Source organism: Mesorhizobium sp. LNJC394B00, assembly GCF_000502555.1.
Taxonomy (GTDB): domain Bacteria; phylum Pseudomonadota; class Alphaproteobacteria; order Rhizobiales; family Rhizobiaceae; genus Mesorhizobium.
Genome location: NZ_AYWH01000010.1, coordinates 1 through 54,508 on the forward strand (window position 1 = coordinate 1; position 54,508 = coordinate 54,508).

60 protein-coding genes, 1 tRNA gene and 1 pseudogene are annotated in these 54,508 nt (G+C 63.8%); 38 read left to right on the forward strand and 24 right to left on the reverse strand.

Annotated elements, in window-relative coordinates; genetic code table 11:
- A partial coding sequence (locus X751_RS139420) for a DUF6596 domain-containing protein (protein ID WP_023745877.1) occupies nt 1–1,124 on the forward strand: 1,124 nt, incomplete at its 5' end.
- A gap of 9 nt (nt 1,125–1,133) precedes the next feature.
- Here the strand turns inward: X751_RS139420 and X751_RS139415 are convergent.
- The 3 genes from X751_RS139415 to X751_RS139405 form a co-directional block, all read right to left on the reverse strand.
- Nucleotides 1,134–1,760, reverse strand: a complete 627-nt coding sequence (locus tag X751_RS139415; RefSeq protein WP_023681237.1) for a glutathione S-transferase family protein — start codon at nt 1,758–1,760, stop codon at nt 1,134–1,136.
- 199 nt (nt 1,761–1,959) lie between these two features.
- Complete coding sequence (cysK, locus tag X751_RS139410) at nt 1,960–2,934, reverse strand: cysteine synthase A (protein WP_023672045.1); 975 nt, start codon at nt 2,932–2,934, stop codon at nt 1,960–1,962.
- Nucleotides 2,935–3,113: 179 nt separating this feature from the next.
- A complete protein-coding gene (locus X751_RS139405; RefSeq protein ID WP_023745878.1) occupies nt 3,114–3,731 on the reverse strand; it encodes a LysE family translocator in 618 nt (205 codons plus the stop codon).
- A gap of 178 nt (nt 3,732–3,909) precedes the next feature.
- Here X751_RS139405 and X751_RS139400 point away from each other — a divergent pair, with 178 nt between their 5' ends.
- The gene (locus X751_RS139400) at nt 3,910–4,815 is read left to right on the forward strand and encodes a hypothetical protein (RefSeq protein ID WP_156936405.1); all 906 of its coding nucleotides are present in this window, start codon (nt 3,910–3,912) and stop codon (nt 4,813–4,815) included.
- A gap of 24 nt (nt 4,816–4,839) precedes the next feature.
- Here X751_RS139400 and X751_RS139395 read toward each other — a convergent pair whose 3' ends face one another.
- The 3 genes from X751_RS139395 to hrcA form a co-directional block, all read right to left on the reverse strand.
- Complete coding sequence (locus tag X751_RS139395) at nt 4,840–6,189, reverse strand: sorbosone dehydrogenase family protein (protein WP_023745879.1); 1,350 nt, start codon at nt 6,187–6,189, stop codon at nt 4,840–4,842.
- Nucleotides 6,190–6,298: 109 nt separating this feature from the next.
- Nucleotides 6,299–6,499, reverse strand: coding sequence for a hypothetical protein (locus X751_RS139390; RefSeq protein ID WP_023672050.1), 201 nt, complete (start codon nt 6,497–6,499; stop codon nt 6,299–6,301).
- 36 nt (nt 6,500–6,535) lie between these two features.
- On the reverse strand, nt 6,536–7,621 hold the full coding sequence (gene hrcA, locus X751_RS139385) for a heat-inducible transcriptional repressor HrcA (protein ID WP_023681233.1): 1,086 nt from the start codon (nt 7,619–7,621) through the stop codon (nt 6,536–6,538).
- Between the two features lie 171 nt (nt 7,622–7,792).
- On the opposite strand from hrcA, the gene rph reads away from it, so the two are divergent.
- The 6 genes and pseudogenes from rph (at nt 7,793) to X751_RS01000000164165 (ending at nt 11,680) form a co-directional block, all read left to right on the forward strand.
- A complete protein-coding gene (gene rph, locus X751_RS139380) occupies nt 7,793–8,509 on the forward strand; it encodes a ribonuclease PH (protein ID WP_023672052.1) in 717 nt (238 codons plus the stop codon).
- 190 nt (nt 8,510–8,699) lie between these two features.
- Nucleotides 8,700–9,110 carry a VOC family protein gene (locus X751_RS139375; protein WP_023745880.1) on the forward strand — a complete coding sequence of 137 codons (411 nt, stop codon included), beginning with the start codon at nt 8,700–8,702 and terminating at the stop codon, nt 9,108–9,110.
- A complete protein-coding gene (gene rdgB, locus X751_RS139370; protein ID WP_023745881.1) occupies nt 9,110–9,757 on the forward strand; it encodes an RdgB/HAM1 family non-canonical purine NTP pyrophosphatase in 648 nt (215 codons plus the stop codon). Before X751_RS139375 ends, rdgB begins: the two co-directional genes overlap by 1 nt.
- Entirely contained in the window at nt 9,757–10,914 is a 1,158-nt protein-coding gene (gene hemW, locus X751_RS139365) for a radical SAM family heme chaperone HemW (protein WP_023681230.1), read from the forward strand. The genes rdgB and hemW overlap by 1 nt, the downstream gene beginning before the upstream one ends.
- Nucleotides 10,915–10,985: 71 nt before the next feature.
- Nucleotides 10,986–11,354: a hypothetical protein gene (locus X751_RS139360; RefSeq protein WP_155923877.1), complete on the forward strand. Its 369-nt coding sequence runs from the start codon at nt 10,986–10,988 to the stop codon at nt 11,352–11,354.
- A 3-nt stretch (nt 11,355–11,357) separates the two neighbouring features.
- Nucleotides 11,358–11,680: pseudogene (locus X751_RS01000000164165) on the forward strand (low molecular weight protein tyrosine phosphatase family protein).
- Between the two features lie 113 nt (nt 11,681–11,793).
- Here X751_RS01000000164165 and X751_RS139355 read toward each other — a convergent pair.
- Nucleotides 11,794–11,982 carry a hypothetical protein gene (locus X751_RS139355; protein ID WP_023672058.1) on the reverse strand — a complete coding sequence of 63 codons (189 nt, stop codon included), beginning with the start codon at nt 11,980–11,982 and terminating at the stop codon, nt 11,794–11,796.
- A gap of 7 nt (nt 11,983–11,989) precedes the next feature.
- On the reverse strand, nt 11,990–12,175 hold the full coding sequence (locus tag X751_RS139350) for a hypothetical protein (RefSeq protein WP_023672059.1): 186 nt from the start codon (nt 12,173–12,175) through the stop codon (nt 11,990–11,992).
- A gap of 172 nt (nt 12,176–12,347) precedes the next feature.
- Here X751_RS139350 and rsmI point away from each other — a divergent pair, with 172 nt between their 5' ends.
- Both rsmI and X751_RS139340 read left to right on the forward strand, forming a co-directional pair.
- Nucleotides 12,348–13,256, forward strand: a complete 909-nt coding sequence (rsmI, locus tag X751_RS139345; protein WP_023745883.1) for a 16S rRNA (cytidine(1402)-2'-O)-methyltransferase — start codon at nt 12,348–12,350, stop codon at nt 13,254–13,256.
- On the forward strand, nt 13,249–13,626 hold the full coding sequence (locus X751_RS139340; RefSeq protein WP_023745884.1) for a YraN family protein: 378 nt from the start codon (nt 13,249–13,251) through the stop codon (nt 13,624–13,626). Before rsmI ends, X751_RS139340 begins: the two co-directional genes overlap by 8 nt.
- Nucleotides 13,627–13,801: 175 nt before the next feature.
- On the opposite strand, the gene X751_RS139335 is transcribed toward X751_RS139340, so the two are convergent.
- Nucleotides 13,802–14,608, reverse strand: a complete 807-nt coding sequence (locus X751_RS139335) for an undecaprenyl-diphosphate phosphatase (protein WP_023745885.1) — start codon at nt 14,606–14,608, stop codon at nt 13,802–13,804.
- A 169-nt stretch (nt 14,609–14,777) separates the two neighbouring features.
- On the opposite strand from X751_RS139335, the gene X751_RS139330 reads away from it, so the two are divergent.
- From X751_RS139330 to X751_RS139295, 9 genes are all read left to right on the forward strand, one after another.
- Nucleotides 14,778–15,470 (forward strand): glutathione S-transferase family protein, encoded by a 693-nt coding sequence (locus tag X751_RS139330; protein ID WP_023672063.1) that lies wholly within the window; start codon nt 14,778–14,780, stop codon nt 15,468–15,470.
- The gene (gene queG / locus X751_RS139325) at nt 15,451–16,605 is read left to right on the forward strand and encodes a tRNA epoxyqueuosine(34) reductase QueG (RefSeq protein WP_023745886.1); all 1,155 of its coding nucleotides are present in this window, start codon (nt 15,451–15,453) and stop codon (nt 16,603–16,605) included. The genes X751_RS139330 and queG overlap by 20 nt, the downstream gene beginning before the upstream one ends.
- On the forward strand, nt 16,602–17,702 hold the full coding sequence (locus X751_RS0134085) for an SDR family oxidoreductase (RefSeq protein ID WP_023745887.1): 1,101 nt from the start codon (nt 16,602–16,604) through the stop codon (nt 17,700–17,702). Before queG ends, X751_RS0134085 begins: the two co-directional genes overlap by 4 nt.
- 34 nt (nt 17,703–17,736) lie before the next feature.
- Entirely contained in the window at nt 17,737–18,831 is a 1,095-nt protein-coding gene (mepA, locus tag X751_RS139320) for a penicillin-insensitive murein endopeptidase (RefSeq protein ID WP_023672066.1), read from the forward strand.
- Between the two features lie 137 nt (nt 18,832–18,968).
- The gene (locus X751_RS139315; RefSeq protein ID WP_023672067.1) at nt 18,969–19,988 is read left to right on the forward strand and encodes a glucokinase; all 1,020 of its coding nucleotides are present in this window, start codon (nt 18,969–18,971) and stop codon (nt 19,986–19,988) included.
- Between the two features lie 280 nt (nt 19,989–20,268).
- Nucleotides 20,269–22,128 carry an ABC transporter ATP-binding protein gene (locus X751_RS139310; RefSeq protein ID WP_023745888.1) on the forward strand — a complete coding sequence of 620 codons (1,860 nt, stop codon included), beginning with the start codon at nt 20,269–20,271 and terminating at the stop codon, nt 22,126–22,128.
- A complete protein-coding gene (dapB, locus tag X751_RS139305) occupies nt 22,125–22,946 on the forward strand; it encodes a 4-hydroxy-tetrahydrodipicolinate reductase (RefSeq protein ID WP_023745889.1) in 822 nt (273 codons plus the stop codon). The genes X751_RS139310 and dapB overlap by 4 nt, the downstream gene beginning before the upstream one ends.
- Before the next feature lie 27 nt (nt 22,947–22,973).
- Nucleotides 22,974–23,594 carry a 2,3-bisphosphoglycerate-dependent phosphoglycerate mutase gene (locus X751_RS139300; RefSeq protein WP_023672068.1) on the forward strand — a complete coding sequence of 207 codons (621 nt, stop codon included), beginning with the start codon at nt 22,974–22,976 and terminating at the stop codon, nt 23,592–23,594.
- A gap of 299 nt (nt 23,595–23,893) precedes the next feature.
- Nucleotides 23,894–23,978, forward strand: a tRNA-Leu gene (locus X751_RS139295).
- A gap of 101 nt (nt 23,979–24,079) precedes the next feature.
- Here the strand turns inward: X751_RS139295 and X751_RS139290 are convergent.
- The 3 genes from X751_RS139290 to X751_RS1000000166090 form a co-directional block, all read right to left on the reverse strand.
- Nucleotides 24,080–24,424, reverse strand: coding sequence for a low affinity iron permease family protein (locus tag X751_RS139290; protein WP_023672069.1), 345 nt, complete (start codon nt 24,422–24,424; stop codon nt 24,080–24,082).
- Nucleotides 24,425–24,624: 200 nt separating this feature from the next.
- Complete coding sequence (locus tag X751_RS139285) at nt 24,625–24,933, reverse strand: DUF1236 domain-containing protein (protein ID WP_023681217.1); 309 nt, start codon at nt 24,931–24,933, stop codon at nt 24,625–24,627.
- A gap of 48 nt (nt 24,934–24,981) precedes the next feature.
- Nucleotides 24,982–25,212 (reverse strand): hypothetical protein, encoded by a 231-nt coding sequence (locus X751_RS1000000166090; RefSeq protein WP_081731077.1) that lies wholly within the window; start codon nt 25,210–25,212, stop codon nt 24,982–24,984.
- A gap of 206 nt (nt 25,213–25,418) precedes the next feature.
- On the opposite strand from X751_RS1000000166090, the gene X751_RS139280 reads away from it, so the two are divergent.
- From X751_RS139280 to X751_RS139260, 5 genes are all read left to right on the forward strand, one after another.
- Complete coding sequence (locus X751_RS139280; RefSeq protein ID WP_023745890.1) at nt 25,419–25,718, forward strand: DUF1236 domain-containing protein; 300 nt, start codon at nt 25,419–25,421, stop codon at nt 25,716–25,718.
- A gap of 74 nt (nt 25,719–25,792) precedes the next feature.
- Nucleotides 25,793–25,999 carry a hypothetical protein gene (locus tag X751_RS139275; protein WP_023681214.1) on the forward strand — a complete coding sequence of 69 codons (207 nt, stop codon included), beginning with the start codon at nt 25,793–25,795 and terminating at the stop codon, nt 25,997–25,999.
- A gap of 890 nt (nt 26,000–26,889) precedes the next feature.
- On the forward strand, nt 26,890–30,081 hold the full coding sequence (locus X751_RS1000000167590) for an amino acid permease (protein ID WP_084558316.1): 3,192 nt from the start codon (nt 26,890–26,892) through the stop codon (nt 30,079–30,081).
- Between the two features lie 234 nt (nt 30,082–30,315).
- Entirely contained in the window at nt 30,316–31,983 is a 1,668-nt protein-coding gene (locus tag X751_RS139265; protein ID WP_023745894.1) for an FAD-dependent oxidoreductase, read from the forward strand.
- A complete protein-coding gene (locus X751_RS139260) occupies nt 31,983–32,288 on the forward strand; it encodes a UBP-type zinc finger domain-containing protein (protein WP_023698083.1) in 306 nt (101 codons plus the stop codon). The genes X751_RS139265 and X751_RS139260 overlap by 1 nt, the downstream gene beginning before the upstream one ends.
- A gap of 39 nt (nt 32,289–32,327) precedes the next feature.
- Here X751_RS139260 and X751_RS1000000166100 read toward each other — a convergent pair whose 3' ends face one another.
- From X751_RS1000000166100 to X751_RS1000000167140, 6 genes are all read right to left on the reverse strand, one after another.
- Nucleotides 32,328–32,519, reverse strand: coding sequence for a hypothetical protein (locus X751_RS1000000166100; protein WP_196814852.1), 192 nt, complete (start codon nt 32,517–32,519; stop codon nt 32,328–32,330).
- A gap of 132 nt (nt 32,520–32,651) precedes the next feature.
- On the reverse strand, nt 32,652–33,833 hold the full coding sequence (locus X751_RS139255; protein WP_023745895.1) for a PLP-dependent aspartate aminotransferase family protein: 1,182 nt from the start codon (nt 33,831–33,833) through the stop codon (nt 32,652–32,654).
- The gene (locus X751_RS139250) at nt 33,830–35,263 is read right to left on the reverse strand and encodes a pyridoxal-phosphate dependent enzyme (RefSeq protein WP_023745896.1); all 1,434 of its coding nucleotides are present in this window, start codon (nt 35,261–35,263) and stop codon (nt 33,830–33,832) included. The genes X751_RS139255 and X751_RS139250 overlap by 4 nt, the downstream gene beginning before the upstream one ends.
- A gap of 227 nt (nt 35,264–35,490) precedes the next feature.
- Nucleotides 35,491–36,858, reverse strand: a complete 1,368-nt coding sequence (locus X751_RS139245) for an FAD/NAD(P)-binding protein (protein WP_023692935.1) — start codon at nt 36,856–36,858, stop codon at nt 35,491–35,493.
- 16 nt (nt 36,859–36,874) lie between these two features.
- Nucleotides 36,875–37,351, reverse strand: coding sequence for an Rrf2 family transcriptional regulator (locus tag X751_RS139240; RefSeq protein ID WP_023672084.1), 477 nt, complete (start codon nt 37,349–37,351; stop codon nt 36,875–36,877).
- Nucleotides 37,352–37,766: 415 nt separating this feature from the next.
- Complete coding sequence (locus X751_RS1000000167140; RefSeq protein ID WP_023681206.1) at nt 37,767–37,928, reverse strand: hypothetical protein; 162 nt, start codon at nt 37,926–37,928, stop codon at nt 37,767–37,769.
- 231 nt (nt 37,929–38,159) lie between these two features.
- Here X751_RS1000000167140 and tauA point away from each other — a divergent pair, with 231 nt between their 5' ends.
- From tauA to X751_RS139200, 8 genes are all read left to right on the forward strand, one after another.
- Nucleotides 38,160–39,173: a taurine ABC transporter substrate-binding protein gene (gene tauA / locus X751_RS139235; protein WP_023710332.1), complete on the forward strand. Its 1,014-nt coding sequence runs from the start codon at nt 38,160–38,162 to the stop codon at nt 39,171–39,173.
- A 152-nt stretch (nt 39,174–39,325) separates the two neighbouring features.
- Nucleotides 39,326–40,117, forward strand: coding sequence for a taurine ABC transporter ATP-binding protein (locus tag X751_RS139230; RefSeq protein WP_023745897.1), 792 nt, complete (start codon nt 39,326–39,328; stop codon nt 40,115–40,117).
- Entirely contained in the window at nt 40,114–40,974 is an 861-nt protein-coding gene (locus tag X751_RS139225; RefSeq protein ID WP_023745898.1) for an ABC transporter permease subunit, read from the forward strand. The genes X751_RS139230 and X751_RS139225 overlap by 4 nt, the downstream gene beginning before the upstream one ends.
- Before the next feature lie 81 nt (nt 40,975–41,055).
- Nucleotides 41,056–41,238, forward strand: coding sequence for a hypothetical protein (locus X751_RS139220; protein WP_023672089.1), 183 nt, complete (start codon nt 41,056–41,058; stop codon nt 41,236–41,238).
- Nucleotides 41,239–41,432: 194 nt separating this feature from the next.
- Nucleotides 41,433–42,386: a sulfonate ABC transporter substrate-binding protein gene (locus X751_RS139215; protein WP_023686046.1), complete on the forward strand. Its 954-nt coding sequence runs from the start codon at nt 41,433–41,435 to the stop codon at nt 42,384–42,386.
- 70 nt (nt 42,387–42,456) lie between these two features.
- The gene (gene ssuD, locus X751_RS139210; protein ID WP_023686047.1) at nt 42,457–43,626 is read left to right on the forward strand and encodes an FMNH2-dependent alkanesulfonate monooxygenase; all 1,170 of its coding nucleotides are present in this window, start codon (nt 42,457–42,459) and stop codon (nt 43,624–43,626) included.
- A complete protein-coding gene (locus X751_RS139205; protein ID WP_023686048.1) occupies nt 43,623–44,399 on the forward strand; it encodes an ABC transporter permease subunit in 777 nt (258 codons plus the stop codon). Before ssuD ends, X751_RS139205 begins: the two co-directional genes overlap by 4 nt.
- Nucleotides 44,400–44,406: 7 nt before the next feature.
- Complete coding sequence (locus X751_RS139200) at nt 44,407–45,210, forward strand: ATP-binding cassette domain-containing protein (protein WP_023686049.1); 804 nt, start codon at nt 44,407–44,409, stop codon at nt 45,208–45,210.
- Nucleotides 45,211–45,528: 318 nt separating this feature from the next.
- Here the strand turns inward: X751_RS139200 and X751_RS1000000167595 are convergent, their stop codons facing one another.
- On the reverse strand, nt 45,529–45,714 hold the full coding sequence (locus X751_RS1000000167595) for a hypothetical protein (protein ID WP_023686050.1): 186 nt from the start codon (nt 45,712–45,714) through the stop codon (nt 45,529–45,531).
- Nucleotides 45,715–46,024: 310 nt separating this feature from the next.
- Between X751_RS1000000167595 and X751_RS139190 the strand changes: the two genes are divergently transcribed.
- The 4 genes from X751_RS139190 to X751_RS139175 all read left to right on the forward strand — a co-directional run bounded on the left by X751_RS139190 (nt 46,025) and on the right by X751_RS139175 (nt 49,264).
- Nucleotides 46,025–46,384 carry a septal ring lytic transglycosylase RlpA family protein gene (locus tag X751_RS139190; RefSeq protein WP_023672096.1) on the forward strand — a complete coding sequence of 120 codons (360 nt, stop codon included), beginning with the start codon at nt 46,025–46,027 and terminating at the stop codon, nt 46,382–46,384.
- A gap of 252 nt (nt 46,385–46,636) precedes the next feature.
- Nucleotides 46,637–47,914 (forward strand): polyhydroxyalkanoate depolymerase, encoded by a 1,278-nt coding sequence (locus X751_RS139185; protein ID WP_023686051.1) that lies wholly within the window; start codon nt 46,637–46,639, stop codon nt 47,912–47,914.
- Nucleotides 47,915–48,106: 192 nt separating this feature from the next.
- Nucleotides 48,107–48,724, forward strand: coding sequence for a transglutaminase-like cysteine peptidase (locus tag X751_RS139180; protein WP_023672098.1), 618 nt, complete (start codon nt 48,107–48,109; stop codon nt 48,722–48,724).
- A 333-nt stretch (nt 48,725–49,057) separates the two neighbouring features.
- Complete coding sequence (locus tag X751_RS139175) at nt 49,058–49,264, forward strand: hypothetical protein (RefSeq protein WP_023672099.1); 207 nt, start codon at nt 49,058–49,060, stop codon at nt 49,262–49,264.
- A 95-nt stretch (nt 49,265–49,359) separates the two neighbouring features.
- On the opposite strand, the gene X751_RS139170 is transcribed toward X751_RS139175, so the two are convergent.
- The 4 genes from X751_RS139170 to X751_RS139155 all read right to left on the reverse strand — a co-directional run bounded on the left by X751_RS139170 (nt 49,360) and on the right by X751_RS139155 (nt 52,127).
- On the reverse strand, nt 49,360–49,728 hold the full coding sequence (locus tag X751_RS139170; protein ID WP_023672100.1) for a helix-turn-helix transcriptional regulator: 369 nt from the start codon (nt 49,726–49,728) through the stop codon (nt 49,360–49,362).
- Nucleotides 49,728–50,246 carry a Smr/MutS family protein gene (locus tag X751_RS139165; RefSeq protein WP_023745899.1) on the reverse strand — a complete coding sequence of 173 codons (519 nt, stop codon included), beginning with the start codon at nt 50,244–50,246 and terminating at the stop codon, nt 49,728–49,730. The genes X751_RS139170 and X751_RS139165 overlap by 1 nt, the downstream gene beginning before the upstream one ends.
- Nucleotides 50,243–51,343: a murein transglycosylase A gene (locus X751_RS139160; protein ID WP_023745900.1), complete on the reverse strand. Its 1,101-nt coding sequence runs from the start codon at nt 51,341–51,343 to the stop codon at nt 50,243–50,245. Before X751_RS139160 ends, X751_RS139165 begins: the two co-directional genes overlap by 4 nt.
- 79 nt (nt 51,344–51,422) lie before the next feature.
- A complete protein-coding gene (locus tag X751_RS139155) occupies nt 51,423–52,127 on the reverse strand; it encodes a Tim44/TimA family putative adaptor protein (protein ID WP_023672103.1) in 705 nt (234 codons plus the stop codon).
- A gap of 196 nt (nt 52,128–52,323) precedes the next feature.
- On the opposite strand from X751_RS139155, the gene X751_RS139150 reads away from it, so the two are divergent.
- Nucleotides 52,324–52,824 (forward strand): FxsA family protein, encoded by a 501-nt coding sequence (locus tag X751_RS139150; protein ID WP_023745901.1) that lies wholly within the window; start codon nt 52,324–52,326, stop codon nt 52,822–52,824.
- Nucleotides 52,825–52,963: 139 nt separating this feature from the next.
- Nucleotides 52,964–53,464 (forward strand): protein-export chaperone SecB, encoded by a 501-nt coding sequence (gene secB / locus X751_RS139145; protein WP_023672105.1) that lies wholly within the window; start codon nt 52,964–52,966, stop codon nt 53,462–53,464.
- 262 nt (nt 53,465–53,726) lie between these two features.
- On the opposite strand, the gene dnaQ is transcribed toward secB, so the two are convergent.
- Nucleotides 53,727–54,431, reverse strand: a complete 705-nt coding sequence (gene dnaQ, locus X751_RS139140) for a DNA polymerase III subunit epsilon (RefSeq protein WP_023672106.1) — start codon at nt 54,429–54,431, stop codon at nt 53,727–53,729.
- Nucleotides 54,432–54,508: the final 77 nt, after the last annotated feature.

The window sequence follows — 54,508 nt, forward strand, 5'->3', positions numbered from 1 at the left end:
TGGCCGAGGCCTTCGCCGCGGCGCTGGAGCGCTGGCCACAGACCGGCGTGCCCGACAAGCCGGAAGCATGGCTGCTGGCCGTGGCGCGCCGGCGGCGCGTCGACGCGGTGCGCCGTCGGCTGACCAGCGAGGCGAGCCGCGACCATCTCAAGCTGATGGCCGAGGAGATGGAGGCGAGCATGGAAGACGAAGACCTTCCCGACGAACGTCTCAGGCTGATGTTTGCATGTGCGCATCCGGCGATCGAAGCCAGCGTGCGGGCGCCGCTGATCCTGCAGACCATTCTGGGTTTCGACGCGGCGACGATCGCCTCGGCCTTCCTGGTTTCGCCGGCGACGATGGGCCAGCGTCTGGTGCGCGCCAAGAGCCGCATCCGCGAGATCGGCATTCCGTTCCGCGTGCCGGATCGCGCCGAACTCGGCGAGCGGCTGGGAACGGTGCTGGAAGCGATCTACGCGGCTTTCGCCGAAGGCTGGACCGACCCGGCAGGGACCGAGACGAGAGCGCGCAATCTGGCGACCGAAGGCATCTGGCTCGGGCGGCTGGTGGCATCGCTGATGCCGGACGAACCGGAAGCGCTCGGCCTGCTGGCGCTGATGCTGTTTGCCGAGGCGCGCCGCCCGGCGCGGCGCGATGCGGCTGGAGATTATGTGCCGCTCGCCGGCCAGGATTGCCGTCTTTGGGATCACGCGCTGATCGACGAAGCCGAGGCGCTGCTGGGCCACGCCGCCACCATGGGCGTCATCGGCCGCTACCAGCTCGAAGCGGCGGTACAATCGGTGCATGCGACGCGGCGACGGACCGGCCAAACCGATTGGGCGGCGATCCGTAACTTCTACGATGCGCTGTCAGCGATATCAGGCTCGCCGGTGATTTCGATCAACCGCGCCGTGGCGATTGCCGAGGCCGAAGGGGCGGCGGCAGGACTGGCGGCGCTCTACGTGCTGGGCGACGACAAGCGGCTCAACGACTATCAGCCCTATTGGGCCGCTCGCGCCGGCCTGCTGGCCAGGCTCGGCAATGCGGCGCAAGCGGTCGAAGCCTATGACCGGGCGATCGGCCTTGAACGCGACCCCGCCGTGCGCCGCTTCCTGCAGGCGAAACGGGCGATCCTGCGAAATTGAAGCGTCCGTTCAGGCCGGCCACATTTCATGCGTGGTGTTGAGCCGTTTCATCAGCGGATGCGCGCGCAGCGCCGACCATAAGCGTTCGATGTTCGGCCAGTCGGCTCGCGCCTTGTCCATATCGGGGTGCCAGGCCACCAGCATGACGAGGTAGATGTCGGCCAGCGACATCGCGTCGCCGACCAGCCAGCCGCGCCCCTCGAGGGCTGCATCGACAATGGCGAAGCCGCGGTCCATCTCGGCAATGGCTGCCTGCTTGACGGCTTTCTTGCCGTCGGCATCGGCGGTGTAGCGATGGGCATAGTAGAGGCGCAGGATGGCGGGGTAGAGCACCGATGACATGAACGCCATCCAGCGCAGGAAACCGGCGCGATCCGGCGATCCGGCGGCCGGCGCCAGACCCGCCTCCGGATGGCGCTCGGCAAGCAGGATGCAGATCGCCGCCGATTCGGTTATCGATTGACCGTTGGGCAAGGTCAGCACCGGAACCTGGTTCAACGGGCTGATGTCGAGGAAAGCCGGGTCCGGCGGATCCTTCTTCGGCACATCGATCTGGTCGAATTGCGCGTTTGCCAGCGCCAATGCGGCCTCGACGACAAAACCGCCGCTGCCTGGGCGCGTGTAAAGCTTGTACATGTGATTCTCCCCCTGCCCGCGCGAAGCAGGCCGGGGCGATTTGACCCTGAAGCCGCCTCCCGCTCAAGCCGGTGGCGGACGCCACGGCCGGGTTTTCTGCGGTCCAGCCATGAGACTTCCGATGTCGGAGGGACAGCACCCCCGATGCCCGGCAGGGCAGAGGGGGGTGCGAAGGATCGCCGCCTATCCAGTTAAGACGTTAAGCCCCCAGCCCGTCGAACAGGATCGTCGACAGATAGCGCTCGGCGAAGGACGGGATGATCACCACCAGGTTCTTGCCCTTGTTCTCCGGCCGCGACCCGACGGCGATGGCGGCCTGCAGGGCAGCGCCCGACGAGATGCCGACCGGCACGCCTTCAAGGCGGGCGACGAGGCGGGCGTTGGCGACCGAATCCTCGTTGGAGACCTTGACGATCTCGTCATAGATCGAGGTGTCGAGGATCTTGGGCGCAAAGCCGGCGCCGATGCCTTGGATCTTGTGCGGGCCGGGCTGGCCGCCCGACAGCACCGGCGAGGCCTCCGGCTCGACGGCGACGACATGCACCGAGGGCTTGCGTTGCTTCAGCACCTGGCCGACGCCGGTGATCGTGCCGCCGGTACCGATGCCGGCGACGAAGATGTCGACCCCGCCATCGGTGTCGTTCCAGATCTCCTCGGCGGTGGTGCGGCGGTGGATCTCCGGGTTGGCCGGGTTTTCGAACTGCTGCGGGATGACGGCGTCAGGCAGGGTGGCGGCCAATTCGTCGGCCTTGGCGATGGCGCCCTTCATGCCTTTCGGCCCTTCCGTCAGCACCAGTTCGGCGCCGAGCAGCGCCAGCATCTTGCGGCGCTCCACCGACATGGTTTCGGGCATGGTCAGGATCAGCTTGTAGCCCTTGGCGGCGGCGGCGAAGGCGAGCGCGATGCCGGTATTCCCCGAGGTCGGCTCGATCAGCGTCGTCTTGCCGGGTTTGATCCGGCCCGACGCTTCCAGCGCCTCGATCATGGAAACGCCGATGCGGTCCTTGACCGAGGCGATCGGATTGAAGAATTCGAGCTTGGCAAGAAGGTTGGCAACGACGCCCTTCTCCTTGGCGAACTTGTCGAGCCGCACCAGCGGCGTGTCGCCGATCGTCTCGGTGATCGAGTTGTAGACACGGCCGCGGCCGGGCACGCGCGCGGAAGGCTTGTTCATTGGTTTCGCTCCCAAATCAGATCAGGCAATTGGCGTCGGCGGACAGAATAGGGCTTTCGCCCGCGCAAGATAGGCTGCCGGCCGAAAATATCGAGTGGGCCGCTTGCTGAAAACGCTTGTCCCCTCAAGCCGCATTTTCCGGATGGACCGATCGGCGGAATGGATGGGCCTGAACCGATCTACTGACGTGCGGCAATGGCAGCGGCCGCGCCCACCATGAAGCCGGCGGCGGTGCGGTTCAGCGCCTTCAGCGCGCGTGGCGATTTCAGGAACCAGCGCGCCTTGGCGGCCAGCGCAAGATATGGCACCAGCACCACGAAGAGCACAATGACGGTGAGCGCGACCAGGATGCCGTAGTCGGCGAGCGTGATGGTCTTCAGGTCGACGATGGTCGGCGTGATGGCGAGGTAGAAGATCATCGTTTTCGGGTTGCCCAGCGTGACGGAGAGGCCGGCAAGGAAGCTCGATACCAGGCCGCCCTTGCCTTTCCTGGCCTCGACAGTCTCGGGCGTGATCCCGGCCGTCCAGAAACGCCAGCCGAGGAAGGCGAGATAGGAGACGCCCAGCCATTTGATGGCGAGAAACACCATGCCGAAGCTTTGCGCGACAAAGGCAAGGCCGAGCACCACCGCGGTGAGATAAATGAGGTCGCCGAGCATCAGGCCGAACGACATCGCCAGCGATGAGCGGAAGCCGGATCCGAGCGCCCGCGCCACAAGCGCGGTGACGCCGGGCCCGGGAATGGCGGCGGCGATGCCCAGCGCAGCACTATAGGCAAGGAAGCCGGCGAGGGTCATGACGGTCGCACCTCGTGAAACGACTCTGATGCCATGAAAGCCTGCAACGGCAAAACGGATTCGATTGCGCCAAGCAGGGCATGAAAGCCGGTCATCCTCGCCTGAAAGCGAGAGATGGTTCACTTACGCCCCGAAGGCGGTCGGCTATCTCGCATGGCTCCGAACGGCAGGAGCACCCATGTTAGCCAAAAGACTTCACATCCAGCTCATGAAGTGGATGCCCAACAACTATTCCGAAGCACGCGGTCACGTCCACGAGCTGGAATGGTATCTGTGGTTCGAGGGGCGTCAGGCTTTCAGCCTGTTCGACAAGGGCGATAGCGATGTCGTTCCGCAGACTGGATATTTTACCGACAGCCGGAACCCTGGCGCCTACCCCGTTCGTCCGATGATCTATCCGCTGGTCGTCAACAACCGCTTCAAGGTGCGGCTGGTGGCGATCGAGCGTGACGGACCGCAAAAGATAGACCCCGACGACACCGCCAAAGGCGAATTCTACATCGACCTCGACACCAAATATCCGCCGGTCTCGGACTGGCGCATCATTGCTGCCGATCCGCGCAATACCGACCTCAACGTGGAAGCGTCGTTCCAGCTGCAATGGCTGGATTATGTCGATACCGCCGAGATTGCCGAGGATGGCCCGCCACGCATCATCGACAAGTCCAATTATCCCTATCCCTGGGGCGCCAATGTGATGGTGTTCGAGCACTGGCTCGGGCTTGGCCGCAAGGCGCCGCTCAAACTCATCGACCCGAACCGCGCATCGCGCCGCGAATACTGGATGATCAATGGCAATGCGGCCCGGCGCATGGTGCAGGACCTCTATCGCTTCCACATCAACCAACTGGGCGTCGCCAACGACACCATCAGCAGTGTTTACGTGCCGAAGCTCAATGCCGGCCACGTCACGGTGAGCCTTTACGAGCACGATTTCAGCGACAGCCGCTTCGCGCAAGGGGCGAAGAAGTCCTTCGGCTCGGTCGGGCTCTTCAATCTCAGGGATACCGGTTTTGATGACCGCGTCTCATCGGCCGAGGTGATCCATACCTATCCCAAGGTGATCCATCGGGACGTGCATTAGGGCCGGATTGCGCTGTTCGCCGGCTCAGGATGGGCCATCGACATGGGTGATGCGCCAGATGGTGCCGTTGCCATCCTCGGTGACGATAAGCGCGCCGTCCTTGGCCACCGCGACGCCGACCGGCCGGCCCCAGACGGCGTCGTCGGAGAGGACGAAGCCGGTGATGAAATCCTGGTACTCGCCGGTCGGCTTGCCGTCGCTGAATCTCAGCCGCACCACCTTGTAGCCGGTCCTCATACCACGGTTCCAGGAGCCGTGCAGGGCGACGAAGGCGTCACCCTTGTACTCTGCCGGGAAATTGCCGCCGCCATAGAAGGCGATGTTGAGCGGCGCCGAATGCGCCTGCATCAGCACGTCGGGCACGGTGACCGAGCCGGCGAGGTCTGGGCGCGCGCCCTCGTGACGCGGGTCCTCGTTGGCGCCGATATAATACCAGGGCCAGCCATAGAAGGCGCCGTCCTTGACTGAGGTGGCATATTCGAACGGCACATCGTCGCCGAGACCGTCGCGCTCGTTGACGACACACCACAGCGCGCCGGTGGCCGGCTGCACGGTCATGCCCGAACAATTGCGCAGGCCGGTGGCGAGGATGCGGCCATTCTTGCCGTCGGGGCCGAAGGCCAGCACGTCGGCACGGCCATCCTCGGAACCCCAGGTGGCGCCGAGTGGCTGTGATTTTGCCCAGGCGTCAAGGCCGCCCTTCGGTGCCTTCTGCATGCCCTCCGCGACGTTCGATCCGGAGCCGACCGAGAGATACAGCGTCTTCCCGTCCGGCGAGAAGGCGATATCGCGGGTCCAGTGGCCGCCGGTAGGGATGTCGGAGACAATCGTCTCCGGTTCGCCGGAGGCTTTAAGGTCGCCGTCGCGATAGGCGTAGCGGACCACGCTGTCGTTGTTGGCGACGTAGACCCATTGCGGCTTGTCGCCAGGCGGGTAGAAGGCGATGCCATAGGGCTGGTTGAGATTGTCGGCAAAAATGCCCTCTTCGGCCGGCTTCGCGCTACCCTTGGCCAGCCGATAGACGCGGATCTGGTTGGCGTCACTGTCGGCGACGAACAGGTCGCCGTTCGGCGCCACGCGCACGACCCGCGGATTGGAAATGCCGGAAGCAACCAGTTCGGCCGAAAACCCAGGCAGCAGGACGGGCTTCGCGCCCTCGGGCCGATCGCCAAGGCCGGCGCTGTTGGAGGCGGATTCGGTGATGTTGGGCTTTTGCAGATCATCCGGCTTGATCAGCCGGCGCACACCTGGCTTGTCGGCCGTCCAGTCGCCGAAAGCGTCTTTGCCGGTCAGCAGCGGTTGATCGGCCTGCTGGGCGAAGGCGCTGGTGGCCAGAAGCAGGGCAAGGCCTGCCAAGCCGGCAATCCGGATCATGCTGTTCTCCTCGAACTCGCGCCGGTCGGCGCGTCATGCACAAGGGAGATATTGTGCGGCCGCCGCAAAAGAGAAGCGTGCGCGCGCGCAGATTCGACGAGAGAACCGCTCAACTTTCCTCTTCGACGTCGAGATCGTCGTCGAGACGCTTTTCCAATGCGACGAGATCTTCCGGCAGCGGCAAGCCCATGGCGCGCATTTCGCGCAGTTTTTCGCGCAGCTGCTCCTGGATTTCGTGCTCGTCCTCCGGCTGGTTGACCATCTCTTCGAGAAGCATGCTGATCTGGGCCTTGAACGATTCAAGCGCCATTCTGCGCCCTCCTTTACGGTGATCCCGGCTTCGGAATTATCTTAACATCCGGGTAATCAATTGGGCCGTGTAGTCGACCATCGGCACGATGCGGGCATAATTCAGCCTGGTCGGGCCGATGACACCGAGCGCGCCGACGACGCGGGCGTCCTTGTCGCGGTAGGGCGCCACGACCAGCGACGAGCCGGACAGCGAGAACAGCTTGTTTTCCGAGCCGATGAAGATTCGCACGCCGGGGCCGTCCTCGGCGAGGTCGAGCAGCTGGATCAGCCCGTCCTGCGTCTCCAGATCCTCGAACAGGTGGCGCAGCAATTCGATATCGGCCTGGGCGGTGACGTTTTCGAGCAAATTGGCGCGGCCGCGCACGATAAGGCGCGCCGGCAGGCCGCTGTCGGCGCCGGCCCACACCGCCAGGCCTTTCTCGACCAGATCCTGCGACAGCGTGTCCAGCGCTGCCCTGGTCTCGTCCTTGATGCGGGCGATCTCGATGCGCGCCTCGGCGAGCGTGCGGCCCCTGATATGGGCGTTGAGGAAGTTGGAGGCCTCGTGCAGCTGCGAGACGGTGATGCCGGCCGGCAGGTCGACGACGCGGTTCTCGACATCGCCATTCTGCGACACCATCACCGCCAGCGCCTTGGTCGGCTCGAGCTGGATGAACTCGATGTGCTTCAGCGCCACCTCGTTCTTGGTGGCGAGCACCAGGCCGGCGCCGCGCGACATGCCCGACAGCATCTGGCTGGCCTCGGTCAGCATGTGTTCCAGCGTCGCGCCCGAGCCGGAGGCGCGCACCTGCGCCTCGATGACCCGGCGTTCCTCGTCGGAGAGATCGCCAAGCTCCATGAAGGCATCGACGAAGAAGCGCAGGCCGGTCTGGGTCGGCAGGCGCCCGGCCGAGATGTGCGGGGCATAGATCAGGCCGAGATGCTCGAGGTCGCTCATCACATTGCGGATGGTGGCCGGCGACAGCGACGACGGCAGGATGCGCGACAGGCTGCGCGATCCCACAGGCTCACCGTCCTTCAGATAGGATTCGACGATGCGCCGGAAAATGTCGCGCGAACGCATGTCGAGCGATTGCAGCGCGGGCGCCAGCAGACTGGGTTCGGTGACTGCCTTGGTCATTCGAGCCAAAAACCTCCGGCCCAAGGATATAGACTTCCATCGCCGCCGCGCAACCCGGCGTCGCACTTGCGATCGCCCCAGCGTCTGTGCCGGGGCCTTTTCCTTTGCGCCATGGGCTGCATGCGTCTACAAGCCGCCGACGCAACCATAAAAGAACAGAAAGAGGCCTCGATGCGCCCTTCCAAACGCCAAGCCGACGAAATGCGCGCCATCTCCTTCGAGCGCGGCGTCTCCAAACACGCCGAAGGCTCGTGCCTGGTGAAATTCGGCGACACGCATGTGTTGTGCACGGCGAGCCTGGAGGAAAAGGTGCCGGGCTGGATGCGCAATTCCGGCAAGGGCTGGGTGACGGCGGAATACGGCATGCTGCCGCGTTCGACCGGCGAGCGCATGCGCCGTGAAGCCTCGGCCGGCAAGCAAGGCGGCCGCACGCTGGAAATCCAGCGGCTGATCGGCCGCTCCTTGCGCGCCGTTGTCGACCTGCAGGCCCTGGGCGAACAGCAGATCACCGTCGACTGCGACGTCATCCAGGCCGATGGCGGCACCCGCACGGCCTCGATCACCGGCGGCTGGGTGGCGCTCTACGATTGCCTGCGCTGGATGGAAGCGCGGCAGATGGCCAGTGTTGCCAAGGTGCTGAAGGACCATGTCGCGGCAATTTCCTGCGGCATCCATGACGGCCAGCCGGTCATCGACCTCGACTACATCGAGGATTCATCTGCCGGCACCGACGCCAATTTCGTCATGACCGGCAAGGGCGGCATCGTCGAGATCCAGGGCACCGCCGAGGGCGAGCCGTTCTCGGAAGGGCAGTTCGCGGAGCTGATGGGCCTGGCAAAGAAGGGCATTCAGCGGCTGGTGAGCTTGCAGCAGATGGCTGTGGCCTGATTGAATTTAACGTGATGACGTCGGCGATCCTTCACACCCCCCTCTGGCCTGCCGGCCATCTCCCCCGCAAGGGGGGAGATCAGAGGTCGCTACCGTTTTCGCCAACCATCAACGTTGAGACGCCGCCAGCGGAACTGCCAATCTCCCCCCTTGCGGGGGAGATGCCCGGCAGGGCGGAGGGGGGTGCCTGATGCAACCCTCCGCTATTCTTGAGTCAGCGCTTTACGTCACGGATCTCGCCGCTGCCGAAGCCTTCTACTCCAACGTCCTCGGCCTCCCTCTCCTCGGCAAGGTCGACGGCCGCCATCTCTTCTTCCGCTGCGGCCCGGGCGTGCTGCTGGTCTTCTACGCCGAAGCCACCAAAATCCCGCCGGCGCCCGATGCGCGGCTGAAAGTGCCGCCACATGGCACGGTCGGCGAGGGCCATCTCTGCTTTGCCGCAAGTGCGGATGAACTCGCACAGTGGAAGGCGCAACTTGAGGCGAAAAACATCGCCATCGAAAGCGAATTCGAATGGCCGCAGGGCGGGCGCTCGATCTACATACGCGACCCCTCGGGCAATTCGATCGAATTCGCCGAGCCAAGGATCTGGGGCCTTTGATGCATTCTCTCGATGGAAAGAAGATCGTCGTTGCCAGCAACAATGAAGGCAAGCTGCGCGAATTCGCCGATTTGATGGGTCCGTTCGGCTTCGAGGCGAAGTCGGCCAAGGACTACGGCCTGCCGGAACCGGAGGAGACCGGCACCACCTTCGAGGAAAACGCCTACATCAAGGCCTTCGCCGCGGCTAAGGCGACCGGCCTGCCGGCGCTGTCGGACGATTCGGGCCTGTGCGTCGACGCGCTCGACGGCGCCCCCGGCGTCTACACCGCCAATTGGGCCGAAGCTCCCGATGGCAGCCGCGACTTCGGGATGGCCATGCAGCGCACCGAAGTGGCCTTGCAGGAGGTCGGCGCCGCCAAGCCAGCGCAGCGCAAGGGGCGGTTCGTCGCCGTCATCTGCCTGGCCTTCCCCAATGGCGAGGCTGAATATTATCGCGGCGAAGCTGAGGGAACGCTGGTGTGGCCGCCGCGCGGCGAACTGGGCTTCGGCTACGACCCGGTGTTTTTGCCCGACGGTTTCGACAAGACGTTCGGCGAGATGAGCGCTGAGGAAAAACACGGCTGGAAGCCCGGTCAGCCGACGGCGCTGTCGCACCGCGCCCGCGCCTTCCAGAAATTCGCCCGCGCCAGGTTAGGCTCAGCTTAATGTCGCTGGACCGCAGCCCGGGCTTCGGGGTCTACATCCATTGGCCGTTCTGCGCGGCCAAATGCCCGTATTGCGACTTCAACAGCCATGTCCGTCACCAGCCGGTCGACCAGGAGCGCTTTGCCCGCGCCTTCGAGAACGAGCTGAAGACCATGAGCGAGCGGACCGGGCCGCGCGAAGTGACCAGTATCTTTCTCGGCGGCGGCACACCGTCGCTGATGCAGCCGCAGACGGTGGCGGCGGTGCTGGACGCCGTGGCGAAGAACTGGACGGTGCCCGACGGCATCGAGGTGACGCTGGAAGCCAATCCGTCCTCGGTCGAGGCCGAGCGATTTCGCGGCTACCGCGCCGCCGGCGTCAACCGTGTGTCGCTCGGCGTGCAGGCGCTGAACGACAAGGATCTGCGCTTCCTCGGCCGGCTGCACAATGTCGACGAGGCGCTGCATGCAATTGGCCTGGCACGGGACATATTCCCAAGACTTTCCTTCGACCTGATCTACGCCCGCCCCGGCCAGACGCTGGATGACTGGCAGGCGGAGCTCGAACAGGCGATCGGCCATGCCGCCGACCATCTGTCGCTCTACCAGCTGACCATCGAGGAAGGCACGCCGTTCCATGCCCTTCATGCGGCGAACAAATTCATCATCCCCGATAATGACCGGGCCGCCGATCTCTATGCGCTGACGCAGGAGATCACCGCAGCGCATGGCCTGCCGGCCTATGAGATTTCCAACCACGCCAGGCCGGGCGCCGAGAGCCGGCACAATCTGACCTATTGGCGCTATGGCGAATATGTCGGCGTCGGACCGGGCGCGCATGGCCGCTTTATCGAGAACGGCCACCGCACCGTGACGATCGCCGAGCGGATGCCGGAGACCTGGGCCAATCTGGTGGAGGCCAGGGGCCATGGCGTCACCGGCGGCGAGATCCTGACGCGCTCCGAAGAGGCCGACGAGTTCCTGCTGATGGGGCTGAGGTTGGCCGAAGGCATCGACCTTTCCCGCTACGAGGCGTTTTCCGGGCGCGGCCTGTCGAGCGCCCGGCTGACCGTGCTGCAGGATGAGGGGCTGGTGGCGCCGATCGGCAATGCGAGGCTACGCGCCACGCCAGCCGGCATGATCGTGCTCGATGCCGTGGTGGCGGATTTGGCGCGGTGAGCCCACAGGGCAAATGGCCGGGCTGTTGGACGATTTATCGGCTTGAGCAAGGATGTTAGAAAGTCGACTTGTTGAACCGCTGGCGTGCCAGCGCCGCATCCGAGGTGACTCCTGCGATGACGTTCCTGATCCACGAGACCTTGATGACATTGAACACGGATGATGTGTTCGAGTTTGGATTGACCGAAATCTTGAGATCTCCAGAGCAAGACGACCTCTTTGAGGCTCAGGCGATTTTCATCAGGAACGCAACGGTCACATCGAAACTAAAATTGACCCACTTGAGCGAATTCAGCGTTGTCCTCAGTTTCATAACATATATTGGAAATAAGCTTCGCGGAATCGCCAAGGATGAGTTGCTCGAGTTTGATCTGAATGGACTCACATTTGATCAGTACATCCCTCTCAGCAAAAATCTGCGTAAGATCTGGGATGAGTAGTCGGTGAAGAACGTCCTGTTCGTCTGCAGCCAGAACCGCTTGCGCAGCCCGACCGCCGAGCAGGTGTTCTCCAAACGTAGGGATATCGAGGTCGAGTCGGCCGGCACCAATCACGATGCAGACACGCCGCTGACGCATGAACTGGTCGCCTGGGCCGACATCGTCTTCGTGATGGAAAAAGCGCACCGCACCAAGCTGCAGAAGAATTCAAGGAGAGCCTGAAGAAGGCCCGCGTCATCTGCCTCGACATCCCGGATGACTACGGATCCATGGATCCGGAGTTGATCGACCTTCTGAAGGCACGGGCTTCGCGATATCTCGATTGAACTATGGGGGCTTCGTAACCACGCGTTCGTCATCCTCGAGTCTGCGCCGCGTCGCTTCGCTCCTTGCTCGCCCGTGATGACGAAGTGAGGGTGGTCCTCGCCAATCGCGAAGGTCAAGCGTCGTGCTTGAAGCGGCGCTTGCCGCGGTGTTTCTCGGCATGCGCCTCTCCGGTCCGGGCCGGCTTGGCGTCGCTCTTGTCCCGGCGGACGCTGTTCTGGTCGTTCATCGGATGCGGCGGCGCGCCTTCGCGGGCGCTCTTCGTTTCAAGACGGGTGATGAAGATATCGAAACGATTGGGCATCGTACGGTCAGTGCTCCGTCGTGCTGTCCGGTTTGTTGTCCGAAAGCCTGACATTCGTCGGCAAGGCGGTGGCCGTCCGACTGGCCAGGCCGGTGTCGCTTTCGGCGAGCGCACGCTTGCCCTTTCGCGCAGTGAAGCGCTTGCGCTCGGCATAATAGGGCTCGAAAACGTCCTGCAATTCCAGGCTGTCCATCCTGTCCTCCTCCTCAAGAGACTCAGGTATTCAATCCGCCAGCCACGCTTTCGTTCCCCACTGTGGCAAAGACATGGCCGCCGGGTTACATCGGCGTCAGGTTTGGCCCGACGTTCGGGAGTTTTGCAACCCGGCGCGCGCCATGCCAAACAGGGCGAAATGGAGAGACCCGGTGACCGGCGAGAAACGCAGCTATGTGATCGGGCAGACCGAGGTCGCAGTCCGGCCGCTGGCGCCGGCGCTGTATCTGGTGGCGACGCCGATCGGCAACCTCTCCGACATCACGCTGCGCGCCTTGGAAACGCTGGCTGCCGCCGACATAGTCGCCTGCGAGGACACCCGCGTCTCACGCGTGCTGCTCGACCGCTACGGCATCCGCAGGCGCACAACCGCCTATCACGAACACAATGCCGGCGAGGCGGGACCGAAGCTGATCGCAGCACTCGAGGCCGGGCAGAGCGTGGCGCTGATTTCGGATGCCGGCACGCCGCTGATCTCCGACCCAGGCTACCGGCTGGTCGGCGAAGCGCTGGAGCACGGCCTGCGCGTGGTGCCGATCCCCGGCCCATCGGCGCCGCTGGCGGCGCTGACTGCGTCGGGCCTGCCGTCCGACGCCTTCCTGTTTGCGGGGTTTTTGCCGGTGAAATCTGGGCAGCGGCTGACCAGGCTGGAGACCTTCAAGACGGTGCCGGCAACGCTGATCTTCTTCGAGTCGCCACGCCGGCTGGCCGATACGCTGCTTGCGATGGTCGAGGCGCTGGGTGGTGGGCGCAAGGCCGCCATCGGCCGCGAGCTGACCAAGACTTTTGAAGAGATGCGGACGGGAACGCTGCAGGCGCTGGCCGACCACTATGCGGCGGCTGACACGCCGAAGGGCGAGATCGTCATCTGCGTCGGGCCCGCCGAGATCAAGGCCGACCAACCCGCCGACATCGACAGGCTGCTGCTGTCGCTGGCCGCCGAAATGCCGGCGTCCAAGGCGGCGGCGGAAGCGGCGAAGATGACAGGCGGGCAGAAGCAGTCGCTCTACCGCCGGCTGCTGGAACTCAGGGATGCGGTTGGAGAAGGCGAAGGTGGCTGAGCGCCCGGCCGCCAGCCGCCAAAAAGCCTATCGGCGCGGCCATCGCGGCGAGTGGCTGGCGGCGGCGGCGCTGATGCTGAAAGGTTATCGCATCCTCGCCCGCCGGCATCGCACCCGCTTCGGCGAGATCGACCTGATCGCCAGGCGCGGCGACCTGGTGCTGTTCGTCGAGGTCAAGGCGCGGCGCACGCTGATGGAAGCGATGGAGGCGATTGGCCACGAATCGGAGCGCCGCATCGAGGGCGCGGCCGACATCTGGCTGTCGCGCCAACCGGATTATGGCAGATTGTCGATGCGCTTCGACATGATCGCGGTGCTGCCCTGGCGCTGGCCTGTGCATGTCGAGAACGCGTTTTATGGGAGGAGTTAGCGGCCTTTACCCTCCCCCTTGTGGGGAGGGTCGGTGAGCAAGCGACGCGTCGTTGGCGAAACGGGGCGGGGGTGTGGCGCCGACCCCCACCCCGATCCGCTTTGCGGATCGACTGACCGGGGCGAGCCGCCTGTCTCGCCCGTCCTTCGGACCCCCACAAGGGGGAGGGTAAAGCTCACCCCCAGATCATCAGCGCCACCAACCCCACAGTGCCCACCACCAGGCGCCACCAGCCGAAGAGCGAGTAGCCGTTGCGCGAGACGTAATCGAGCAGGAAGCGCACGACGATCAGCGCGGTAACGAAGGCGGCGACGAAGCCGATGGCGATGATCGGCAGATCGGCGCTGCTCAGCACGTTGCGGTTCTTGAACAGATCGAAGGCGAAGGCGCCGACCATGGTCGGTATGGCGAGGAAGAAGGAGAATTCCGCCGCCGCGCGCTTGTCGACGCCCAGCAGCAGCGCGCCGACGATGGTCGAACCGGAGCGCGACGTCCCGGGGATCAGCGACAGGCACTGGAACAGGCCGATTTGCAAATAAAGCCTTGTCGGGAAGCGCTCGACGTCGCGGTAGACCGGCTGCAGCTTCATGCGGTCGACGACCAGCAGCACGACGCCGCCGATGATCAGCATGATGCAGATCAGCCTTGGCGATTCGAACAGCACCGTCTTGATGAAATCATGCGCCAGCGCGCCGATGATGGCGGCCGGCAGGAAGGCAATCAGGATGCCGATGACGAAATGCCGCGTCAGCCGATCATGCGGCAGGTCGAGCAGCATCTGCCACAGACGGCGGAAATAGACGCTGAGGATCGCCAGGATGGCGCCGAGCTGGATCAGGATCTCGAACGCCTTGCCGGTGGAATGGAAGCCGAGGAAATGGCCGGCGAGCAGGATATGGCCGGTCGAGGAGACCGGGATGAACTCGGTCAGCCCCTCCAGCAGGCCGAGCAGCAGGGCTTCGACGATGGTGTGGCTATCCATGGCAACCTCGGCATTCAAGGGACGGAAGGAAACGGCTGGCAAAAGGGCTTGCTTGTCACGGCGCGGAAGTCCCCCTATAGGTCGCAGCACCGTGACGGCCGCATGACGGGCCGCCAAGACTTACCGGTGCGGACGGCGATTCGCCAGTGCGCCTTAATATCGCGGAATCATGCTGACGCTTTTCCATCACCCGATGTTCGCCACCTGCCGCTTCGTGCGCCTCGCCTTCGGCGAATATGGCGAGGAGCTGGCGCTGATCGAGGAAAAACCGTGGACGCGGCGCAAGGAGTTTTTGGCGCTGAACCCCGCCGGCACCTTGCCTATCCTGCTGGCCGAAGGCGACGTGCCGATCGTCGGCGCCATGGTGATCGCTGAATATCTCGACGAAACACGTGGTGTCCTGAAGCGCGACAAGCGCCTGTTTGCGGAAGACCCGATGCAGCGCGCCGAAATCCGCCGCCTGACCGACTGGTATCTCAACAAGGCCGAGAGCGAAGTGACCCGGCATCTGGTGCGCGAGCGCGTGCTGAAGCCGGTGATGCCGGAAACGGCGGGCGGCGGTTCCCCCGATTCGGCGGCGATCCGCGCGGCGCGCGCCAACATTCGCCAGCACATGAAGTACACCAACTGGCTGGCCGGCACCCGTCATTGGCTGGCCGGCAGCAAGGTCACCTATGCCGACCTGGCGGCAGCGGCGACGCTGTCGGTGCTGGATTATCTCGGCGAGATCGATTGGCGCGAGCATGCCGCGGCGCGCGAATGGTACACGCGGGTGAAATCGCGGCCGTCGTTCCGGCCGCTGCTCTCCGACCGGGTGCGCGGCCTGTCGCCGGTGTCGCATTATGCGGACCTCGACTTCTAGAAGCCAAACCCTGCGCGCGCTAGTCGACGCCGAGGCGCGGCGCGCCGGCTTCGATGCGGTTGCCGTCACCACGCCCGATGCGATCCCGCTGGCGCCAGCCAGATTGGCCGAATTCGTCGCCGATGGTTTTCACGGTTCGATGGCGTGGATTGCGGAGACGCTTCAACGCCGTAGCGAGCCTTCGACGCTGTGGCCCGAGGTGCGCTCGATCATCGTGCTGGCAATGAATTACGGCCCCGACCACGATCCGCGTGCGCTGCAGGCAAGGCGCGATCGCGGCGCGATCTCGGTCTATGCGCAAAACCGCGACTATCACGAGGTGATGAAGGGCCGGCTGAAGGAGATCGCCGGCAAGATCGTCGCGCGGGCCGGCGGCGACGTGAAGGTTTTCGTCGATACGGCGCCCGTGATGGAAAAGCCGCTGGCTGAGGCCGCCGGGCTCGGCTGGCAAGGCAAGCATACCAATCTGGTCAGCCGCGAGCACGGCTCCTGGCTGTTTCTCGGCACCATCTTCACCACGGCTGAGCTCACGCCCGATGCGACCGAGGTAGACCATTGCGGTTCCTGCCGCGCCTGTCTCGACGCCTGCCCGACCGATGCCTTTCCGGCGCCCTATCGGCTCGATGCCAGGCGCTGCATCTCCTACCTGACCATCGAGAACAAGGGGCCGATCCCGCAAGAATTCCGCGAAAAGATCGGCAACCGCATCTATGGCTGCGACGATTGTCTCGCCGCCTGCCCGTGGAACAAGTTTGCCCGCGCCGCTTCGGAAGCCAAGCTTGCTGCCCGCGACGAACTGCGCGAGCCGCCGCTGGGCGAGCTGTTGCAGCTGGACGACACGGCGTTCCGGTCTTTCTTCTCGGGCTCGCCGATTAAACGCATCGGCCGCGACCGCTTTGTCCGCAACGTGCTGACCGCCGCCGGCAATTCCGGCGATGTTTCGCTGGCCGGCCCGGTGCGCGCCCTCCTTGGCGACGCCTCGCCGCTGGTGCGCGGCGCGGCGATCTGGGCGCTGGCGCGGCTGGTGCCGGCCGCCGAATTCAACAGGCAGGCGGCGATCTACTCGAACACTGAAACCGACAAGACAGTGCGGGGCGAATGGCTGTCCGTATTGCCAATTGAGGCGCACGCATGAGCGAAAAACAGGTTTTTATCTTTGGCGCCGGCTATTCGGGCAAAGCCTTTGCACGGGCCAATGCGGGCTGGCACGGTTTGCGCACTACGAATACCCCCACCCCTAACCCCTCCCCACAAGGGGGAGGGGAACTCGCGGAAGCGCCTACCTTCGCAGACCCAGCGACTGGGATCGGTAAGAGCGCGCGGCAACGTTCCCTCCCCCTTGTGGGGAGGGGTAGTGTGGGCGCCCCTGTTCACAAGAATCTCATTTTTGGCACCACGCGCTCATTGGAAAAATTCGACGCGCTGCGGCAGGTCGGCATCGCGCCGCTGCTGTTCGACGGCGCCCTGACCCCTGAAATCGGCGATGCGCTGGAAAAGACCACCCATCTCGTCGTCTCGGTGGCACCGGAGGAGGCCGGCGACCCTGTGCTTCTCGCCGCGCGCAAGGCGATCGAGGCGATGCCGGCGCTTCGCTGGATCGGCTATCTCTCGACCGTCGGCGTCTATGGCAATTATGACGGTGCCTGGGTCGATGAAACGGCCGAATGCCGGCCGGTGTCGAAACGCTCGTCGATGCGAGTGGCGGCCGAGCGGGGCTGGCTGCAGCTTGGACTCGAGACCGGCAAGCCGGTGGCCATCCTGCGGCTTTCCGGCATTTACGGGCCGGGTCGCAACGCGCTGGTCAATCTGGAAAACGGCACGGCCAGGCGGCTGGTCAAGCCCGACCAGGTGTTCAACCGCATCCATTGCGACGACATCGCCGGCGCGCTCTGGCACCTCATCGGTGGCAATAGAGGCGGCATTTTCAACATCACCGATGACGAGCCGGCGCCGCCGCAGGATGTCGTCACCTATGCCGCTTCGCTGATGGGCGTCGAGCCGCCGCCGGAGATTCCTTTCGAGACCGCCCAACTTTCGCCCATGGCGCGGTCCTTCTATGGCGAGAACAAGCGCGTCGCCAACGCCGCGATCAAGGCAGCGGGCTACCGGTTCCGCTATCCGGACTACCGCCAGGCGTTCGATCGGATGTGGGCCGACGGCAGCTGGCGCGACGGCGAGCCGCGCAGCCCGATGAAGGTAGATAATCGAAACGCGAGCCCGAGGGTGATATGATTCGATTGTGTTGCGGACTTTTGCAGTGGGGTTCATGACGATTTCGATGCGATCCTTGACCGGCAGACGGCCGTTCCTGACGGCGGCGCTGGCGGTCGTGGCGCTGGCCGGGCTGGTGGCGGGCGCAATCACGGCCGAGCCACGGGCAAAAGACCTGTTCGGCGCCAAGAAGCTGCCGGCGGTGGCTGCGGCGCAATCCTTCGGCTTCTATTCAAAGGGCTGCTTCACCGGCGGCGTCGCCATTCCGATGGACGGCCAGAACTGGGAGGTGATGCGTCCCTCGCGCAACCGGCGCTGGGGTCATCCAACGATGATCGCGCTGATCGAGAAACTGTCGCGCGATGCCGCCGCCGACGGCTGGCCGGGGCTTCTGATCGGCGACATTTCGCAGCCGCGCGGCGGCCCGATGCTGACCGGGCACGCCTCGCACCAGATCGGCCTCGACGCCGACATCTGGCTGACGCCGATGCCCGACCGCAAGCTTACGACCCAGGAGCGCGAAAACATCAGCGCCACGCTGATGGTCGACGACAAGACGCATCTGGTGAAGGACAGGCTGTGGAAGCCGATACATACCAAGCTGTTGAAGCGCGCCGCGAGCTATCCGGAAGTCGAGCGCATCCTGGTCAATCCAGGCATCAAGAAGAAGCTGTGCGACACCGTCACCGGCGACCGTACCTGGCTGAGAAAAATCCGGCCGTTCTGGGGCCATGACTATCATTTCCACATCCGCATCGGCTGCCAGCCGGGTTCGCCCAACTGCAAGGGACAGGAAGCGACGCCCGACGATGACGGCTGCGGCAAGCCGCTGGCCTGGTGGTTTACCGAGGAGCCGTGGCGGCCCAACAAGAACCCGGACGCGCCCAAGGCGCGCGACCTGATGACGATGGCGAACCTGCCGAAACAATGCCAGTTCGTGCTCGACCAGCCCGATGCCGACTCGGCCGAAGCCGTCACCTATCGCGGCGGCGGCGTGCCGATCGCCGCCAGGGCGCCGGAACCCGACGCGCCTCCGCCTATTGCGGGCAATGCGGGCGGGTTGCCAAACGCAGCCAACGCATTCACCGCCACGCCGGAGATCGGCATTCCCCTGCCAAGGCGACGGCCGCCGGCAAACGTCGGACAGTGATGGCGAACTGACGCTTTCCCTTTCCGGGGCCATGCGCTAGTCAATCGATTGAACACCGGGCGATTGAACACCGGGCGATTGAAAAACCGGGCGATTGAAACGGTCGCAACGGCGCCGCAAAGGGGACGAGCAAGAGCATGTCAGGCGACGACGACACCGCGTTGCGGTTTCCAGTGCTGATCGGCGACATCGGCGGCACCAATGCGCGCTTTTCGATCGTGCTCGACGCAAATTCGGAAGCCGGTGAGCCGCATATCGTGCAAACCGCCAATTTCGCCACCATAGACGAGGCGATCCAGGCGGCGGTGCTCGACCGGTCGTCCATCCGGCCGAATTCGGCAGTGCTGGCGATCGCCGGACCAGTCGATGGCGACGAGATCCCGCTTACCAACTGTCCCTGGGTGGTGAAGCCGAAGCAGATGTTTGCCAATCTGGGCCTGGGCGACATCGTCGTGCTCAACGATTTCGAGGCGCAGGCGCTGGCCGTCGTGGCGCTCGGCGAAGAGCATATGGAAAAGATCGGCGGCGGCGCGCCGGAGGAGAATGCCGGGCGTGTCGTGCTCGGCCCCGGCACCGGCCTCGGCGTCGCCGGGTTGGTTCATGCCCTCCACCACTGGATCCCGGTGCCTGGCGAAGGCGGCCATATGGATATCGGTCCGCGGACGCCGCGCGATTTCGAGGTGTTCCCGCATATCGAAAAGCTGGACGGCCGCATTTCGGGCGAGCAGATCCTGTGCGGGCGCGGTCTGGTCAATGTCTACCGGGCGGTCGCCAAGGCCGACGGCAAGCCGGCGCCGTTCACCACGCCGGCCGAAATCACCGGGGCGGCGCTGGCCAAGACCGACCCGGTTGCCGAGGAAGCGCTGGCGCTGTTCGTCACCTGCCTCGGCCGCACCGCCGGCGACCTCGCGCTGGTGTTCATGAGCCGCGGCGGCGTGTTTTTGACCGGCGGCATCGCGCAAAAGATCGTTCCGGCACTGAAGGAAGGCAATTTCCGTGCCGCCTTCGAGGACAAAGCGCCGCACAGCGCGCTGATGGCCTCAATGCCGGTCTATGTCATCACCCACCCGCTGGCAGCACTTCTGGGCCTTGCCGCCTATGCCCGCAACCCTTCGCTGTTCGGCGTCCAGACCGCGGGGCGGCGCTGGCGGGCATGATCCATTTCGTCCCGAAAACGGGTATTTTCCTGGAAATGGCTGCCGCTTTCGTGACCCCAACCTCGGGCCGCGACGAAGTTTCGCCATAGGCAAGCCGTAGCCGGGGCGCTAAGAGGGGGCCGAATTCCAGCCTGGCATCCCTAGGGCCGGATGATTTCAGATCGAATCGACCTGAAATCTGAATCCGGCTCTAAATCAAAGAGATAGAGCATGATGTCGTCCGAAAACCGCTTCCCACTTTTCGGCATCATGCTCTAGCAAACCACGAAGCGCCCGCGATTTGACCGCTCAAAGTCCACTCAAACTGAAAGTCCAGCCAGCTGAGGTCACTGCGGTGCTGCGCCGCATCCTGGCCGAAAACGGTAGTGAATATCGCTGGACCTATGTCGTTGCCGTCGGCTGCCTGCTGATTGTTTCCGCCACCACCGCCTTCACGGCGTGGATCATGGCCCCGATGATCAACGAGATCTTCTACGAACGACGCGGCGACATGATCGTCTGGATCTGCGCCGGGTTCATGGCCGCCTCCGTGCTGCGCGGCTTCGCCGGTTACGGCCAGGCGGTCGCGTTGGCCAAGATCGGCAACAATCTGGTCGCCCGCTACCAGAAGCGCAGCTTCGACCATCTGATGAAGCTCGGCGTCGACTTCTTCAACGATACGCGTTCCGGTCGGCTGGCGGCACAGGTCAACGAGAATGTCGGCGGCGTTCGCGATCTGCTGTCGCTGACGCTGACCTCCATCAGCCGCGACGCGGTCTCGCTGATCGCCCTCGTTGGCGTCATGATCTACCAGGATCCGGTGTTGTCGCTCAGCTCGCTGCTGATCGGGCCGCCGCTGATCTGGGCCGTCGTCTACATCACCCGCCGATTGCGGCGCATCAACCGGGAATCGGTGCTGATCAACTCGCGGCTGAACGGGTCCGTACAGGAGGCCACGCAAGGCATCGCCATCGTCAAGGCCTTCACCCTGGAAGCCGAGCTGGCGCGCCGGATCGGCATCATGGCCGATACGGCCGAGCAGCGTAACAACAAGATCGCCCGGGTCGCGGAGCGGCTGTCGCCGATTTCCGAGATTTTGGGCGGTTTCGCCATTACCTCCGTCCTTGCCTATTCCGGCTACCGGGCGCTGGTGCTCGGACAACCACCAGGCGCTGTGTTTTCCTTCATCACCGCGCTGATCATGGCCTACGATCCGGCACGGCGCCTGGCTCGTACGCAGGTGGGTATGGAACGTGCCCTGGTCAACGCCCGGATGATTTACGAGCTGCTCGACCTGGAGCCTAAACAGGGCGATGCGCCCGACGCGGTCGAAGCAAGGATCACCACCGGCGAGGTTCGCTTCGACAATGTGACGTTCGGCTACAGCGCCGACATGCCGGTGATCAGGAACCTGAGTTTCACCGCCGCGGCCGGCAAGGTTACGGCGGTGGTCGGGGCCTCGGGTGCCGGCAAGACGACGCTCGTGGCGCTGCTGCAGCGCTTCTACGATGTCGACAAGGGTTCGATCGAGATCGATGGCCAGGACATTTCCAAAGTCACCAAGCACTCGCTGCGCGGCTCGATCGCCTATGTCTCGCAGGCGCCCTATCTGTTCGAAGGCAGCATACGCGACAACATCCGTTTTGGCCGACTTTCGGCGACCGACGCCGAGATCGAGCGGGCGGCGGTGCTGGCGGCGGCCGACGAGTTCATCCGTCAGCAGCCGCAGGGCTACGACACGCCCGTCGGCGAGGGCGGCTCGACACTTTCCGGCGGCCAGCGCCAGCGCGTCTCGATTGCGCGGGCGATCGTGCGCAACGCGCCGATCCTTTTGCTCGACGAAGCGACCTCGGCGCTCGACAACGAGGCCGAGGCGCGCGTCCAGGAGGCGCTGACCCATGTGATGGAAGGGCGCACCACCATCGTGATAGCGCATCGCCTGTCGACGGTCGTCAACGCCGACCACATTATCGTGCTTGAAGAGGGGCGCCTGGTCGAGGAAGGCACCCATGCCGCACTGATGGCCGATCCAAACAGTGTCTACGCCCGCTTCCACCGCATTCAAGGCAAGAACGGACTGGGGCTTGTCGACGACTCGAAGCCCGTCCAAACTCCGGTCCTGCGCAGCCGCGCCAAGAAGGCGGTGGGGAGAACAGCATGAGCGAATCCGGCGAAATGGGCCTGGTGGTGGTGGGGGCGGCCGGCCGCATGGGCCAGACGCTGATCCGCGCCATCCATTCAATCCCCGGCGCCCGCGTCGTCGGCGCGGTCGAACGAACCGGATCGCCCTATCTCGGCAGGGATGCGGGCGAGCTTGCCGGCATCGGCATCATCAATGTGACGATCGGCGACGATCCGCTGCCGGTGTTCGCCAAGGCCGACGGCGTGCTCGATTTCACCATGCCGGCAGCCACCGTCGAATTCGCAGGCTATGCCGCGCAGGCACGCATTGCCCATGTCATCGGCACCACCGGCTGCTCGGCGGAAGACGACGCCAGGATCGAGGCCGCGGCGCGCCACGCGACGATCGTCAAATCCGGCAATATGAGCCTCGGCGTCAATCTTCTGGCGGTGCTGGTCGGGCAGGCCGCGCGCGCGCTCGGTCCAGAGGATTTCGACATCGAGATCCTCGAAATGCATCACAAGCACAAGGTCGACGCGCCCTCGGGCACCGCCTTGCTGCTCGGCGAAGCGGCGGCGGCGGGACGCGGCATTTCCCTTGCCGGCAACGATGTGCGGTCACGCGACGGCCATACCGGCGTGCGCAAGCCAGGAACGATCGGCTTTGCCAGCTTGCGCGGTGGCTCGGTGGTCGGCGACCACAGCGTCATCCTGGCCGGGACCGGCGAGCGCATCACGCTGTCGCACCATGCCGAGGACCGCGCCATCTTTGCCCGCGGCGCGGTCAAGGCCGCGCTCTGGGCGCGCGGTAAAAAGCCCGGACTTTATTCCATGCGGGACGTGCTCGGCTTGAGCTAAACCATCCATAATTTTGAAGGAGCAAACATGTCGGGAACTCTCGTGCTCGTGCGCCACGGCCAGAGCGAATGGAACCTGAAGAACCTGTTCACCGGCTGGCGCGATGTCGACCTTACCGAGCAGGGCCACAAGGAGGCCAAGGAAGCCGGCCAGAAGCTCAAGGCACGCGGCTTGAAATTCGACATTGCCTTCACCTCGGCGCTGATCCGGGCGCAGAAGACCTGCCAGCACATTCTCGACGCGGTCGGCCAGAGCGATTTGAAGACGATCCGCGACCAGGCGCTGAACGAGCGCGACTATGGCGATCTCTCCGGCCTCAACAAGGACGACGCGCGCCAGAAGTGGGGCGAGGAGCAGGTGCACATCTGGCGCCGCTCCTACGACGTGCCGCCGCCCGGCGGCGAAAGCCTGAAGGACACCGGCGCCCGCGTCTGGCCCTATTACCTGCACGACATGCAGTCGCATGTTCTGAAAGGCGGCACCGTGCTGGTCGCCGCGCATGGCAATTCGCTGCGCGCGCTGATCATGGCGCTGGACGGCAAGAGCGGCGAGGAGATCGTCAAGCTCGAGCTCGGCACCGGCGTGCCGGTGATCTACAAGCTCAACGCCGATTCCACCGTGGCGTCGAAGGACGTGCTGGAGGGGTGAGGTTTTCGGCCAGCGCATTCGCCAAGTCGGCGCTGCCCCTCATTGCCCTGCCGGGCAGTTCTCCCGGTATAGTGACGGGGAGAAAGGGCTGGCCGCAGCCTCGGCGCTCTTCTTGTGACGCAGGTGACCGGCGAAAATCATCGATGAGAGCGCCCCTCTCCCCGTCACTGTACGGGGAGAGGATGCCGGCAGGCAGGTGAGGGGCGGCGCTGACCCCCGGGAAACTAAGCCGGCAGGCAGCGGCCCTCGAAAAAGCGCGTTGACACATATCGTTTGCCCGCTTACATGAGCCCGCACCAGCCCAGATGGCGGAATTGGTAGACGCGCACGGTTCAGGTCCGTGTTCCGCAAGGAGTGGAGGTTCGAGTCCTCTTCTGGGCACCAAATTCCCGTTTCGGATAAGTCCGAAATGATTTAGACGCGAAGCAAAAAAGCCCGGTTCCCGGGCTTTTTTGCTGATGGATGACAGATAGTCCAGCGGAGGGTCAATGCGGCGGGCGAACCGCTTTCATTGCTTCTTCTTCGAGTGTCTGGAGCTTCTCCCGAATCTCCTCCGGCTCGGCATGCTCCAAGCCGACGACATCGTTTCTGGTCTCATTCAGCGAAACGATAATCTCATCAAGCTTGGCGTGAATGGCGGCCGTGTCGCGGTAACCCTGGATCAGCACAACGCCGGTGATCACGATGGCCGCTACCGACAATGCGTAGGTGACCACATTGGTCAGGCCGAATGGCACCAATGCAGTACAGAGCAGCATGGCTACAAGAAGGACATAGAAGCCCGGTGGCCGGGATAGAAAGTCGCCCATCACAAACAGGAAGCGATTCATATCCAGGCCGCGGTCAAAAATGCCACGAGTGCGGTGACGGCTACGCAAATTGGAATTGCCGCGAGTAAGGCAGCTTCCAGGACCCAAGTTTCCTTGTCGCTAAACATCAGACATCCTCCCGTTGAGAAAACGGCCGCCCATAGAGCCTTCACAGGGCAGCCACAGCCCGCCGCTCCAGACCGGAGCGGCGGGCTCGCGCGTTATTCGATGATCTGCACGACCTTGCGAGTGTCGGGATCGACGAGAACCGCATGATCTCCGACAACCGTATACTTGTAGCGGACATCCGGAACGTCGATTGCGTGGAGCTCGACAGTGTCTGGAAGTGCCGTGCCGACATTGAGTTCGACGCCGAGCAAACTGACTGAGGCCAGCTTCTGCTTATGGATATATTCGCGAATGACCGTCTGTTGTTCGGGCTTGAGAACAATAACGTCCTCGGCAAACGAGGTGCCGATGCCCGCCATAAGGACGAGGGCGCCGGCGGCGCTGACGAAATATCTGGTCATGGGAATTTCCTTTTCATAGGTCAGTTCGGAAGCGTGGATACGAGCAGATCAGCCGCCACTCGCAGGGGCTGGGGCAGGTGCCGCAGGCTTTGCAGGTGCAGCCGGAGCTTCCACCTTTGGCGCTTCAACCTTGACGTCGATATCCTTGCCGCCGTCGCCGCGGATATTGATGACGCCGGTAAAAATAAGCAATACTACGACTGCAATAAGTGCAAGAACAACAGCAATTGCAGTGCCGCCCCCACCACCAGAATTAACAACAGTTGGGCCGTCGGCCATGTGTTCCTCTCCTGTTTTATTTAGTTGCATTTGGGAAACGCCTGCCCCGCTTGAACGTTCCGCCTCGGGACTTGGGTCTTAGCTGATATCCGACTTTGGTCTGGTTCGCCGCGGACTGAAGTCACAGGAACAATCTGGCTGATCTCAAGTTCGGTCCCTCGGCGAACAGGCGTGGTGCCGTCGCCGGATTACGCGAGGAGAAAACCATGAAAATCCACTTTGCAAGTGCCGCTGCAGGCTTGTTGCTTTTGGCTGGGGTCAGCGCCGCCGCAGCTCAGGATGTCGTCATCACACCGGAGCAGGATACGGTCGTCCGCGAATACGTAAAAAAGCAGCCGCTGGCTTCGGTGAAGATCCCGGGCGTGGAGCTGAACGTCGGCAGTGCCTTGCCTGATACGGTCGAGCTGCACGAAGTTCCCAACGTCAAATACCGCTACGTCGTGGTCGACAACCGCACCGTCCTGGTCGATCCCAGCACCCGGAAAATTGTGAAGGTCTACGACTGATCGAATAGCTGCCGCCCGCCGCCGGCCATGGCGGCGGGCAGCGGATTTCACGTTGCGCTCCAGGATGATCGAAGATGATCGATGACGTCGAGACATCGCCAGCCCTTGATACCCGCTTGGGTTCTCTCAGGGCGAGAATGCGCGATGCGCGCATAACAGAGGCCGACATGAAGACCTTTCAGAAAGTCGCATCCATCATGGTTGGCGGCAGTGGCCGCATCAGCGGCGATGACCTGATTGCAGCGTCGTTCGTCCTCGAGGACCAGCCGGAAGGCTTGTGAGGCGGAGTACTCACGTGTGCAGGCTCCCGCAACGCTGATCCCAAGTGTTCTGGTGCTGAACACATTCCTGCTACGGGCCGGCGTCGAAGGCGTGCCCGCTGGCGAGGTGGCGTCGCGCTCAAGCATCGTCCAGAACACCATGTCGCCGCATGTGACGATACTCGGCCATGCTAGCCGATGCGGGCGCCATAGAAAATCACCGCGGCCGGCAGAACCGGGCAGGCCGGTCCAGAGCATCGCCACGCCTATGGTCAGAAATGTCACCGAGGCCAGTTTGGTGCAGATCGGATGATGGTAGCGGGCGATCGCCATCTCGACCGTACGGGCGCCGGCCTGGGAAGGACCCACCAGCGCGCCAAGGCCGACCGCCGCGCCCAGCGTGGTCGGCGCGCTGTTTGCCCTGCAACGCGGGGCTATGCTGCATGTTCGCACAAGTTAGCTCCAACTTGAGGCACGGCGTGAAGTCTCGGTGCTTGCCCCACGATGGCGAGGTACGAAGTCAAAAGCGGTCAATGTGCTTAGCGATCTACAGTCGACTTCAGCCGCCTTCGGATGATAGCGCCACAATCACGAGATTTGTCGATAATAAGCGATATTAAGCTGTATTCGCGACTATTCGATCGCTCTTCCATAGTGGGCGATTAGATAAAATTGGAAATGATATCCCGGATCGGAGGAGATCGAGCCATTCGGACCGGCATCAGCATGATTGAACCGCAGCCACCGGAAGTTGACAGCGATCATCGGGCGGATCTGGTTTGGTACGAAGTCTTAATACGTCTCACCTAAGGTCCAACTTTGACTTCGGGAGCGCGACGTACGACAGACATATCTCCGCAGGTTACATTCGCCAGTCAGACAGCGCTCCGCACTCGAATGGATGTCTCTGAATGCCGGGCCTCACGCCTTCACGACCGCACCCGAGAACCTTGGGATGGATGGGCACGACAGCGCTCGCCATGGGTGGCAGCAATCAAAGCCTGTTTCTGATTGCCGCCCTTTTTGTCGGTCAGGGGAATATTCCCGGTCAAGGAAGCGCTGCGGTTCCTTTGCTCGTTGTTGGTCTGCTTCTAAGCTGGGCCGCCGCGCCTGCGTGGACCGAATTGGTTCTCATGTGGCCAAACCGCGTCGGCGGTATCTCTGCAGCGTGCGCCGAAGCCTTCCGACCTTACAGTCCCGTTCTCTCGGCTCTGACGGGCACCTGCTATTGGTGGGGTTGGGTGCCGACCTGCGGACTGACAGCGGTTCTTTCAGCGTCTGCAATCCAGCAATGGTACCTGCCGGGCCTCCCCGTGGAGGCGGTCGCCTGCGGGCTTATCGCATTCTTTACGGCGGTCAACCTGTGTGGAATCAAGTGGGTGGTCCAACTGGCGATCCCGATCGCCACTGCCTCCGCGACGCTTGCGTTTCTCTCATCCCTTGTCCCGGTCATCAGTGGCTCGGTCGACTGGCGGCAAGCGACGGATTTTGCCCTGACCAGCCCGTTTGCCGGCCTGTTCGGCGATATCACGTCGGTGATGGCGGGACTGTACCTGATCGGGTTTGCCGCACCGGCATTTGAGGCTGCAGCCTGCCATGTTGGCGAAACCATCGATCCCAACCGCAACATTCCTCTGGCGATGTGGGCCAGCGCCGCAATGGCGGGCGTCTATTTCCTGGTCCTGCCGGTTGTCTGGCTGGGTGTGCTCGGGCCGGAGCCGCTCGGCACCGACCTCGCCATAGCTCTTGGGCCTACCTTTGCGCCCTTGTTGGGGAGTTTCGGCAAGGCGGCCGCCATCTGGCTCATCATGCTGAACATGTTCCATGGAACGTTGCAGCCATTGGCAGGCGCCGCGCGGACCCTTGCGCAGCTGAGCGAAGACGGCCTGCTGCCGAGCTTCCTGGCCAGGCGCACCTCAACAGATTGTCCCTGGGCGGCAACGCTGCTCACAGCTGCCGCGGCAATCGGCTTCATGCTGTGCGGGTATCCGCTCTGGATGATCGCCGCGGCCAATTTTACGTACCTGATCAGCATCTGCATGCCAAACATCGCAGTCTGGCTATTGCGCCGTGACAGTCCCGAAGCCGAGCGACCCTTCCGGGCTCCCAGGGGAACCATCATCCTTGGCGTAGGCGCGGCTGCAATATGGCTGTTGACCGCCATACTGGGATTTCAGCAATTTGGCCTTCCTACCGTCCTGTTCGGTCTGGCTTTGGCATATTCGGGTGCTGCGCTCTACGCCTGGCGCACGATGGAGGATCGATACGCACTCGGTCTACCCTTGCTGCCACATACGCTTCACCTGAAGCTTACCGGAGCCATGCTTTTTGTGCTCGTGCTTGACGGTGCCGGCTATTTCCTGGCGATCGGCAGCGTTCCCCAAGGCGACACTTCATTGGTCGCCGCGCTGGAGGACATTTTTGTCGTTGTCGCGCTGCTGACCATCAGCGTTGGCCTGATCTTGCCGGGAATGATCACCCATTCGGCGACCGAGGTGAGCAACGCGGCAAAGCGTCTGACATCCGGAACGCTGAAGGATTTCTCTCTCGCCATGGTCGCCCTGGGGCGGGGAGACCTCGCGGCGGCGCATGCCTCCGTGAACATCATGCCGGTTACGGTAAACTCTCGTGACGAACTTGGAGAGATGGCCGAAAGCTTCAACCTGCTCCAGGACAAGGTGAGGGAAGCCGCCCACGGCCTGGACGACGCGCGCGAGAACATGAACGTAGCGCGCACCGAACTGATGGCACGGCACGAGGAAATCGCGCATCTCGCGCACCACGATCCGCTTACCGGCCTAGCGAACCGAGCCGCGCTTGCAGCACACCTGGCCACGACGCTCGAGCGCGCAAAAGCAACGCACGCCAGCTTTGCCGTCTTCAGCATCGACCTTGACCATTTTAAAGAGGCGAACGACGTTTTCGGGCACGCCGCCGGCGACGATCTGCTTTGCACCATTTCCCGGCGTCTCCAAACCGCGGCGCCTGAGGCCTTTATCGCGCGCATGGGCGGCGACGAATTCACGGTTGTCCTGGCCATGGATGACCGGTCCGCGAGTGCCAAGGACGTTGCGGACCGTCTGTTCGAATCGGCGGCAGGCAAATTCGAAATCCGAGGCCAGCACATTTCGATCGGGGTGAGCATCGGCGCGGCGATCTATCCGAAAGACGGAGAGAATGCCGCGGCGCTGATGGCAAATGCCGACGCAGCGCTGTACCGGGCCAAGGCGGACGGTCGTCGAATGGTGCAATTCTTCGATCCTGAGATGGATAAGCGGCTAAGAGAGCGCTACGCCTTGCAGCGAGATTTGCGCTCTGCGGTCGCCCATGGCGAACTTGTGCTTCATTATCAGCCGCAAGCCAGGATGGACGGCGAAATCTTCGGTTTCGAGGCACTCGCCCGATGGCACCATCCAAAGCATGGGCTCATCTCGCCAAACGCGTTTGTCTCGCTTGCCGAACAGGATGGCACGATCGTTGAGATAGGTGAATGGACGCTCAGGCAGGCGTGCAGAGACGCGGCCTCCTGGCCCTCACCGCTGCAGATCGCCGTCAACCTCTCTCCCGTGCAATTCCGTTTCGGGGACCTGGTAGGCCTCGTTCATTCTATCCTCTACGAGACCGGCCTTGCTCCGGGGCGGCTGGAACTGGAAATCACGGAAGGGGTTCTCATCCGCGACCGGGCAACTGCCTTGTCGGTTTTGCGGAGGTTGAAGGCGTTGGGCGTCAGGGTCTCGATGGATGATTTTGGCACCGGGTATGCCTCACTGTCCTCGCTGCAGGCGTTTCCATTCGACAAGATCAAGATCGATCGCAGTTTTGTTTCGGGTGTCGGTTCGAATGTCCAATCGGCCGCCATCGTGCGCACGATACTCAGCCTGGGGAATGCGCTGGCCTTGCCTGTCATCGCGGAGGGTGTCGAAACAGAGGACGAGCGTGCCTTCCTGATGAAGGAAGGATGTCCCGAAATCCAAGGATATCTGGTGGGGCGCCCGCATCCGATAGCGCTCTACAAAGATGTGACGAATGGGCTTTCGCCGGGATCTGCCTTCGGGGAGCCCGAGGATACCACCGCACCCCAGGCGCTTGGCGTAACGCGATAGCCGCGGCGCCGTTCGTCGGCGCGCTGCTCCTGCAACACACCGGTGAGCGAGGACTGCCGACGGTACTGCTCGGGCTCGCCCTTATAAAGGTCGCACTGGTCGGCGCGCTGTTTGCCTTGCAGCGCGGGGCCATGCGAAGCATCCGAACCAGTTGGCGCGGGAGCCACCTCCCCTTCCGGCCAGTCCTCCAACAAACCACTTCAAACCCGGCCGTCTCGGCGCTACGTTCTACCTATGGCCCCACCCACCCAGCCGATCACCGTCACCCGCCGCGACCAGATGTTTCCCATCCTGGGCGACGCCGATATCGAGCGCATGCGCCGGTTCGGCGAGGCGAGTTCCTATGCCGCCGGCGAGCACATCGTCACCGCCGGCACTGTGGCGCCGGGGCTGATCGTCATCCTGTCGGGCACGGCCGATATCACCCAGGATGTCAGGCCCGGCCGGCGCGAGACCATCGTCACCCATGGCCCAGGCAATTTCATCGGCGAGCTGGCGCAGCTTTCCAGCCGGCCGTCGCTGGTCAATGCGGAGGCGGCCGAGCCGGTCGAGGCCTTCGTCATCCCCTCGCAGCGGCTGCGCGACCTGATGGTGCAGGAGGCAAGCCTTGGCGAGCGGATCATGCGGGCGCTGATCCTGCGCCGCGTCGGGCTCCTGGAAAGTGGCAGCAGCGGACCGATCGTCGTAGGCCCGGCCGGCAATGGCGACACGCTGCGGCTGCAGGGGTTTCTGCGCCGCAGCGGCCAGCCGCACCGCGCGCTCGATTCCGACAGCGACCCGTGCGCCAAGACGCTGATTGAGCATTTTCATGTCGACCCGCACCATCTGCCGATCGTGCTCTGCCCCAACGGCAAGCTGATGCACAATCCCGGCGAAACCGAACTTGCCCGCTGCATCGGCCTGCTGCGGCCGATCGATCCCGACATGGTCTATGACGTCGCCATTGTCGGCGCCGGGCCGGCGGGGCTGGCGGCCGCGGTCTATGCGGCATCCGAAGGGCTGTCGACCATCGTGCTCGATTGCCGCGCCTTCGGCGGCCAGGCCGGCGCCTCCGCGCGCATCGAGAACTATCTGGGTTTCCCCACCGGCATTTCCGGCATGGCGCTGATGGCGCGCGCCTACAACCAGGCGCAGAAATTCGGCGTCGAAATAGTCATCCCCGACGAGGCCAAGCTGCTCGGTGCAGCAGGCGAGGGCTACACGCTCGCCGTCGGCGACGGTGAAAGCCTGCGCGCGCGCACGGTGGTGATCGCCAGCGGCGCCCGCTACCGCCGCCTCGACATCGCCAAGCTGGCCGAGTTCGAGGGCACGTCGGTGCATTACTGGGCCTCGCCGATCGAGGCGCGGCTATGCACAGGGCAAGAAGTGGCGCTGGTCGGCGCCGGCAATTCGGCGGGGCAGGCGGCGGTCTATCTCGCCAGCCAGGTGCGCAAGGTGACGATGCTGGCGCGCCGCGGCGGCCTCAGGGAAACCATGTCGCGCTATCTGGTCGAGCGTATCGAGGCGCAACCGAACATCGAGGTGCTTGGCGAGACAGAGATCAAGGCGCTGGAAGGCGAAGGCGGCAATCTCACCCAGTTGCGCTGGCGCAACCCCGGCGGCGTCGAGACGCGCCCGATCCAGCATCTCTTCCTGTTCATCGGCGCCGACCCCAACACCGATTGGCTGGCTGGGTGCGATATCGCGCTCGACGCCAGGGGTTTCGTGCGCACCGGCGCCGACATAGGGGCGGGCCAGATGGAGACCAGCCGCAGCGGCGTGTTCGCCATCGGCGACGTGCGCGCAGGCTCGGTCAAGCGGGTCGCCGCCGCCGTCGGCGAAGGCGCCCAGGTGGTGGCTGCCTTGCACGCCTATCTCGCGCGACCCGACGCAGCAGCGCCCGAACTGGCCAGGAGAGCATAATGGATGAATGCAAACACACGCGCGACATCAAGACTGTGACGCCGAGCGCGCTCGGTTGCGAGGAGTGCCTGAAGAGCGGCTCGATGTGGGTGCATCTCAGGCTCTGCCGTACCTGCGGCCATGTCGGCTGCTGCGACGACTCGCCCAACCGCCACGCCACCAAGCATTTCCACGCCACCAAGCATCCGGTCATCGAAGGCTACGACCCGCCGGAAGGCTGGGCCTGGTGCTTTGTCGACGAGGCGTTCATCGACCTGGAAGGCGACGTGACGCCGCAGAACGGCCCGATCCCGAAGTTTTTCTGAGGCGGCCGTTCCCGGGCAGGCAAGCCGACGGCCGTGCCGCTATTTCACCGAGCCCGTAACCGTGCGGTCGAGGGCGTCGGAACTGTGGTCGTTGCCGGCAAGAGCGGCAATGATCAGAAGGCTGGCGACGACCGGGACAAACAGGATGGCCACGCGGGCCTGCACATAAAAAATGGCGCGCCATTCGCTGCGCTTTTCCGGGTTGTTGTCCATCACACTCACTCTCGCCATGCCTCCCCGGGGCGGGACATAGCGGCGAAGAGTTAAGCAAAAGCTGCTGAATGTGTTAACGCGCGGCGGATTGGGATTTAATCTCGACGGTCAGCGCCGCCCCTCATTGTCATCGGTACGCATCCGGTACGCCTACCCCCGCAGCGCCTGGTCCAGGTCGGCGATCAGATCATCGCCATCCTCTATCCCCGCCGACAACCGCACCAGCGAATCCGAAATGCCGATTTCCGCGCGCTTTTCCGCCGGGATCGAGCCGTGCGTCATCAGCGCCGGGTGTTCGATCAGGCTTTCGACGCCGCCGAGGCTTTCAGCCAGCGTGAACAGTTGCGTCCGTTCGAGGAAGCGTTTGGTGCCGGCGAGGTCGCGGTCGAGGTCGACCGAGATCATCCCACCGAAAGCATGCATCTGTTGGACGGCGATGGCGTGCTGCGGATGGCTGGCCAGGCCGGGATAGACGACGCGGCGCACATCTTTTCGCGCCTCCAGCCACTGCGCAATCTTCAGGCCGTTCGTGGAATGCCGCTCCATCCTGAGCGCCAGTGTCTTGATGCCGCGCAGCGCGAGAAAACTGTCGAAGGGACCGGAGATGGCGCCGATGGCGTTCTGCAGGAATTTCAGCTGGGCCGCTAGATCCTTGTTGTCGCCGACGATGGCGACGCCGCCGACCATGTCGGAATGGCCGTTGAGATATTTCGTCGTCGAGTGGACGACGATGTCGATGCCGAGTTCAAGCGGCCGCTGGATGTAGGGGCTGCAGAACGTGTTGTCGGCGACCGTCAAAACCCCTTTGCGCCTGGCGAGTGCCGCAACGCCTTCGAGGTCGACGATACGCAGCAGCGGATTGGTCGGAGTTTCGACCCAGAGCAGTTTTGTCTCCGGGCGAATCGCTGCTTCCACCGCCGCCAGATCGGTGAAGTCCACAAAACTCACCTGCAGATTGGCCGAGCGCCTGCGCACCCGCTCCATCAGCCGGAACGAGCCGCCATAGATGTCGTCGGTTGCAACGATATGGGCGCCGCTGTCGAGCAGCTCGAGCACGGTCGAGATCGCCGCCAGGCCGGAAGCGAATGCAAAGGCGGCCGAGCCGCTTTCGAGATCGGCCACCGCGCGCTCGAAGGCAAAGCGGGTCGGGTTTTGGCTGCGGGCATACTCAAACCCCTTGTGCACGCCGGGCGACTGCTGGCCATAGGTCGAGGTCGCGTAGATCGGCACCATCACCGCGCCGGTCAGCGGGTCATGGCTCTGGCCGCCATGGATGGTGCGCGTGGAAAAAGCCAGGCGGTTCTTGCCCGATGGGGATGTTTCAGCAGTCATCGTGCGCGCCTCAAATGGTTGATCAGGTCGATACGGGTTATCAGGCCGACGAACTCGTCGCCATCGAAGATGATGGCGACCTCGTTGCGGTCGAACACCGGCAGCAGCGCATCCAGCGTCTGATTGGCCTGCAGCGTGTGCAGATTGGAGGTCATGGCGGTGCGCACCGGGGCGTTGAAGCGGTCCCAGCGGCCGTCATAGGGGCCGTCGACCTTGGCCAAGATGTCGCCCTCATCGATAATGCCGACCAGCTTGCCATTGTCCAGCACCGGCAGCTGCGAGACATCGGAGCGGCGCATGCGCCCATAGGCGTTGAGCAGGCTTTCGTCGGGGCCGACATAAACGGTGTCGCCGGTGCGGTGCGAGCGCATGACGAGGTCGCGCAGATCGCCATGCTGTTCCTGTTCGGCCAGCCCCTGCTCGGCCAGCCAGAAATCGTCGAACACCTTGGACAGATATTTGTTGCCGCTGTCGCAGACGAAGGTGACGACGCGTTTTGCTGTCGTCTGCTCGCGGCAATAGCGAAGCGCGGCCGACAGCAGCGTGCCGGAAGACGAGCCGGCGAGAATGCCTTCCTTGGAAAGCAGGTCCCGCACGGCCAGCATGCTCTGCTTGTCTGGAATGGAATAGGCTTTCCTGACCAGCGACAGATCGGCATTGGGCGGCACGAAATCCTCGCCGATGCCTTCGACGGTCCAGCTGCCAGCCTCTTCCATCTTGCCGGTCTTGATCAGCGGCGCCAGCACCGATCCGACGGGATCGGCCAGCACCATTTCGGTCTTCGGCGATGTTCTGGCGAAGTAGCGACCAAGCCCGGTCAGCGTGCCGCCGGAGCCGACGCCGACGACCACGGCGTCGAGGTCGCCATCGAGCTGGGCAAGGATTTCCGGTCCGGTGGTGGTCTCATGCGCCTCGGGGTTGGCCGGGTTGGCGAACTGGTTGGCGTAGAAGGCGCCGGGCGTTTCCGATGCGATCTTCTCGGCCATGTCCTGGTAATATTCGGCATGGCCCTTGCCGACATCGGAGCGCGTCATGCGCACTTCGGCGCCGAGCGCGCGCAGATGCTGAATCTTTTCGCGCGACATCTTGTCGGGCACGACGAGGATGATGCGGTAGCCCTTGGGGATGCCGACCTGGGCGAGGCCGAGGCCGGTATTCCCGGCGGTCGCCTCGACGATGGTGCCGCCGCGCTTGAGCTTGCCTTCCTTCTCGGCCGCGGAAATCATAGACAGCGCAATGCGGTCCTTGATCGAGCCGCCTGGATTCTGGCTTTCGAGCTTGATGAACAGCCGGCACTTGCCGGTGTCGAATTTGGTCAGTTCGACCACCGGCGTCTGGCCGATGAGGTCGAGCACCGAGGCGTAGGGCGGACGCAGGCGGGATAACGCGCCGTCCGAACTGCCTGGCGCAGCTTTTCCGTGCTCGCTCATATCGATGTGCTCCCTTGAACAAGCGACCGCCTCGGGGGCAGAGCGGCAGCGTAGCTTCTTTTCCGGCCGTTTGCAGTCGGAAAGAAGGTAGATCGTGCCAATCAACCGGCGAGAGGGGGAATGGAATTCCAGTTTTAGGCCGGCTTTGGACTCAAGCCCAACACCCTCCGTAGCGATCCTTCCCACCCCCCTCTGAGGGGCGTGCTATCCCGCCGACGTCAACAGCTTTACCCTAGCAGCTGCTTGCTCAGCCTAGCGCATTGCACGCGGATGTCGGGGATGGCGTCGATCTCGAAGAAGGTGCCGCGGGTCAGCGGCCCGACGGCGAGGATCTTGGCCGATGCGGTGCCGTCGCCGGCGATGATTTCGCACTTGGCCGTTACATCGAGGCCAAGCCGCAGCGGGTCGGGCCGCGCCAGGCCGCGGTCGACCAGCGAGCGCACGACGCTGTTCGACGTCGTCGAGATGTCGCGGGCGATGCCGGTGCAATCATAGATGCGGGCGACCTGCAGCGTTTCCAGCGCCTTTGTGTGGCGAGACTGGATGCCGACGGTGAATCCATCGCCAGCCTCGATGCCGACGACACGGCCGGCGACCGGGCGGATGCGGCCGGTGCGCACCGCTTCGGTGACGCGGGCATGCACCTCGGGCGCCAGCCGATGGCGATGGATGTCCCACCAGGCCTTGGTGTGCTCAACGAAGCGGCGCTTGGCCGAGGACGGCCAGTTCTGCCAGATCTTCTGATTGAAGGGTCGCAGCCCATCGACGACGTCGCGCCAGTCGATGCCGGCCTTCTGGTTTTCGCGGATCAGGTCGCGGAACCAGCCGACGAAATAGGAGAGCTGCGTGCCGAGCGGAATGTCGGCGACGTCGAGCTTGATCGGGTTGCCCTTGCGGTGCGGCGACGGCAGCAGCCCGCGCCGCGATACGGCGACGATCTCGCCGCGATGGCCGCGCTGCTCGAGCGACAGGAAGGCATCGACCATGCTGAGCCCGGTGCCCAGCACCAGCACGCGGGCTTCAGGATCGAGCGCGGTGTCGGCCTCGGTGCCCATGCGGATGGCGTGGCCCTGGCCGGCGCCGGGCTGCTCGTCATGGCCGGTGGCAAGCACCGCCAGATGCGCGACGACGCTGGTGCCGTTGGCCAGCACCACTTCGACACCGGACGATGTCGGCGAGATCGATAGGCTTTCCTCGCGAATCAGCCTGAGACGGCCGGTTTCCTTTTCGCGCGCTTCGAGCTCGTCGAGCACTTCCTTGAGGTAGCGGGCATAGACGCTGCGCGGCGCATAGAAGGGTGTCTGCGGCGTCTGTTCCTGGCTTATCAGGCCGCGCCCCTGCAACCAGCGCCAGAAATTCAGGGGATCGTCGGCATAGGCGCTCATCCCCGCGGCGCTGACATTCAGCACGTGCGCCGACAAAAGCGTCGAATAGGCGATGCCCTGGCCGAAATGCGGACGCTTTTCGATCAGCGTGACGCGAAGGTCCGGGTTGGGCGACTTCAGCAGATGCGCGGCCAACACGACGCCGCTGGCGCCGCCGCCGACGATGATGATCGAGCTGGGGATGATCGAATTGGCGCGCGCGACGCTCATGCGAGCACGCTCAAGATCAGGCGGGGACCTTTTGCGCCGGCGCAAGCTCGTCGATGTCCCTCGCGACCGGAAGGTCGTCGAGGACGATGTCGCGCATTTCGGCCAGCGTGCGCTGGTCGAGCACCTCGGCGATCGCCTGCCGGACCTCGAGCATCAGATGTCGGACTTGGCATGTCGCCTCATTGCAGTCTTCACAGCGCTGATACTGGGTGCGGCTGGCGCAGGGGATGGGCGCCAGCGGTCCGTCGAGCACGCGCACGACATGGCCGACCTTGATCTCGTCGGCCGGGCGCGCCAAGCGATAGCCGCCATCCTTGCCCTTGCGGCTCTGGACGAAACCGGCATTGCGCAATTCGCCCAGAATGGCGTCGAGGAATTTCTTCGGAATGTTGTTGCCGCTGGCGATGTCGCCGACAAAGGCGAGCTGTCCCACCGGCAGATGCGCCAGATGGACCAGCGCCTTGAGGCCGTACTTGCCTTTTTTGGTGAGCATAGACCGAATGTTTCTCTGTCAGGCGATGGCCCAAACCATCGGTTGCGAAACGCCTGACGTGCCTCCCCGCCGCGTGCAAGCTGCTTCGACACATAAATTCTACTGACATGATATACAAGCCGAGAAACCTTGATTTTGCTTCGTTTTCACGCCGCAGGGGCCACTTTAGCAAGGCTTTGTGCCGTTACGGTCACAGCCAGCCGCGAGCGATTGCGGCGATGAGCGGCGGCTCCTGCTCCCAATGTCGATAAGATTACTATACTTACCCTCGAACACGCGGAACGTGTTTTCAAATCAACCGTCTTTTACAGCATGGATTTGCGCCATTTGGGGCTTTGCCGGGAATTTTGGGTCGCAGCCCGCGGATCGGCGAAACATGACTCCCGACAACTCGGGCGCCGCCCTGCGCCCGATATCAGGACGCCGCCTTGCCGCTCTGAGGCCGGGCGGCCTTGGCGGCCACCGGCACGCCGCTTGACCGCAGCATCCAGCGGTGGCCGTCGCTGCGGAAGTCGGTGAGGCTCAACGGCTCGACATCGATCCTGCGGCAGGCCGCAAGCGGCGCGCCGAGCACCAAATCAGGCCTCTTCCGTAGGAGGGTTGGCAGGACCACCAACTCTTCAGCACCTTGGGGGCGCCGTTTGCGTTTGCGCAAGGTTCGGCACGGGCCGGTCACCGCGCCCGCATCAGCCGGTGGTTTTTTTCTAACAAGTGCTTCTTGCTTGGAAGGATTTAACTCTACAAGAATGATAGAATTAGCTGACTATGAACAGGCATCCGGTTTTTCTCATTTTTCATGGAGCCTTTCATGTCCAGCATTTCGCGACGCATTGTCCTCCTGTCGTCGGCAGCTTTGGCGGGTGCGGCCTTCCTCGGCCCGGCCCAGGCGCAGGACCTCAACATCACCATCGGCTACCAGACGGTGGTCGAACCTTCCAAAGTAGCGCAGGCCGACGGCGCCTATGAAAAGGCGACCAAGGCCACGATCGACTGGCGCAAATTCGATTCCGGCGCCGATGTCATCGCCGCCGTCGCATCCGGTTCGGTCGATATCGGCTATGTCGGCTCGAGTCCGCTGGCCGCGGCCGCCAGCCGCGAACTGCCGATCCAGACCATCTTTGTCGTCGGCCTGATCGGCCAGTCCGAGGCGCTGGTCGCCCGCAATGGATCCGGCATCGAGAAGATCGCCGACCTCGCCGGCAAGAAGGTGGCGGTGCCGTTCGTGTCGACCACGCATTACAGCCTGCTTGCCGCGCTGAAGCACGAAAACGTCGACCCGAAGTCGGTCGAAATCCTTAATCTCAGGCCACCGGAAATAGCCGCCGCGTTCGCTCGCGGCGACATAGACGCGGCCTATGTCTGGGATCCGGCGCTCGGCCAGATCAAGACGACAGGCAAGGTGGTGCTGGATTCCTCGCAGGTTGCCGCCTGGGGCGCGCCGACCTTTGACGCCTGGATCGTGCGCACCGACTTCGCCGAAAAGAACCCGGACGCCGTGCGCGATTTCGTCAAGGTGACCGGCGAATCCTATGCCCAGTTCCTGGCCAAGCCCGAGGCATGGTCGGTTTCGTCGCCGGAAGCGGCCAAGATCGCCAAGATCACCGGCGCCAAACTGGAAGAGGTGCCGCAGCTCCTCAAGGGTTACGTCTTCCCGACATTGGAAGAGCAGGCTTCCGACAAATTCCTCGGCGGCGGCACGGTCAAGGCGATCGAGGCAGCTTCGGCCTTCCTCAAGGAGCAGGGCAAGATCGACGCCGTGCTGCCCGACTATTCGAAATACGTGTCGTCGAAATACGTGACCGAGGCTCTGGCCTCGAACTGACAGCTGAGTTTTAGAGCGTCCTTTTCGTGCCCCAGCGGCACGCGGCGCTCTAGTGCCACGCGCGGTTCTTCTTCCCTGACGCCGCGTGCTGCCTGTCCCGGATCCGCTTAACCGGGCCGGGGCAGGCTGATTTTCTTCCGGAGCCCCTTTTCATGCCGCATCTCGTACTCGACCCGCATCTCGTACTCGACAAGGTCTCGGTTCACTATGACGGCCAAGCAGCGCCGGCGGTCGACCGAGTTTCCATCGATGTCGCCAAGGGCGATTTCGTCGTGCTGGTCGGCCGCTCCGGCTGCGGCAAGACCTCGCTGCTCAATGTCGCCGCCGGCCTGGTCGAACCCGCGCGCGGGGTCGCCACGATCGGCGGCAGGCCGATCACCGGCCCAGGCTCCGACCGGGCGGTCGTGTTCCAGAACGATGCGCTGTTTCCCTGGCTGACGGCTCGTGAAAACGTCGCCTTTGCGCTCAGGCTACGCGGCGTGCCGCAAGCCGAGCGGGCGCGCCGCGCCGACCAGTTGCTGGCGCTGGTCAAGCTCGACAGCGTCGGCGACAAACGCATCTGGGAATTGTCCGGCGGCATGCGCCAGCGCGTCGGCCTCGCCCGTGCGCTTGCCGCCGAACCGGAATTCCTGCTGCTCGACGAACCGCTCGGCGCGCTCGATGCGCTGACGCGCGAGCGCATGCAGACGACGCTGCTCGACCTGTGGACCGCAAGCCGGGTTGGCGTGCTGATGGTCACGCATGGCATCGAGGAGGCGCTGGTGCTGGCCACAAGCATCGTCGTGCTGGCGCCGGGACCTGGCCATGTGGTGCGGACATTCGAGACCGGTTTCAGCCGGCGCTATGCCGCAGGCGAGCCGATCCGCGCCATCAAGGCCGATCCGGTCTTTGCCGCGGCGCGCGGCGAACTGACCGACGCGATCTTCGAAGGAGAGGTGGCATGAGCGTCACCTCCTACAGCGAGCGGCCGGCCGCCGCGACCGGCGAGGCCGATGCCCTTTCGGTGCCGTGGTCGCGGCCGGTGCGGAAGCGGCGCAGGGTTTCCTCGCGGGCGATCAGCGCCGTCACCATCCTGGTCGTGCTGGCGGCATGGGCGCTGTCTGCGCGCCTGCAACTGGTGTCGCCGGTGTTCTTGCCGTCGCCCGCCGCCGTGTGGACCAAGTTCATCGTGGTGATCAAGGACGGCTTCGTCGACGCGACTTTGCTCCAGCATATCGTCGCCAGCCTCGGCCGCGTGTTCGCGGCGCTGCTCGCGGCCATCGTCATCGGCGTTCCGGTTGGGCTGGCTATCGGCATTTCGACGGTCGGGCGCGGCATCTTCGATCCCTTGCTCGAATTTTTGCGGCCGATCCCGCCGCTCGCCTATCTGCCGCTGGTCATCATCTGGTTCGGTATCGGCGAACCGTCAAAGATCCTGGTGATCGCCATTGCCATGCTGGCGCCGGTGGCGCTGTCGACGGCCTCGGGCGTGCGCGGTGTCTCAAAGGAGCGCATCGATGCGGCCCGTTCGCTTGGTGCGACGCAGCGCCAAGTGGTGCGCCATGTCATCCTGCCCAGCGCGCTGCCGTCGATCCTCACCGGCCTGCGCATCGCGCTCGGCGCCGGCTGGTCGACGCTGGTTGCAGCCGAGCTGGTGGCGGCAACGCGCGGCCTCGGCTTCATGATCCAGTCGGCCGCCCAGTTCCTGGTCACCGATGTCGTGGTGATGGGAATAGTGGTGATCGCGACAATAGCCTTCGTGCTGGAATTCATCATCCGCCTGATCGAGCGTCAGCTGGTTCCGTGGGCGGGAAAGGAATGACAACAAGTTTCTGCCGGTTTGACCGGCTGCTTCCCTTCGCAGCACGGCGACCGCCGACCCTGGAACAGAAGGAGTGATGTCATGACCCAGTCCACCGCGGTGCTGTTCGCCCATCTCGGCAACTGGCTGCTCGCCTGGCGGGAGAACTCGTCGTCGCAGCCGCAACCGAAATCGCCGGCCCCGGTGCAACTCGACGCCGAACGCGACCGCCTGCCGCCACGCGACGAGGGATTTTACTGGGCCTGGCAGTATTGGTCGCAGTGAGGTGATTGGCGCTCCTCGCCCCGTGAACGGCGAGAAAGAGGCTTTCGCGACCCGCCCGTAGAAAACAATTCCGTTCCGCCTATTCATCTCGCAAAATCGTTTCTCTACTAAATTTATAGACCTACCTAGCCTTGTCTCTCATCCACGGCAGGGAGCCCTTCCCGGCGCCGGTTCGCAGCGAAGGAAGAGGGATCATGTTCAGCCTGACCAGACGCGTTTTCGGCCTTGGCCTTTTGGCGGCGGGCATTGCTGCCTCGCTCAGTGCCTCGGCGCAGGAGTTGAAGCAGCTCAACATCGGCTATCAGAAGACCGGCCTGCCGGTCATCGCCCGGCAGCAGCAGGTGATCGAGAAGGCGCTGAGCGACAAGGGCGTCGCGGTGAAATGGGTCGAATTCACCGCCGGCCCGCCGCTGGTCGAGGCGCTCAATGTCGGCGCCATCGATGTCGGCTGGACCGGCGACGCACCGCCAATCTTCGGCCAGTCGGCCGGCGCCAACATCGTCTATGCGGCGGCACTGCCGGCCAATGGCGACGGCGAAGCGATCTTCGTCAAGCCGGCATCGCCGATCCAGTCGCTCGCCGACCTCAAGGGAAAGCGCATCGGCGTCGGCAAAGGCACCAGCGCGCACAATCTGCTGGTCGCGGCACTCGAAAAAGCAAACATCCCCTTCGACCAGATCACCCCGGTCTATCTCAGCCCGGCCGATGCTGCGGCGGCTTTCGCCAGCGACCAGATCGATGCCTGGGCGGTCTGGGATCCGTTCTACGCCATCGCCGAGACACGCTACCAGCCGCGCGTGCTGGCGCGCTCCAGCGAGGTGCTGAAGGTGAACACCTATTTCCTCGCCAACAAGGATTTCGCCAAGGCGCATCCGGAGACGATCACCACGACGATAGCGGCGCTCGGCGTGGCGGCGAAATGGGCGGACCAGAATCGCGACAAGGTCGCCGCCGCCCTGCATGAGGTGACCGGCGTGCCGCTCGACGCGCAGACCATCGCCGCCAATCGCACCAAATTCGGCATCTTCCCGATCACCGACGAGATCATCGCCGGCCAGCAGGCGACCGCCGATCGCTTCTACAAGCTCAAACTGATCCCGAATGCGGTGCGCATCTCCGACGCCGTGTGGACCGCACCGGGCAATTGAACTTTCACGTGCGGCGCCGGGCGGAAAACGCCCGGCGCCTTTTTGCCGTTTCCGCTTCAGGGATTTCGCCATGACCGCTCCAGCCAATCCGCAAGCCAGCCCGCTCGATTTCTTCTGGTTCATTCCAACGCATGGCGACGGCTCCTATCTCGGCTCCGAACAGCAGCAGCGGCCGCCGGAGTTCGCTTACTTCAAGGAGATCGCACAGGCCGTCGACCGGCTCGGCTTTCCCGGCGTGCTTTTGCCGACCGGGCAGAATTGCGAGGATTCCTGGATCACCGCCTCCGGCCTTGCAGCGCTGACGGAAAAGCTAAAATTCCTGGTGGCGCTACGGCCCGGCGTGACGTTGCCGACCTTCGCGGCGCGCCAGACGGCGGCGCTCGACCGGCTGAGCAATGGCCGCCTGCTGCTCAATGTCGTGGTCGGCGGCAACCCGACCGAGCTTGCCGGCGATGGCGTGTTCCTGCCGCATGATGAGCGCTATGCGCAAGCGCAAGAGTTCCTGACCATCTGGCGCGCGCTGGTGTCGGGCGAGAGCGTCAACTTCAACGGCAAATATTACCGCGTCGACAATGGCCGCCTTGACCTTCTGCCGCAACAGGAGCGGCCGCCGCTCTATTTCGGCGGCTCGTCCGATGCCGGCCAGGAGCTCGCCGCCGATCTCGTCGATATGTACCTGACCTGGGGCGAGCCGCCGGCGCAGGTGGCGGAAAAACTCAGCGCGGCGCGCAAAAAGGCTGAACGGCGCGGCCGCAAACTGCGTTTCGGCATCAGGCTTCATTTCATCGTGCGCGAGACCGAGGAAGAGGCCTGGCGCGCCGCCTACCGGCTGATCAGCCACGTCACCGATGCCCAGATCGAAAATGCCCAGGCCCGCTTCACCAGGGAGATGGACTCTGTGGGACAGCGGCGCATGGCCGAACTGCATGGCGGCCGCCGCGACAGGCTGGTGGTTTCGCCCAATCTGTGGGCCGGCGTCGGCCTGGTGCGCGGCGGCGCCGGCACAGCTTTGGTCGGCTCGCCCGAGCAGATCGTCGAGCGCATCCGCGAGTATCAGGCGATCGGCATCGACACCATCATCGGCTCCGGCTACCCGCATCTCGAGGAAGCCTACCGCGTCGCCGAGCTTCTGTTCCCGCGTCTCGGCCTGGGCACCAGGCGGGCACGGGCGCATGAGAACATCGCCAATGAATTCGCCGTCGGCTTCCACGGCGCCAACCGCCTTCAGGCGTCGTCATGAGCCTGGCTCAACGGGTCAAACAGAACGGCATCGGCTGGCTGCTGCCGGCGTTGGTCATAATTGGCTGGGAAGCCGCCAGCCGCGTCGGCGTGATGCCGGCCAATGTGCTGCCGGCGCCGAGCGCGGTGGCCGAGGCCTTCTGGCGGCTGACGCTGTCGGGCGAGCTGATACAGAACATCGGCGTCAGCACGCTGCGCGCGCTGGCCGGCTTTGCCATCGGCGGCTCGATCGGCTTTGCACTCGGCCTTGCCAACGGGCTGTCGGCGCTCAGCCGCGGCCTGACCGACACGACGCTGCAGATGATCCGCAACATCCCGCATCTGGCGCTGATTCCGCTGGTCATCCTGTGGTTCGGCATCGACGAGGAAGCAAAACTGTTCCTGGTGGCGCTCGGCGTGTTCTTCCCGATCTACGTCAACACGCTGCTCGGCATCCAGAGCGTCGACCCGCATCTGGTCGAGATGGGCCGGGTCTACGGCATGGACCGCCGCGCGTTGTTTTTTCAGGTGATCCTGCCCGGCGCGCTGCCGGCGATCTTCGTCGGCCTGCGCTATGCGCTGGGCATCATGTGGCTGACGCTGATCGTTGCCGAAACCATCTCGGCCAGTTCCGGCCTCGGCTACATGGCCATGCAGGCACGCGAATTCCTGCTGATCGATGTGGTCGTGCTGTCGATCCTGATCTATGCGCTGCTCGGCAAGCTTGCCGACAGCTTCGCCCGCCTGCTCGAGCGGCTGTCGCTCGGCTGGCATCCCGCCTTCCAGAACGCCTGAGGGTTCGATGCCAACCGCCAGCCTGACCGCCATCCGTTCCTTCGTCGCCGCGCCGGAACCGTCACGGCCGGAGGAGGCCGTCGAAAGGCAGCGCGCCTTTGCCTTCAAGGGCGTGGAAAAGCGCTTTGGCGACAAGGTCGTGCTCGACGGCATCGATCTCGATGTGCCCGTCGGACAGTTTGTGGCCGTCATCGGCAAGAGCGGCTGCGGCAAGAGTACGCTGTTGCGGCTGCTGGCCGGGCTCGATCGGCCAACCGCTGGATCCCTTACATTCGGGCCGGAGGCGAAGGCCGGCGCCGGCGAAGAGAGCCGCTTCATGTTCCAGGAGCCGCGGCTGTTGCCCTGGGCCAGCGTGGTGAAAAACGTCGAGGTCGGGCTGACCGGGCTTGCCACCGGTGCGGAAGCCAGGCGGTGCGCGCTCGCCATCCTGGGTGAAGTCGGCCTCGCCGACCGCGCCGACGAATGGCCCTCGGTGCTGTCGGGCGGCCAGAAGCAGCGCGTGGCGCTGGCGCGTGCACTGATCGGACAGCCAAAGATTCTGGCGCTCGACGAGCCGCTCGGCGCACTCGATGCGCTGACCCGCATCGAAATGCAGCAGCTTCTGGAACGCATCTGGCTGGAGCAAAAATTCACCGCCGTGCTGGTCACGCATGACGTCGCCGAGGCGGTTGCGCTCGCCGACCGGGTGGTGGTGATCGACGAGGGCCGCATCGCGCTCGATCGCGACGTGTCGGTGGCGCGGCCGCGCCGGCGCGGTTCGGTCGAGCTTGCCAGGCTGGAGGGAAGGATTCTGGATCAGCTGTTCGGGTAGTGCTGTCGCGGGCAGGGCATTCTATCCGAGCCGGATAGATAGGTAACAGAATGGACCGGCAATATGGGGTGGCTGTTTTCTTGCTCGCCGGGTTGGCCCTGTTTGCGACTGCGGATTTGACCAGCGCCTTCCCCCACTCCGTCACCGCTTCGCGGCGCCACCTCTCCCCCTCCGGAGGGAGAGGAAGGGAGCCAGGCCGCATAAGTTCGCGCCCCTGCAAGGCTCGCGCCTTTCCTCTCCCCCGTCGATCGGGGGAGAGGTGTCGAGCGAAGCTCGACGGAGTGGGGTCGATCTGTGGCGGTCGACTTTCGTCGCAACTCACCCCGGCGAACGGCTCGCCCATACCAGCCCGGCGAAACCGACCAGCATGGTCACGATGCCGATATAGAGCCATTGCGACTGGCCGGTCATGAAGCTGCCGCCGACCACGCCAATGCCTTGCAGCGACCACAGCGCGCCGATGGCCAGTACGATCAGCGCCAGCAGATATCTGAACAGTCTCATCGCCAAGATTCCTTTCCGAAGTCGATCGTCAACTGCGCCATGACCGTGATGACAGAGCGAAAGGACGGCGCCCAATCGCGCTCTCTTCTACTTGTACTATAACGTCCTGCCTTGCTCACGGAATCTGTGAAACAGCTCGCAATATCGCCGGCGATACGGCCGCGCCACACGAAAGATGCCTGACAAACTGTTTCCCAGCGACTCCAAACGTGTGCCGGTGCCACGGAACTGCCCGATGCTTGCCGCATTTCCTGCCTTATTCGACACTTAACGGCTGGGGTCTGTCGAAAACGGAGCCAATCCCCCCAACATGAAGAAAACAAACCAGACCGCGCTTGTCGCGGTAACGATCGCGGCTGGCCTGATGGTCGGTGCATCCGCCTCCTCCGCCGCTGGCCAGTGCGGCCGCGCCTCCTGGTACGCACTGCATTCCAGGACCGCCAATGGCGAACGCATGAACCCGTCGGCGCTGACCGCCGCGCACCGCAGCCTGCCTTTCGGCACCAAGTTGAAAGTGACCAACCAGAATAATGGCCGCAGCGTCATCGTGCGCATCAACGACCGCGGCCCGTTCATCAAAGGGCGCGTGCTCGATCTGTCCAAGGGCGCCGCCGGCCAACTCGGCTTCATCGGCTCCGGCCATACCTCGGTGTGCATGGCGCGCGTCTAGATCTGTCCAAGTCCGGCCCGATCGGGCCGGACACATCCTGCCCCGTCGTCCAACAGCCTTGCATTTTGCAGTGCACATTGAGCCGGCTGCACCCGCCCAACGCGGTTTCTCAAGGCCTTGGACGAAAGATTGGCATATGTCACGCCACGTGACGTATTGCATCGCAGCAATATCTTGTTAACCTCCGCGCGAGACATTCAAGGCTCGGCGCTGTCCGTCGTCCCTTCGGTCACGGCAGCTGCGGAGTACCTGATGTTCTACCAGCTCTATGAAATGAACCATGCCGCCCTGCAGCCCGCGCGGCTTTATGCCGATGCAGTGCGGCTGTTCTACACCAACCCGCTCAATCCGTTTTCGCATACGCCGTGGGGCCGCTCGGTCGCCGCCACCGCCGAACTGTTCGAGCGCACGACGCGCCGCTACAGCAAGCCGCATTTCGGCCTGAGCAAGACCGTGGTCGACTGGAAGAGCGTCGAGGTCAGCGAAAAGACGGTGTGGTCGAAGCCGTTCTGCAATCTTACCCGCTTCGAGCGGTCGGTGCCCGCCGGGCGAAAGGCCGACCCCAAGCTTCTCATTGTGGCGCCGATGTCGGGCCATTATGCGACGCTGCTGCGCGGCACGGTCGAGGCGATGCTGCCCTATGCCGACGTGCACATCACCGACTGGGTCGATGCCCGCATGGTGCCGGTGACCGACGGCCATTTCGACCTCGACGATTATATCGACTACATCATCGACATGCTGCATGCGCTGGGGCCGGACACCCATGTGATGGCGGTGTGCCAGCCTTCGGTGCCGGTGCTGGCAGCGGTGGCGCTGATGGAAAAGCGCGGCGATCCCTTCGTGCCCTCGACCATGACGTTGATGGGCGGGCCGATCGACACCCGCCGCAATCCGACCGCGGTCAATCTTCTGGCCAAGGAAAAGGGCATCGACTGGTTCCGCGACAACGTCATCATGCACGCGCCCTGGCCGGTGCCGGGCTTCGGCCGCGAAGTCTATCCGGGCTTCCTGCAGTTGTCGGGCTTCATGAGCATGAACCTCGACCGGCACATCACCGCCCACAAGGACTTCTTCATGCACCTGGTCAAGCATGACGGCGACAATGCCGAGAAGCACCGCGATTTCTACGACGAATATCTGGCGGTGATGGACCTGACGGCGGAATTCTATCTGCAGACCGTCGACACGGTGTTCGTGCGCCATGCGCTGCCCAAGGGCGAGATGACGCATCGCGGCGAGGTGGTCGACACCAAGGCGATCCGCAATGTCGCGCTGTTCACGGTCGAAGGCGAGAACGACGACATTTCCGGTCTCGGCCAGACCCAGGCCGCCCACGATCTCTGCCCCAACATCCCGGCTGACCGGCATGCGCATTACATGCAGCCGGCCGTCGGCCATTACGGCGTCTTCAACGGGTCGCGATTCCGCTCGGAAATCGTGCCGCGCATCGTCGATTTCATCACAAGCTACGGCCGCCAAACACGCGTAGCGGTGAAACCCAAGCTGGTCCGCTCCGCCAAAGGCTGAGGCTCGATCCGGCTGCAGCGTGCATTGCCCGCAAAAGCGGGGCGATTTTGCGCGCCACAGGCGTTCTGTTGCACAATAGACGCTGTTGGGCGGGCGCGGGTAACCATGCCGAAGAATCTGGCTCCCCCGATAATTGACACGGAGTGTAAATCCCCTTTAACCTTTCGTTAAGAACAAGGGCGAACGGGGACAATGACTTCCTCACCGATGGCACGGACGCTGCGCTTGTGGGCGGCAGCAGGGCTGGCGATCTCTGCGTGCTGGGCAGTGCCGGCACTTGCAGGCGGCGCCATGGCGACGGGCGGCATGACCTCGCAGCCGATCGGCCACTATGATTTCTGTAAAACCCAGCCCGGCGAATGCTCGATCCGGCCGAGCAACCTCAACCCCGCCGCGATGACCGACGCCTTCATGCGCAAGCTGATCAACGTGACGTCAAGGGTCAACGCCGCCGTCAAGCCGATGAGCGACTACGACATCTATGGCAAGGACGAGGTCTGGGCCTATCCCGACAAGGGCGTCGGCGACTGCGAAGACTATGTGCTGGAAAAGCGCCGCCAGCTCTCGCGCTCTGGCGTGTCGCTGGCCGATCTCTTGATCACCGTCGTGCGCAAGCCGGACGGCGAAGGCCATGCCGTGCTGACGGTGCGCACCGACAAGGGCGACTACGTCCTCGACAATCTGACCGACAAGGTGAAGATCTGGGACGCCACCGGCTATCGCTTCCTCAAGCGGCAGGCCATCGACAACACCGGCCGCTGGGTCTCGATCCGCGGCGGCCAGCAGGTTCTGGTCGGCGCGGTTCAGTAAATAAGGACGATGCATGTGAGCGCGTCGCTGCGAACAGCTTCGTCGGAAGCCCGCGGCTAATAACTTTCACGAGATAACCGCAAGTCGGCGCTGCCCCTCATTGCCCTACCGGGCATTTCTCCCCGTATAGTGACTGTGAGAAAGATGCCATCGGTGATTTCGCCAATCGTCCACGTTGCAAAATAGTCGCCGGCAGCCGGATGAGGGCAGCGCTGCCCTCGAAATCTTATCTCTCGAAACGCCTCCTCAAAAAATTTCGCTACCTGCGTGAACCAAACCGTCTCCAGCGGCGACACACAGCCGTAAACAGAAACCCAACCATGGAGACTTCAAATGACTGCTTTCCTGCGTAATGCTTTCCTCGCCGCCATCGCGGTGTCGTCCCTGGCCGGATCCGCTATGGCCGACCAGACCGGCTGCGCCAAGAACAACCAGTGGGGCAATCGCTGTTGCGATCTCACCTCGGACTGCCTGGGTGGCGGTCGCGGCGGCGATCATGACAGCACTGGCGGCCGTGGCGGCCAGGCCGGCGCGAAGTAATCTCGCTATATGCCCGCTGGCTAACGGCCGGCGGGCATCGCCTTCAGGATGAAATGCCGGCGCTATTGATGAGCATTCGTGGCCTTGGCGCCGCCCTACTTACGCCGCTCCAGTGCCGCCCGGATCGAGCCGGTGATGCGGGCAAGCTCGGCTTCGTCCAGCTTCTCGATGTTTTCGGCCAACAGATTGGCCAACTCGGTGGCAGCAGGACTGAGGCCGGACGTATCGAGTCTCACCCGCGGATGTGAGGCCTCGGCCAGACGCGCCAGCTCTTCGGCATCGTCCCAGATGACGTTGAAATAGCCGATGATCTTCTGGATCAGCGTCCAGGTCGGCGCGCCGCGGCGGCCATGTTCCAGCGCCGACAGATAGGCGGCGCTGACTCCGATCGCCTGCGCCATGTCCTTCTGGCGCAAGCCGCGCTCGGCTCGAAGCGCCCGCAGTTTTTCGCCGAACGGCGTCATCAGCGGGTTCGCCTGAGCCGAACGTAGAGCGCGCCCGAACCGCCGTGGTTGCGGGCGGCGTGATCGTGGCTGGAGACCAGCGGCCGAAAGGCAGGCGTCGACAACCAGGCAGGCACGGCGCGCCGCAAGACGCCGTCGCCGCCCGACGACGACCCTTTTCCCGTAATGACGAGGACATAGCGGACCCCGCCGGCATGGGCCCGGTGCAGGAACGAAAACAGCAGCGAATAGGCCTCGTCCTGGGTCATGCCATGCAGATCGACGCGGCCTTCGATCGACAGCCGGCCCTTCTTCAGCTTGTCCAATGTCGGCTCGTCCAGCGCGTGCGATACATGCTGCGCCTTCGGCTTGGCGGCAAGGACCGGACCGACAGCGACCGGCGTCTGTGCCGGCTTAGGGTCTACGACGATGTCGGGAATCTCGACCGCGGTCCGGCCCTTCAGCGGTCGGGCGGTACGCGCCACCAGGTTCCACAGCACCCGATCGTCTTCGTTGAGTTTATCGGGGCGCTTGCTCATCGATTCGATTCCGAAACGAGAGCGCGTGGAACCAAGGCATAGAAATCGGCCGCATTGCGAACGACGCCGGCGATCTCGCCGGCCGCATCGCCGGAGCCGGCGAACAGATCGCCCCGCGCCGGTCCGATGATGGCCGAGCCGGTGTCCTGCGCAATCATCAGCCGCCGGAACGGTTTTCCGTCGAAGGCGGTCAGCGACGGAGCGTCGATGTAGAAGGGGGTACCGAATGTGTGCAGCAGCCGGTCGACCGCGAGCGAACGGCCCGGCGTCAACGGCACCTTGGCGGCGGCGATTGGACCGGATGCGGCATCGTCGACATCGGCTTCGCGAAAGAAGATGTAGGAGCGGTTCTGCCAGAGGATCTCGTCGACGCGATCCGGATGCGCCCTGAACCAGGCGCGGATAGACTGCATCGTCACTTTTTCCAGTGGGATTTCGCCGAGTTCGGCGAGAATCTTCCCCGGACCGCTGAAACGTTGGCCGGATTTGGCGGCGTAGGAGACGCGGCAAAGCCGGCCGTCGGTCATCTTCAGCCTGGCCGCACCTTGCACATGGATGAAGAAGACGTCGACCTTGTCGGCAAGCCAGGCGATTTCCAGGCCTTGGCCGGCCAGCGCGCCTCTCTCGATCTCACTGCGGTCGAAATACTCCACCAGGCCCTGCGGCGCATCGCGGGCGAAGGCGAGATAGTCGTCCATCCCTCGAGGACGGTTGGCATCATCGATGTCGACGAGATCGGAAGGCCGCGCCAGCAGCGGCACCGTGAATTCATCCGTGCGCACTGGTGAGGCCTCGGCCTCGGGCTCGTAGAAGCCGGTGACCAGGCCGAGGTTTTCGGATCGAATCTGGACTGGCGCGAAATGGCGCTCGAAAAAAGCCTTGGCCGCCGACCGATTCGCCGGCGAAACGGTGCGCGCCTCGTCATAAGCGCCGGCAAACGCGTTGAACCGGACGCCCAACGAACCGGTGCGGTAGGGCTTGTTCAGGACATGAAAGGCCGAACGGCGGAAGGCTTCGAAAGCGGGCAGATGGTCATCGGAATTCCAACCGGGAAGATCATCGAAGGACTTTTCCACGAAAAGCGGCGAGAGCGACACCTCAGCCTCGCCACTGCCCATGTTTGCCTGCATGTCGCTATCCCAAAAAAGCTGCCCGCACCGGGCGACATGCATAGGCTCAGTCTTCTTCCTCGGTGGCGACCAGCTTCCAGTTCGGATCGCGCGAGCGTGTGTCGCGGGCGAAGGTCCAGACATCCTTGACCTCGGCCACCGTCTCGGGATCGCCATCGATGACGGCACCCGCCTTGTCGCGGGTCGCCGAAATCAGTTCGCTCACGATGCGCAGCGTGATGTGGGCCTCGCCGCCCTTCATCTCGGCCGATACGATGTCGGCCTTGTCGATGCCGACGAAGGAGGACTGGATCTTTTCGGCTTTCGCCTCGCGGTCGCCAATCGCGGCAACGAAGCCGTCAAAAACCTCGCGCGACAACAGGTTCTTCAGCGTTTTGCGGTCGCCATCGGCATAGGCCATGACGATCATCTCATAAGCCATCTTGGCGCCGTCGACGAAGACTTTGGGGTCGAAGGAGGGATCATTGTCCTTGATCGCGCGCAGGCCCTTGTTGAGGTCGGTGTCGGGCTTGGCGAAGGCATCGATGGCCGCGTAGGTCTCGGCAGCCGTCTCGCCCGGCATGCGCTTGCGTGGCAGCGAAACCACATTTTCGGGCTTCTGGGTCGCGTCCTTCTCGGTGCGGCTGGCCGTGTACGGATCGAAGGGCGGGCGCTCGCTGCCCGTGCGGCGGCCAAGCACGTTGCGCAGCTGGAAAAAGATCACCACCGCCGCAATCAGAAAGAAAATGGTGCCGAAGTCGAAGAATCCCATATCTTTCGCCAATCAATCCCTGACCTGGCCGGGACCGCCAGCCAATCGGGCGGCGGTCGCATGGCGTTAAACATGCAAAGCATATAGAACGCATGGCGCAATCATTCAAATCAAAGGCAGGCATACCTATCTAACGGCCTCAGTGCCAGCGGCGATTATGCGCCGCCCGGCAAACATGGAAACGATCGGTCAAGATTTGCGCATTTCCTTCCTTCCTCTGTTCCTGCTTGCGCTGCCGCTGCTGGAAATCGTCGGTTTCGTCATTGTCGGCCGCGAGGTCGGGGCGCTGGCGACGGTCGGCCTGGTGCTGGCTTCAGGCATTGCCGGCGTGCTTCTGCTCCGGCACCAGGGTTTTGGCGTCATGGCGCGGGTCCGCGCCGAGATGGCCGGCGGCGGCGACCCCAGCCGCCAGCTCGCGCATGGCGCCATGATCGTGGTCGCCGCGATCCTGTTGATTATCCCCGGCTTCATCACCGATATTATCGGCCTGCTGCTGTTCCTGCCGCCGGTGCGCGACCTTGCCTGGCGCAGGCTCAAGGGCCGCATCGTCGTCGCGACCGATTTCACCGCCGGCGGTTTTCGCGGCAGGTCGCGCGACAAGGTCATCGACCTCGACGACGGCGACTATTCGCGCGAGGACGATTTCAACCGCGGTCCCGACCATAACTCGCCGTGGCGCCGCCTGAAGGACGACTGAGCGTCGCCTTGAGGACGACTGACTATTGACCCTTTCCTGCCTGAAGGCGGCAAACCTTGTCTTGTCTTGCCGACCATGCTAGCCAACGCCCGATTTCAATTCGGTCAGCGCTGCTGTCCAGGCAAAAGGAACAAGGCTCATGGCCAGCAAAGATGACGCGCCGGTCGGCGCCGCCAACGGCAACGGCGAAACGGCGCAGCCGTCGCTCAACGTGCTTGCCCAGTATGTGAAGGACCTGTCCTTCGAAAGCCCCGGCGCGCCGAACTCGCTGCGCGGCCGCGACAAGGCCCCCGGCATCGCGATCAACGTCAATGTCAACGCCAACCCGCTCTCCGACAAGCAGTTCGACGTCAATCTGACCTTGAACGCCAAGGCGTCCTTCGACCAGGAAGTGCTGTTCAATGTCGAACTTGTCTATGGCGGCGTCTTCGCCATCGCCGGCTTCCCGCAGGAGCACATGCTGCCGATCCTGTTCATCGAATGCCCGCGGCTTTTGTTCCCGTTCGCCCGCCAGATCATCGCCGAAGCCACCCGCAATGGCGGCTTCCCGCCCCTGATGCTCGACCCGATCGATTTCGCCCAGATGTTCCAGCAGAAGCTGGCCGAGGACCAGGCGGCATCGAAGGTCAAGGTGAGCTGAAGGCAAGCGTCACGCGCATAAGTTGAAAGCCCGGCTTCGTGCCGGGCTTTTGTATACTGAGATGCTGGCGGGACAGCACCCCCCTCTGCCTTGCCAGGCATCTCCCCCTCAAGGGGGGAGATTGGCCGTCATCGCGACCTTCGCCAACTTTAGACGTTGCAGGAATGGGCTGGAGCGGCGAAGCTGCTGATCTCCCCCCTTGAGGGGGAGATGGCCGGCAGGCCAGAGAGGGGTGTGACGGAACGCTACCTCCGCGATCCGTTCACCCCGCCGCCACCTTCAGCCACAGCGCCTTTTCGCCCAGCGTCGCCACCAGCCCCGCATGCGCCGCTCGCTCGCCCTCGGTCAGGCGCGGCGGCAGGGCGATTGGCCTGGCGGCGATCGAGATGTCGATGTCGGCAACGTCGCCATTGCTGTTGAGCTGCACCACGACCGCGTCGAGGACAAGTGCGGCCTGCTTGCCGCCGATGAGTTCGATGTAGACTTCGGCCAGGAGCTCGGAATCGAGCAGCGCGCCGTGCTTGGTGCGGTGGCCGTTGTCGATGCCGTAGCGGCGGCAGAGCGCGTCGAGCGAATTGGGGCCCATCGGATGCTTGCGCCGCGCCAGCGCCAGCGTGTCGACGACGCGCCCGGTGTCTATGGCCGGCTGGCCGAGCCGCCCGAATTCCGTGTTGAGGAAGCCGATGTCGAAATTGGCGTTGTGGGCGACGAGCTTGGCGCCGTCGGTGAAGGCGAGCCATTCCTCGGCGATTTCGGCAAAGGTCGGCTTGCCGACGAGGTCGGCGGCGCTGATGCCGTGCACGGCTTGCGCCTCGACATGGACGGCGCGCCCCTGCGGATTGATGAATTTGTGGAAGGTGCGGCCGGTCGGGAAGCGGTTGACCAGCTCGACGCCGCCAAGCTCGATGATGCGGTCGTCGCGCATGTCGAGTCCGGTGGTTTCGGTATCGAAAATGATCTCACGCATAGAATCAACCCAATCCTGGAGGAGTAGAACCATGGAGCGGAACAAAATGGCAATGGGCAATGCCGACAGCCTGCCGT

Coding starts and splice junctions, on each gene's coding strand:
- X751_RS139415 (WP_023681237.1), bottom strand. CDS start 1,760: ATGTACAAGCTTTACACGCGCCCAGGCAGCGGCGGTTTTGTCGTCGAG.
- cysK (WP_023672045.1), bottom strand. CDS start 2,934: ATGAACAAGCCTTCCGCGCGCGTGCCCGGCCGCGGCCGTGTCTACAAC.
- X751_RS139405 (WP_023745878.1), bottom strand. CDS start 3,731: ATGACCCTCGCCGGCTTCCTTGCCTATAGTGCTGCGCTGGGCATCGCC.
- X751_RS139400 (WP_156936405.1), top strand. CDS start 3,910: ATGTTAGCCAAAAGACTTCACATCCAGCTCATGAAGTGGATGCCCAAC.
- X751_RS139395 (WP_023745879.1), bottom strand. CDS start 6,189: ATGATCCGGATTGCCGGCTTGGCAGGCCTTGCCCTGCTTCTGGCCACC.
- X751_RS139390 (WP_023672050.1), bottom strand. CDS start 6,499: ATGGCGCTTGAATCGTTCAAGGCCCAGATCAGCATGCTTCTCGAAGAG.
- hrcA (WP_023681233.1), bottom strand. CDS start 7,621: ATGACCAAGGCAGTCACCGAACCCAGTCTGCTGGCGCCCGCGCTGCAA.
- rph (WP_023672052.1), top strand. CDS start 7,793: ATGCGCCCTTCCAAACGCCAAGCCGACGAAATGCGCGCCATCTCCTTC.
- X751_RS139375 (WP_023745880.1), top strand. CDS start 8,700: ATGCAACCCTCCGCTATTCTTGAGTCAGCGCTTTACGTCACGGATCTC.
- rdgB (WP_023745881.1), top strand. CDS start 9,110: ATGCATTCTCTCGATGGAAAGAAGATCGTCGTTGCCAGCAACAATGAA.
- hemW (WP_023681230.1), top strand. CDS start 9,757: ATGTCGCTGGACCGCAGCCCGGGCTTCGGGGTCTACATCCATTGGCCG.
- X751_RS139355 (WP_023672058.1), bottom strand. CDS start 11,982: ATGCCCAATCGTTTCGATATCTTCATCACCCGTCTTGAAACGAAGAGC.
- X751_RS139350 (WP_023672059.1), bottom strand. CDS start 12,175: ATGGACAGCCTGGAATTGCAGGACGTTTTCGAGCCCTATTATGCCGAG.
- X751_RS139335 (WP_023745885.1), bottom strand. CDS start 14,608: ATGGATAGCCACACCATCGTCGAAGCCCTGCTGCTCGGCCTGCTGGAG.
- X751_RS139330 (WP_023672063.1), top strand. CDS start 14,778: ATGCTGACGCTTTTCCATCACCCGATGTTCGCCACCTGCCGCTTCGTG.
- queG (WP_023745886.1), top strand. CDS start 15,451: ATGCGGACCTCGACTTCTAGAAGCCAAACCCTGCGCGCGCTAGTCGAC.
- X751_RS0134085 (WP_023745887.1), top strand. CDS start 16,602: ATGAGCGAAAAACAGGTTTTTATCTTTGGCGCCGGCTATTCGGGCAAA.
- mepA (WP_023672066.1), top strand. CDS start 17,737: ATGACGATTTCGATGCGATCCTTGACCGGCAGACGGCCGTTCCTGACG.
- X751_RS139315 (WP_023672067.1), top strand. CDS start 18,969: ATGTCAGGCGACGACGACACCGCGTTGCGGTTTCCAGTGCTGATCGGC.
- dapB (WP_023745889.1), top strand. CDS start 22,125: ATGAGCGAATCCGGCGAAATGGGCCTGGTGGTGGTGGGGGCGGCCGGC.
- X751_RS139300 (WP_023672068.1), top strand. CDS start 22,974: ATGTCGGGAACTCTCGTGCTCGTGCGCCACGGCCAGAGCGAATGGAAC.
- X751_RS139290 (WP_023672069.1), bottom strand. CDS start 24,424: ATGAATCGCTTCCTGTTTGTGATGGGCGACTTTCTATCCCGGCCACCG.
- X751_RS139285 (WP_023681217.1), bottom strand. CDS start 24,933: ATGACCAGATATTTCGTCAGCGCCGCCGGCGCCCTCGTCCTTATGGCG.
- X751_RS1000000166090 (WP_081731077.1), bottom strand. CDS start 25,212: ATGGCCGACGGCCCAACTGTTGTTAATTCTGGTGGTGGGGGCGGCACT.
- X751_RS139280 (WP_023745890.1), top strand. CDS start 25,419: ATGAAAATCCACTTTGCAAGTGCCGCTGCAGGCTTGTTGCTTTTGGCT.
- X751_RS139275 (WP_023681214.1), top strand. CDS start 25,793: ATGATCGATGACGTCGAGACATCGCCAGCCCTTGATACCCGCTTGGGT.
- X751_RS1000000167590 (WP_084558316.1), top strand. CDS start 26,890: ATGCCGGGCCTCACGCCTTCACGACCGCACCCGAGAACCTTGGGATGG.
- X751_RS139265 (WP_023745894.1), top strand. CDS start 30,316: ATGGCCCCACCCACCCAGCCGATCACCGTCACCCGCCGCGACCAGATG.
- X751_RS139260 (WP_023698083.1), top strand. CDS start 31,983: ATGGATGAATGCAAACACACGCGCGACATCAAGACTGTGACGCCGAGC.
- X751_RS1000000166100 (WP_196814852.1), bottom strand. CDS start 32,519: ATGGCGAGAGTGAGTGTGATGGACAACAACCCGGAAAAGCGCAGCGAA.
- X751_RS139255 (WP_023745895.1), bottom strand. CDS start 33,833: ATGACTGCTGAAACATCCCCATCGGGCAAGAACCGCCTGGCTTTTTCC.
- X751_RS139250 (WP_023745896.1), bottom strand. CDS start 35,263: ATGAGCGAGCACGGAAAAGCTGCGCCAGGCAGTTCGGACGGCGCGTTA.
- X751_RS139245 (WP_023692935.1), bottom strand. CDS start 36,858: ATGAGCGTCGCGCGCGCCAATTCGATCATCCCCAGCTCGATCATCATC.
- X751_RS139240 (WP_023672084.1), bottom strand. CDS start 37,351: ATGCTCACCAAAAAAGGCAAGTACGGCCTCAAGGCGCTGGTCCATCTG.
- tauA (WP_023710332.1), top strand. CDS start 38,160: ATGTCCAGCATTTCGCGACGCATTGTCCTCCTGTCGTCGGCAGCTTTG.
- X751_RS139230 (WP_023745897.1), top strand. CDS start 39,326: ATGCCGCATCTCGTACTCGACCCGCATCTCGTACTCGACAAGGTCTCG.
- X751_RS139225 (WP_023745898.1), top strand. CDS start 40,114: ATGAGCGTCACCTCCTACAGCGAGCGGCCGGCCGCCGCGACCGGCGAG.
- X751_RS139220 (WP_023672089.1), top strand. CDS start 41,056: ATGACCCAGTCCACCGCGGTGCTGTTCGCCCATCTCGGCAACTGGCTG.
- X751_RS139215 (WP_023686046.1), top strand. CDS start 41,433: ATGTTCAGCCTGACCAGACGCGTTTTCGGCCTTGGCCTTTTGGCGGCG.
- ssuD (WP_023686047.1), top strand. CDS start 42,457: ATGACCGCTCCAGCCAATCCGCAAGCCAGCCCGCTCGATTTCTTCTGG.
- X751_RS139205 (WP_023686048.1), top strand. CDS start 43,623: ATGAGCCTGGCTCAACGGGTCAAACAGAACGGCATCGGCTGGCTGCTG.
- X751_RS139200 (WP_023686049.1), top strand. CDS start 44,407: ATGCCAACCGCCAGCCTGACCGCCATCCGTTCCTTCGTCGCCGCGCCG.
- X751_RS1000000167595 (WP_023686050.1), bottom strand. CDS start 45,714: ATGAGACTGTTCAGATATCTGCTGGCGCTGATCGTACTGGCCATCGGC.
- X751_RS139190 (WP_023672096.1), top strand. CDS start 46,025: ATGAAGAAAACAAACCAGACCGCGCTTGTCGCGGTAACGATCGCGGCT.
- X751_RS139185 (WP_023686051.1), top strand. CDS start 46,637: ATGTTCTACCAGCTCTATGAAATGAACCATGCCGCCCTGCAGCCCGCG.
- X751_RS139180 (WP_023672098.1), top strand. CDS start 48,107: ATGACTTCCTCACCGATGGCACGGACGCTGCGCTTGTGGGCGGCAGCA.
- X751_RS139175 (WP_023672099.1), top strand. CDS start 49,058: ATGACTGCTTTCCTGCGTAATGCTTTCCTCGCCGCCATCGCGGTGTCG.
- X751_RS139170 (WP_023672100.1), bottom strand. CDS start 49,728: ATGACGCCGTTCGGCGAAAAACTGCGGGCGCTTCGAGCCGAGCGCGGC.
- X751_RS139165 (WP_023745899.1), bottom strand. CDS start 50,246: ATGAGCAAGCGCCCCGATAAACTCAACGAAGACGATCGGGTGCTGTGG.
- X751_RS139155 (WP_023672103.1), bottom strand. CDS start 52,127: ATGGGATTCTTCGACTTCGGCACCATTTTCTTTCTGATTGCGGCGGTG.
- secB (WP_023672105.1), top strand. CDS start 52,964: ATGGCCAGCAAAGATGACGCGCCGGTCGGCGCCGCCAACGGCAACGGC.
- dnaQ (WP_023672106.1), bottom strand. CDS start 54,431: ATGCGTGAGATCATTTTCGATACCGAAACCACCGGACTCGACATGCGC.